Here is a 57,671-nt window from a genome sequence, read left to right as displayed (position 1 = left end):
TCCGCCCGCTGAAAATGCCGGTCTCTATAAGGGCTTGAAGGAACTGAGCGATCTGATCGGCTCCTACCAAACCCTGAAGGACACGGGTCGCGGCCCCTCGATCGTCGATGCGATTATCGAGCAAGCTCGCGCCGTCAATCTGGACAAGGATGTGGAACTGCCGGAAACGGCCGGTAAGGATCTGAGTTCCGAGCAACGGGATACGGTGGTGGGTTCCGTCTATCGCAAGCTGATGGAAATCGAGTCGCGCTTGCTGCCCTGCGGTTTGCACGTGATCGGTAAGCCCCCCACGGCCGAAGAAGCGGTGGCCACTCTGGTGAACATTGCCGCCCTCGATCGCCCCGAGGATGGGATCATTGCCCTGCCCCGGATCATCGCCAACAGCATCTATCGCGACATCGAAGAGATTTACCGCAACAGTGATAAGGGCGTGTTAGCCGATGTGGAACTGTTGCAAAAAATCACCCTAGCCACCCGTACGGCGGTGAAGGCCATGGTCGATGCCCAAATCGACACCGATGGTCGCCTCTCGAAGCTAGCCAAGTTCAACTTCTTTGGCTTCGGAACCCAGAAGCAGCCTTGGGTTGAAGCCCTAAGCGAGGCTGGGTTTAGCAACGTCGATCGCGACTCCCTAAAACCGCTGTTCGAGTACCTGGAATTCTGCCTCCAGCAAATCGTGGCCGACAACGAAATGGCCTCTCTGCTGCGGGCCCTCGAAGGCGAATACATCCTGCCCGGCCCCGGCGGTGACCCGGTGCGGAACCCGGAAGTGCTGCCCACGGGCAAGAACATGCACGCCCTCGATCCCCAGTCGATTCCGACCACGGCGGCGGTACAGTCAGCCAAGGTGGTGGTCGATCGGCTGCTCGATCGCCAACGCCAGGAAAACGGCGGCGCATACCCCGAGACGATCGCCTGTGTCCTTTGGGGAACCGACAACATCAAGACCTATGGTGAATCCCTGGCGCAGATCCTCTGGCTGGTGGGTGTGAAACCCGTGCCCGATGCCCTGGGTCGCGTCAACAAGCTGGAACTGGTCTCCCTTGAGGAACTGGGTCGCCCCCGGATTGACACGGTGATCACCTGCTCCGGCGTGTTCCGGGATCTGTTTGTGAACCAAATGGCCCTGCTCGATCGGGCCGTCAAGATGGCCGCCGAAGCCGACGAGCCGTTGGAAATGAACTTCGTCCGCAAGCACGCCATGGCCCAAGCGGAAGAACTCGGCATCAACCTGCGCCAAGCCGCCACCCGCGTGTTCACCAACTCCTCCGGCTCCTACTCCACCAACGTCGGTCTGGCCGTGGAAAACGGCACCTGGGAACAGGAAAAAGACTTGCAAGACATGTACCTGTCGCGTAAGTCCTTCGCCTTCTCCGCCGACAACCCCGGCGAAATGGAGCAGTCCCGCGAGTTGCTGGAACGCGCCCTGAAAACCGTCGATGTGACCTTCCAAAACCTGGATTCGTCGGAAATTTCCATGACCGACGTGTCGCACTACTACGACTCCGACCCGACCAAGGTGGTGGCCAGCCTCCGCGCCGATGGCAAAAAACCCGCCGCCTACATGGCCGACACCAGCACCGCCAACGCCCAAGTGCGTACCCTGTCGGAAACCGTCCGGCTGGATGCCCGCACCAAGATGTTGAATCCCAAGTGGTACGAAGGGATGCTGTCCCACGGCTACGAAGGGGTACGCGAGCTAGCCAAGCGCCTAAACAACACCCTGGGCTGGAGCGCCACGGCGGACGCGGTGGACAACTGGGTCTACGAGGACACAAACGACACCTTCATCGCCGACCCCGAAATGTGCAAGCGGCTGATGGATCTGAATCCTCACTCTTTCCGCCGAATGCTGGGCACGCTGCTGGAAGCCAACGGCCGCGGCTACTGGGATACGAGCGATGAAAACCTCGATCGCCTGCGGGATCTCTACCAAGAAGTGGAAGACCGCATCGAAGGCATCGAGTGAGGGCAGCTGTAGACTCTATTGTGAGTCTAGGCTAGACTAAACTTCAAGGGTAGACAGGCTACTGTCTGCCCTTTGTTGTATGCGATAAGCTGATGACTGAAGACTATGCAAGCGCCTTTCTGGAACGCGCTCAAGACCAGGCTGTTCTCGCCAAAGCCGATCGCCGAATTGCAGCTATGCACATGGGCGGTATCGTCATTGAATGTCGGCTAAAAAGCCTAATATTCCGTGGTTTTCCCTCAGCTATGCACGTTTGGAAAACAGATGACCACGACCCTGGCCACAACATCACTAATCCTGGTCACCACCTACTAAATACTCTAAAGTGTTGTCCCAAGCTATACACCAAGGCCAAGAAGTCTAGAGACGTTCTTCGGTGGCTAGCAACTGTTCAGGATCCCTGTGGGGATTTCATTAGTCTGCGCTATGCCTGTCATGAAGTTTCTGATGAAGACTACTCAAGATGGCTGACAGCCTATCGAAACTTAAAAGGTTGGATTCAGAAAAATTATCATAGCTAGGTTTTTCAAAGGGATAACTATTAAGCGTTATGAATACTAACTGGATTTTTGACCTGAAATCAGAATTAGAAAAAAACTATATTCGTCACCCTGAAACTGAGTGGCTAGACTTAACTATTTCGTCTGACGGCTTCATTGATTTAACGATTGTTAGTGATCATTTTCAAGATTTGAGTCATCAATCTCGTCAAGATATAGTTCAGAAATTAGTTCAGCGGACAACAGGCTTCTTGTCGCTCTATACGGTTGAAGAAGCAAAAGTTTTGGAGATGGAGCGCCCTGCTCCTGCTCGGAGTGAGCAGGTGAGAACTTGGCATGACTTAGCCATGTGGGCGCAAAATCCCCAGAATCACGGTGAGGTGAAGGAACGATCGCCCCGATCGCCCCGTACTGTTGCTTTCTATTCCTTCAAAGGGGGTGTTGGCCGTACAACAGCCCTGATTCATGTGGCTTGGCTATTGGTAAAACAGGGCAAAAAAGTTGTCGTGGTGGATTTGGATATCGAGGCACCAGGTCTTAGCAAAGCTTTGGATCTGGATGATTCGCCAGAAGTCGGCATTGTTGATTATTTCTATGAGCGGGCTTATGCGCCTGACGGAGCAAATTATGAAATTCAAATCGGCGATATCTTAGCGGAATATCGAGATCAGCAATTAGGCGATACCCGTGGTGGTCGCTTCTTTGTTGTCCCCACAGGAAAACTCGATCTCGACTATTTAGCAAAAGTTGATGACTTAAAGGCCAGTACTTGGGTTAATGGTAATGAGTCTTTGTGGGATGTCTTTACCCGCGATATCAAAAAACAGATTGAGCCAGATTTGATTTTAGTAGATTCTCGAACTGGCTTGAATCAATGGGGTGCTTTTTCCTTGGTTCAAGCAGCAGATTCCGCCATTTTAGTCTTGTTTCCCAACGCGCAAAATGCAGAAGGGGCAAAAATTTTAGTTCAAGCTCTTGGCTCACTGGGCAAGCAGAACATTAATTTTGTTTTTTCACCAATCCCTAATTCAGACTCAAAAGCAATAGCCCAGTCAATTCAGCTGGACTTGAATGAAATTATTAATCAATTCATTCCGCCAGCTAGTAGTGATGAGCCAGATGATGAAGATCTAGCTAGCAGTGATGACTTGATTTGTATTGAATACCTCCTGCCGATTGCAGTCGCTCCCCACTATCCTGTCCATTCTGTCTTGGATTGGTATCAGCCAATTGCCAATCTAATATCAAAAGACTCAACTAGCTTACCCGTATCAACTCAATTGCAGCGTGATCGCTGGAAAATTATTGAAGATCTTCAATTTTCTAATGTTGATGCTACACAAGAACAAGCGACTCTCAGTAATATTTTTCAAAAGACATCTAATTTCTATGATTTTCTAGATGACAGAGTTTGTCTGGTTACTGGACGGAAAGGAACGGGTAAAACGGCTCTTTACTTTCTGTTTTTGAAGCATTTTGCTTTTGCCCAAAAGCTTACTGATCGTTTGAATAAAACTACTATTCTTTCAGGGCATGGCATGTTGTCCTCCGGTCGCCCAACAGAGAGTGAGTTTGATTTTATTCGTACCGATTTAAGTAATTCTCAAACAAGTTGGCTCGGCTTTTGGGCTTCTTATGCGCTCTTTAGGATAATGGCTGATCACAGCCAGTCATCGATTAGTCTGAGGAAAGATAAATATAAACCGCTAAAAGATAGTTTTGGTACTGTAAAAAATCTCCAATTTGGCTCAGAGCACCAAGATTTATTGCTTCAATGGTCTCAAAGTCGTGAGCTAAGACCGTTGATCTTTGATGCCTTAAAAGACATTGACAATTATCTCAAGAAGCAAGATCAAAAAATCTGGTTGCTTTATGACAACCTAGATCAAGATTTAGCAGAAGCCAATAACTTACGCAACGATGCCTTGACTGGACTTTTTAAATTAGTTCAAGAGTTGGATGCAAAGGAACTAACTAATCTTCGAATCAAGATTTTCCTTCGTGAGGATATTTGGGAACGACTGATTTTTGACAATAGAAGCCACCTTCGCGGGCGCTCTATAAAACTGGAATGGAAGCGAGTGGACTTACTGCGCTTCGCTTACCGTCAGGTCACTCAATCTGAGAAATTCAAAGCCCTAGTCAGTCAAGTTGCCCCTATCCCAGATCCCGATTCAGCAACGGAAGAGACGCTGGTTGAAGCCTTGAAGATATTGTGGGGCGATCGCATACGCTTGGGATCGCGTGGAAAATATCTCTATCGCTGGGTTTATGATCGCCTGAGCGATACTAGTGACGCAACCTATCCCCGTAGCTTGGTAGTGTTGCTAACTGAGGCAAAGAAATTAGAATTGCAACATAAAAACGACCCTAAATTGCAATCTGATCGCCTTTTCCGAAGCCGCTTTATGGCTGATGCACTCGAAGAAGCCTCACGAGCACGCTGCCAAGAAATGCGTGAAGAGTATGGCAATCTCTCAGCATTCTTTGATTCCTTGTCAGGAAAAGATGCCTTACTGCAACCGCAAGAGTTGCGGCAATGCTGGGAAAACTCTGCCCGAGAGGTTGAGCCAGATTTTGAGCGCTTTGTACAACTCTTGAAGTCGATCGGGCTGGCGGAATGGCGACCTAAGGATGAGCGATATCGCTTTGCTGACCTTTACGTTTATGGGTTTAATATGAACAAAAAAGGGATGCGATAAAACATTTTTGTTGATGTAGCTGGTTACGGGCTGGTCGAGATAGCACGGAACTAGGGTCAGGAAGAGCATTGAAGAAACTACAAGCCGATCGCCCTGTTTAAGAATATCGATTTCATTGTTGATCTTAGTGTGGAAGTAATGCATCGCATCGCCTCCACACTAAAGTTTGCACCTATCAAAACCAATGAGTCAACAACTGGGCACTGTTAGAAATGACTTGCCAAAGTCCGATGAAGGCTAAGATTTTGGTGATGTAGGCTAGCCAGTCAGTTTTAGCTGTTGACCTAGCAGCAGCATGGCGCTGTTTCATGGTTGATGCTCCTGATTACCATTTTTTGTAGGGCAGGAATTTTCCATTCATGGTGATTTTCACGCGATCGCCCTTGGGATCTTCTTCTTTTTCAATGTCCAAGGTGAAGTCGATCGCGCTCATGATCCCATCGCCAAACTTCTCATGAATCACAGCTTTCATCGGCATTCCATAGACCTGCATGATTTCGTAGAACCGATAGATCAGCGGATCGGTAGGAACCACGGGCCCCAGCCCTTTCACCGAAGATTCTGTCAGTTCTGGCACTAAATCTTCGCTGAGTCCCAGAGCGTTGAGCAGCTTGCTAGCTTCATCAGCAGAGGCAGACGCTTGGCGATAGATCACTGCCGCAATCCACACTTCGTCCCGACCGATCGCCTGTTCTAGCTCCGTGAATGTCACCCCCTTTGCCTTTTTAGCTGCCAATAGGGTTGCGGTGATTGCGGGAATTTCAGTGGTAGACATATTTTTTCCTTTCAATGTTTGGGTTGCGTTGCTGATTTTGACGGGGTTGATTCTGTCTGCGGCCAACGGTAGTTATTTCCGCACCCGAGACTCTTCCACAGCCCGAGTTTCGTAGGACAAATGCTGCTCCATTGCCGCTTTTAGTTCGTGGTAGCCCGGATATTGATCCAGTTCTTCCCGACGGCGCGGCCGAGGAAATGGCACATCCAGCACCTGAGCAATACCCGCAGCCGGGCCCCGTGTCATCATCACAATCTTGTCAGACAACAGCAGCGCTTCTTCAATGCTGTGAGTAATCAAGATCACGGTCTTGCGTTCTTGCTCCCAAATTCGCTCAATTTCGTCTTGGAGAAAACCGCGTGTGAGCGCATCCAAAGCGCCAAAGGGTTCATCCATCAACAAAATTTGTGGATTGATTGCCAGCGCCCTAGCAATGCCCACCCGTTGCTTCATTCCCCCTGAAAGTTCATGGGGGTGTTTAGCCTCAGCTCCCCGTAGCCCCACCAAACCAATGTAGTCTTGGACGATCGATTTTCGCTGGGCAATTCCCATGGTTGGGTAGACTGTTTCCACCGCAAAATCGATGTTTTCGGCAACCGTCATCCAGGGCATCAGGGCATAGTTTTGAAACACAACGCCGCGATCGGGCCCAGGTGCAGAAACCGGCTGACCATTGATGCTGACTTGTCCCGTGGTGGGCTGAGATAATCCCGCAATAATGTTCAGCAACGTGGACTTGCCACAACCCGATGGCCCAATGATTGAAACGAAGGTGTTAGGCTCCACTTCCAGATCAATATCCGCGATCGCCACAAAAGATTTTGAGGTGCGCCGCAGTAGTTTGTCCATCTTGCCCGTGCGTCCCGGGAATACTTTGGAAATACCGTGCAGTGTCAGATGCGCTACAGGCGGTTCAAGGGAGGGGAGCGCCATTTTAGATGCAGGAACTTGCATGGATTAAGACCTTTGGCCAAAGGAAACTCGATGTTGCAATACACCAAATAGGTAGTCCATCAGCAGCCCTACCAGCCCAACAATCAAGATGGCAGTAATGATGCTGGTGATCTTCAAGTTATTCCACTCATTCCAAACGAAATAGCCAATTCCACCACTCAGCAAAATCTCCGCCGCCACAATCACCAACCAAGCAATTCCTAGGCTAATTCGTAGCCCGGACACAATGTTGGGAGCAGCGGCCGGCAAAATTACCTTGGTAACGATTCGCCAGCGGGAAGCGCCTAAGGTGTGGGCCACGTTCAGATAGGCTGGATCTACATTACTGACCCCGAACTTGGTGTTAATTAGGGTCGGCCAGATGCTGGTGATTGCGATGACAAACAGGGCTGTTCTTTCCGAATCTCGCATGAGTGCCAGACCCAATGGCAGCCAGGCGAGCGGAGAAACAGGACGCAGAATTTGAATGAAGGGGTCAACGGCTTTGGAAACCACGGGCGATAGACCAATCAAAATTCCCAGGGGAATGGCGATCGCCGTGCCAATCAAAAAACCACTCAAAACTCGGCGCAAACTGGTTAACAACAAAAGACCAATGCCCTGATCGTTGGGCCCATTATCAAAAAACGGGTTTGAGATCCAAAACCAAAGATCGGCGATCGTTTGGCTAGCAGAGGGCATGATGGGCAAGAAGAGTTTGGAATTTGCGCCCAACTCCCACAGCCCCAAAAACACTAGCAGAATTCCCACAAACAACAAGAAGGCTTGTTGGTCGGTATTCAGCCGAAATGGCTTAACTTTTGATGGAGCAGAGCGGAGTACTTCATTGGTCACGATGGTAAACCTCGCTAGACTTTAAACCGCTTGATTTGTTCGTCAACGTAAGCGGCGGGGTCTTTGGGATCGAAGGTGTCGTACTTCAGCTTTTCAGGCCGTTCGGCAGTGCTGGGCGGCGTTTGACCCAGTTCTTTTTGCAGTTCCGCTGCCAAATCCGTCAAGAAAATATCTTGGGCCATCTTGTCGTAATCTGCTTTGTCTTTGGGCATCAGATCCCAGCGGACTAATTGTGCTGCAATCCACTTGGAAAAACTCTTCCAAGGATAGGGATCAAAGCCAATGCGATCGGGCACATCCTGCGTATTGCCCAGCCCATCTTCAAATTTGCCCGTTAGCACAGCTTCCACCACAGGCAAGGGTTGATTGAGATACTTACGCTCAATCAAAGCCCTGGCAATTTCAGGACGATTAGCTGGCGTATTTGCATAGGCAGCCGCATCAATAATCGACTTGTTTACGGCCCGGAAGGTGTTGGGATTTGCATCAATCCACGATTGACTAGCGGCAAAAGCACAGCAGGGGTGTCCATCCCACAGATCTTTCGTCAACATGTGAATGAACCCAACCTGTTCAAAAACAGCCCGTTGATTGAAGGGATCAGGCATCAACATGGCATCAATTTCACCTGCTGCCATTTTGGCAACGCTGTCCGGCGGTGGCACGGGTGAAATTTGCACATCTTTATCTGGGTTGAGTCCCCCAGCCGCTAGGTAATAGCGAATCAGCATATTGTGCATCGAGAAGGGGAAGGGCACACCAATTTTGAAGCCCTTGAAGTCTTTGGCTTCCTTCACCTTACCTTTATGCTTGGTAGCAACGGTAATTGCCTGACCATTGATGTTTTCAATGCTGGCCAGCTTGATGGGAAATGCTGCTGAACCTAAGCCGAGGGTGATCGCGATCGGCATGGGAGAAAGCATGTGGTAAGCATCGAGTTCACCCGCGATCGCGGAGTCCCGAACAGCGGCCCAGTTGGGCATCTTTTTCACTTGCACATTCAAGCCATATTTGCTGTAGAAACCCAGCGGCTCCGACATCACGATCGGGGTGGCGCAGGTGATAGGAATGAACCCGATCGTTAAATCCTTTTTCTCCAAATTCGTTGGCGCATCCGCCGCAGGGGACTGATCTGTTGTGGGGGCTTGACCCTGTTGTGGGCCGCAGCTAGCAGCGGCGATCAATGCTCCAGCCACCACCACTCGTTTTAGGAATTCTCGTCGGCTAAATTCACTATTGTGAATGGTGTTGCTAAAAAATTCCGTGGAGTGAACACCGAATGCGGCTGCAAATACCTGATCAAGCCCGCCTGCTTCCTTAATCAGCGCCTGACAAAAGCGTTCTCGCTCTGGGTTGCCGCCCATTTGTCGCAGCAGCAGCGCTTCTTTCATCTCCACTTCAGTCAGTGTCCTGGCCAGCTCTAGGGTTTCAGGCTTGTACAAACCCATCCGAATGAGATCATTAACGAGTTCTGCCGGATCGTGGGGCATTCCTTCGGCCGCTTGCCAGTGATCCTGAGGAAAATGAGTTCCTCCGCAGGGACAACGACTGAGTTCGACTTGAGCCTGAGAGCGAATATCCACTGATGACATGAGCTGCTCCAATTGGTATTGCGCAGGACAACATTCGGGTCTGTTGCTTTGCACAATACCAAGGAATAATGGGCGATCGCATTAGAATTTTTTTGGCAAGAGTAGGATTTTTTTTCGCTCTTGAAAGAACAACCAAGAACTCTGTGGGAAGTTTAGAAAACTCGCATTTGGAAAATAATGCGCTAGAATCCCCTGATTTCGGAAAAATCAAGCAAAAAGCGTCAATTTTTCTGAAATTTTGGAATCACATCTGCGCTTTATGCAGAGATAGTTCTATACACAAATAATTGATCTATTTTGTTGTATTCAATACCATTCCTATGCGAATCGTAGTCGCACAGAGTTTCGCCAGGACTGGGGCGGATCGCCATAGAGCTGCCGAAATTGGCGAGTGAAGTAAGCCACGTCTGCATAGCCCACTCCCGCTGCAATTTGGCGCACGGGTTGATCGGTTTCACAAAGTAACATTCGTGCCTGGGACATACGGCGTTCCGTAATCCAACGCTTGATGCTGTAGCCCGTTAGCTCTTGGGTCAAATTCGTTAAATAGGCAGGTGAATAGCCGACCGCCTTGGCCACATCATTTAACCCGATCGGGCGGTGATAGTTGGCTTCGATGAATGCAAATACTTGTGATAAACGAGAACAGTCAGGAAAAATTCCGTTTTCGGATTGACTGTTTATTTTGCTTTCTGCTGGGGATGCATGAAAACTCGCTGCCAATTGGGCTTTTCGTTCTAGGCGAGTAGTGATCGCCGCCAACAATTGTTCAACGCTACAGGGCTTGGTTAAATAATCATCTGCGCCCAATTCCATCCCCTGGCGCAAATCTGCCATGGTTGCTTTGGCAGTGAGAAAAATAAATGGAATTGCAGCGGTGGCCGGATGGCGACGAATGGCCGATAGAACGCTGTAACCATCAAGATCAGGCATCATAACGTCGCAGATAATCAAATCTGGCAGATGCATTTGGGCTAACTTGATCCCGATTGAACCGTTCTCAGCCTCGATCGCACAAAACCCCTCAAACGTCAGACATCCCATGAAGATGCTGCGGGTTTGCGCTTCGTCTTCAATCACCAAAACTTTCGTCATGAACTGCCTGATTTACAGTAATGACCTGGGTGGTGTACCATGCCGGCCAAGTTTCGGGCGTATTCTCCAAACCGTGTAGTGTAAGAGGATACACATCCTCATCAGTCGCAAAATTTGTCAGGAATTCTGGACATCATGCGGCAATATTATTGGTCACAGCCTGTTTCAAAGCCGACCACGACACCGGCTGAGGCGCATATCTCCGCCTTACGAGCATCGCCGGAAACTGACCTAGAAACCCTGCGTCGCCAGCATGAGTTAATCCTGAATGCGGTGGGCGAGGGGGTCTATGGGCTGGATTTAGCAGGTCGAGTAACCTTTGTGAATCCAGCGGCGGCCAGCATGATTGGTTGGGAAATTCAGGACTTAATTGGTCAGTCCATGCATTCGGTTTTGCATCATTCCAAACCCGATGGCCAACCCTATCCCATCCATGACTGCCCAATTTATCAAGCTTTTCAAGACGGACGAATTCATCGTGCCAATACGGAAGTTTTTTGGCGCAAGGATGGATCGAGTTTTCCCGTTGAATATATCAGCACGCCCATGCAAGATCAGCAGGGAAATGTGATTGGAACGGTGGTTACCTTCCAAGATATTACCCAACGCAAATGGGCAGAGACTTTGTTGCAGCGAACCAATGAGGAGCTTGAGTTAAAAGTGCGCGATCGCACGGCTCAACTTCATCGTGCCAATCAAGAACTCCAGGAGCTAAGCGATCTCAAATCTCGCTTTGTTTCGATGGTTTGTCATGAATTTCGCAACCCACTAAATAATATTTTGCTGTCAGCATCATCGCTTGACCGTTATGATGCACAGCTTTCCCATGAGCAGCGCCAAAATTATCTTCAGGGAGTCAAGAACGATGTAGAACGCATGACTCAAATGATTGATGACATTCTAGTGATCGGTAAAACTGAGGCCCATAAGCTCATGGTTCAACCTCAGCCGATCGAGCTAGTGCAGTTTTGCCATGGCTTGGTAGCAGAAATGCAAGCAATATCTGATCACCAATCACTATCGATGTTGAGTCGGCATCGTCATGTGATGGCCAATTTAGACGAAAAATTATTGCGATCAATTTTGACTAATATTCTCTCTAATTCAATTCGATATTCCCATCACCATCAAAGCCCAATTTGTTTGCGACTGTCAAAGCGCAGCGGTCAGGTGACGTTCCAAATTTGCGATCAAGGCATCGGCATTCCCCGTGAAGATTTACCCCACTTATTTGAACCTTTTCGTCGAGGTAAAAACGTCAGTAATATTCCTGGAACTGGCTTGGGTTTGAATATTGTCAAGCGCTTTGTAGACTTGCAGCATGGAACAATCAAAGTAGACAGCAAGCTTAATGTAGGGACAACTTTTAAAATTACGTTACCGCTTGGTTGGAGCGAAGCATAGAAATAAGGCATCAATTGCGAGATTAAGCGAGCGATCGCAGCGAAATCGCCCAAACCAGTATTTCTAATTTGCATGGGGCTGGCTGGTCAGTTGCAGAGATTCAGGGGATTGGTTGCATAGGGATCAGGCGATCGCGCTAGAATCGGCTCCACTGTGCTATTTCAAGGGCCGATGGGCAACACCACCGACTCCTGCATGTCCCAATACGATATTCCGGCGCTGATTGCTGGCTATTCGCGCGGCTATTTTTTAATGGCCGATGAAACGGGTAACGATTTGGGCTGGTATTGCAGCCGGGAACGGACACTGATTCCGCTGGACGATCGCTTCCGATATCCCAAGTCCCTGCGGCGAGTGCTGAATCAAAATCGGTTTACGGTGGCGATCGATCGAGCATTTCGGGATGTGGTGGAAGGCTGTGCCGATCGGGACACCACTTGGATCTCGGAAGAGCTAAAGGAAATTTATTGGGCGCTCCATTGCGCTGGCTATGCCCACAGTTTTGAAACCTGGCAGGGCGACCACCTGGCCGGCGGCGTTTTGGGGATTGTGATTGGTGGGGCGTTCATTGGCGAATCGATGTTTTATCAAATTCCCGATGGCTCGAAGGTGGCAATGGTCAAGCTGGTTGAGCACCTGCGCCGTCGCGATTTTCTGTTGTTTGATGCCCAGATGATGAATCCACACTTGGAACGATTTGGGGCTTATAACATCCGCGATCGCCACTACGAGGTGCTGTTGCATCGTGCAATCCAGCATCGCTGCTCATTTTGCTAGCCATTTTGCCAGGGGTTAGCAATGCAGTTAGCCAAGCGGTTAGCAACGCAGTTAGCCAGTTTGAAAAAGTCAGGGATCAAAAAGCGATCGACTCCCCTGTTTCAGGAATCGATCGCGCTGTGCCAAACGGTGAGTAACGCTGGCAATTGTTCGGAAATTGTTCCGCAAACCACCGTTCATCGGGCGGTGGTAATGGGACGCTAATCAACTGGGATCAGTAATCAACTGGGAGTAATTACCTACCGACGGCGGAAGCTGCCAAAGCTCGATCGCATCCGCACGGGCGATCGCCCAAAGCTACTGCCAAAGCTGCTGCGGGGCCGGGGAGCAGCCACGCGGCGGTTAGGGCTACTGCGGAAGGTGCTGCTCCCAAAGCCGGAGCCAGTGGCCTTGGCTCGGTTGTTGGCGGCTGGGCGGTTCAGCCCCGTGGCATTGCGAGCCACATTGCCGGTGGCGCGGAACTGCTGGCGGTTGCGCTCGGCCACGGGGGCAGCGTTGTAGCGGTTTTGATAACTGCTGATGGCATCACCGTAGCTGCGACCATAGCCGCCGTAGCCCACCAAGGGGCGACCGGGCAAATAGGCCGGGGGCAGCACGTAATGGGGTGCAAACAAAGCATTCGCCACCACTTGACCCGCGATCGCCCCAGCAAAAGGAGACCAGAAGCTAGACTCACGGCGAACAATCACCGTTTGTTGCTCACCCGTTTGGGGATTGGTTTGGACAGCGGTTTCGCTATGGAGATATTCGATTTTGAAGTCTTCGTTGAGGTACAGCACGGGCCGACCGTCTTTCATGGCCAGGTAGGGCTTTTTCCCTTGGGCGATCGCCTCGTCATCCAGCCGGGCCATCTGCAACTCGGAGGTGCGAAAAACCGGCGAAGCACCAGCGGGCGTGTTTAACAGCATCAGGGCATATTCCCCCGTGCCGTCGTCATAGGCGGCCTGCTGAACCGGATAGTCGCCCGTGGGCAGGGATTTGGCAGCACTAGGCACGGCGGCCACAATGGCGCTCGGCAAGGCTTCCGCTCGCACCACCGTTGGTGAGCCGGTGATCGTGACCCAGGCGATCGCGATCGCCAGTACCAAAGCCAATAATTTTCGGAGCATAGGGCTATCTCAAAACAACAAAATCACGCTTGAGGCCATTGGGCGGCCAAGAAGCTGAGTTCTGTGGGCCAAGCCGGCAATGGGCCAAGTCTGCAATCCGCCAGCAACGAATCGATCGCGCGGTGGCGGCCGAACCAAGAGCCGCAGCCCCAAAACAGCAAGCCAAAACAGCAAGCCAAAACAGCAAGCGAGCATTGATTAAAAAAGACCGACCCTGATTTCTCGGATTGTGATTCCGATGGGACGGCATTCCTCCAAAAGACCCCCTAAGCGGGAGTTTCTACAGCGGAATCAGTTCCGGGAAATTTTGCAGGAGCTGATCATTCGTTAGCTCATCTCCCAGACGGGCAGGGGCAAAGTGTACCTGCACAGCCCGCAATTTTTGATTGTAGTGGAGGTTTGCCAGAGCCTTGAGACCCGTTGCTAAGGCTTCAGAATCGGCCAGGTTGGTTTCGAGGCTGGGGACTTCGCCTTCATAGCCCGCCGTCAACATCACCAACAGGTTGCTCGTGGCCGGGAGGGTCAGCAGGTCGTCATCCAGTTGGCTGGGCAAATCCAGGTCAGGTTGACTGAGATAGCGGGCCGCCGAGTCGGTGAATAGGTCATTGAACCGATCGCCCGCTTCTCCTTCATCCCAAAACACATCCCCCTCATTGCTGGCGGACTGCCAATAGGTTCGATATTGCAGCAGGCTTTCGCAAAGGTCTGACAGGCCCTGGCCCAAAACGTCCAAGTCCCCTTCCGCTTCGATCGCCTCCCGAGCAATTTGGTTGAGCTTGCCCAGCAAGGGGGCCACTTCTGACCCGGCTAGATGCACAAAAATGCGGGTGACGACGAAGCGGCTTTTGCCCGTCAGTCGATTCCACTGATCACCTAAACTCATGGTTCTGGAACGCTATTGACGCGATGTTGACGCGGTACTGATTCGGTCTTGATTCAGTCTTGATTCGGTACTGATTCGAGATCAAATCAATCCGGTTTGAATGCAAATTGAATACAAATTGAATGCAACAGGAGTGGCTCAAAATCCAAAAGCGTGCAAGCCTTGGCTTGCCTACTGTCCAGCTTATCCTGTGGAGCGGGGGCGGCTCTGGCGAGATAACCGACCGCTGGCCGGCCTAGCGGAATGGTGGCTGATCGGGTATCGATTGCGTTGCATTCCTGAGGCGTGGTGGGACGAGGGGAGTTTTAGGGAAGCGATCGATCGCGCGATCGGGGCAAATGGGCGGCGTTTGGGCGATGATTCGGCGGTAGTCGGGATTTGGGAATGGTGAAAGGTGTGCGGAGTGGTTGGTGTTGGCGAGCGATCGGGCTGGTGGGCTGCCTGGGATGGCTGTGGGGTGGAATCCTGACCCCAGCCGGGGCCGAGCCGGGGCCGGCTGGGCAAGCGCCCCAAACGCCCTTGGACTGGCGTTATCAATATCGCAAAGTGCGCCATCCCCAAGGCTTTTGGGCGATCGAACTGCCGATCGATTGGAATATGCCGCTCCATCGGGATTATCACTCGGTGTTCTATAGCGAGCCGATCGCCCCGTCTCGGGGATGGCAACCCAAACCCCTGCCCCGATCGCTGATTCGGTTGGATTTGGTGCTGCTAGATCAATCCATGGAAGCGGCGGAAACGGATTTAACAACTCGGGCAGAAGCGGCAGGCTTGACCTTAACCGAGCGATCGACTCTGAGCTTGGCCGGGCGATCGGCTGTGCGAATGGTTTTAGATCGAGTGATTTCAGATCGGGTGATTGCAGATCAAGTAATCTCGGATCAGGCGATGCCAAATCCGGTGAGTTCAGAGGCCAAAGACGCAAGGGACACAAAACCAGAAGCGGGCCCAGAGTTCGATCGCACCTGGCTCACCCTGATTCCCGTCACCCCGCGCTTGAGTTTGTTGCTGGTGGGGAGCTATAACCCCCGTGAAAATCCGATGGCGGAGGCGGTGCTAACCAAAATTCACCGTTCGATCGAGCTGTTTTTTGAACAACCCACCGACATACGCACACCGGCCCAGCAGTTACTTCCCCTGGAGTTGCCGCCCTTGGAAAATTCACCCAGCGATCGGGAACCCCAAACCCCCTAGAAATAATCCAATTCAAAACAACTCAACACAATTCAACTCAAAACAATCCCAACTATCAAAACCATCAAAAATGGGGCGATCAAGAAGTTCGATCGCCCCATTGGTTAATTCCCGATTAATGCATGGGTCGCTGATAACAGGCCCTTAGAACTAGGAACCCACCGTAGCCGGTTCCAGCTTTTCCAGCATCAGCTTCGATCGCTTCAACAGGGCTGGCACTGGAATTGGGTAGCGACCATTGAAACAAGCCGTACAGAAATTCTGCGTGGCATCTTGGGTCGCTTCCAGCATCCCTTCTTCGCTCAGGTAGGCCAGCGTATCCACACCAATTTGATCGGCAATTTCCTGCACTGACTTGGTGGCCGCAATCAGTTGCGATTGGTTGTCCGTGTCGATGCCATAGAAGCAAGGATGGGTGACCGGCGGCGAAGAAATGCGCATGTGAACTTCCGTGGCTCCCGCATCCCGCAAGGCTTTTACGATCTTGCGGCTGGTGGTTCCCCGGACGATCGAATCATCCACAATAATCACCCGTTTGCCCGCGAGCACATCCCGCAACGGGTTCAGCTTCATCCGAATTCCCGATTCCCGCATGGTTTGGGTCGGTTGAATGAAGGTGCGGCCCACGTAGCGGTTTTTGATCAACCCTTCGGCGTAGGTGATGCCCGAAACCTGGGAATAGCCGATCGCGGCAGGAACACCGGAATCGGGCACAGCAATCACAATGTCCGCATCGATCGGGGTTTCGATCGCCAAACGCCGTCCCAACCGCATTCGATAGCTATAGAGGCTGTCGTTGTGGAACTTGCTGTCTGGGCGAGCGAAATAGATCATCTCAAAAACGCACAGCTTCGGCTCCGGCTGCGTGGCCCAAAAGAAGGAGGCGAGACCATCGTTCGTGATCCAAACCATTTCCCCCGGTTCCACATCCCGCAGATAGTCCGCGCCGATGATGTCTAGGGCACAGGTTTCCGAAGCCAGCACATAGCGCTCGGGCGCACCGGGCAGCGTGCCAATCACCAGCGGTCGCACGCCGTTGGTGTCGCGAGTGCCGATCATGCCGTCGGGAGTCCCAATGACCAAACTGAAGGCCCCTTGGCATTGCTGGAAGGCCCGAATGGCCCCTTCCATCCAACCCAAACCACTGTCCACCTCTTGGCCAATGGCGATCGCGATCGCCTCGGAGTCCGTGGTGGTGGCAAATTCACAGTTGCGGGCGGCCAAGGAATCTCGCAGTTCCGCCGTGTTGACCAAGTTGCCATTGTGGGCCAGGGCCAAAGACCCCAAGCGCGTTTTCACCACGGCCGGTTGTGCATTGACACGACGGCTGGATCCGGTGGTGGAGTAGCGGGTGTGGCCCACGGCCAAATTTCCCGGTAGCTCTTGCAGGATTTTTTCGTTGAAGACTTGCGAAACGAGGCCCATGTCCTTGTGGACATGTACCGTTGAGCCATCAAAGGTGGCAATCCCCGCCGATTCTTGCCCCCGGTGCTGGAGTGCAAAGAGTCCAAAATAAGCAAGGGTGGCGATGTTTTCGCCCGGCGCGTAAACCCCAAAAACGCCACAGGCTTCTTCGGGTTTGTCGGGCCGATCGCCCATCAGATCGAACAGGTCTTCAGACTCGGAGGGAAACATTGGGCGACAATGACTCCTAGCAGCAAGAGCGGGTGAATTAGCAAAAAGACGGTCAGAATCGCGATCGAGTGAGGCTGGCGCGGCTGGTTAGCGCAACGTTTCCTGAGCCAGGTGATTCCTGGTGCAGCGATTGGAAGCCAAAAAATCGGCCACTCAGGAAGTTAACAAGCTCTTAACGATCCCGCCTTAACAGTAACAGAAGTTGCGGAATCGATCGGCTGTGGCGATGGCGAATTCAAGGGCAATCATCATCGGGGCAATTTCCATGGCATCCCGATCGCGCCTCCAATGATCCTACTGGCTCCCGATCGGCTTGCTGGGCAAGCACCAAGCTCGCCCCTGTGGCTGATCAGCGGTTCATCACCTGATTGCACTGCTGATTGATCATTAAGTTGATCGTTATCGATCATCAACCTGACGATCGATGAACGATCAAACGATCAATCGCTAACGATCAACAGTGATCCTTGGTGGGCGATCGAGCGGCGCGAGATGACGGGGCAATCTCCCTTAAACCAACCGCTCCATCCGGCGGGCGATCGACTCGCTCCAGCCTTCGGTCATGGTCGCCAGAGCCGCATCGATCGCCGTTGCGCCGTCCGGTGCGTTGACCACCAGCCGATCACCCCCGACAGTGCCTAGCTTGGCCCAATCGGAGCCGAGCTGCTCCGTCAGCCAGGTTTCAAACTCGGCCGCGCGATCGCCCGCCACGGACACCACGATCCGCGCGCCGCCTTCGCCGAATAGGGCCGCATCCCAGCGATCGGCTCCGGGGTCGATCGTCACCGTTGCGCCCAGGCTGCCGCTAATGCAGGACTCGGCCAGGGTGACGGCGATGCCCCCTTCGGCGCAGTCGTGGGCCGATCGAATCCAGCCTTGGCGAATGCCGTTGCGGCAAGCGGCTTGCACGGCCCGCTCCCGATCGAACTCCACCACGGGCGGCCGACCGGCGATCGTGCCATGGATCGCCGCCAGATAATCCGATGCGCCCAGGGTAATGGGAGCTTGCGCGCCCAATAGGTAAATTCCATCGCCCGCCCCTTGGAAGCCCTGGCCGGCGATTTGGTGAATGTTCTCGATCGCCCCCACCATGCCCACCACGGGCGTGGGATAGATCGCCTGGGGATTGCCCTCGGAATCCAGGGTTTCGTTGTAGAGCGACACGTTGCCGCCCGTGACCGGCGTGCCCAACTCCCGGCAAGCATCGGCCAGGCCGCGACAAGCATTCGCCAACTGCCAATAGCCCACGGGCTTCTCGGGGCTGCCGAAGTTCAGGTTATCGGTCACGGCCAACGGTTCCGCCCCCACACAGGACAGGTTGCGGGCCGCTTCTGCCACCACACCCAAGGCCCCTTGGTAGGGGTCGAGGTACACATGGCGAGCGTTGCAATCCACCGTGGCCGCCACGCCCTTGGTGAAGGGAGTGGTCACGTCGGTCACCAATTGGGGTCGCAGCCGCACCACCGCCGCATCGGCTCCACCGGGCACGATTACCGTGTTGTTCTGCACCTGGTGATCGTATTGGCGATAGACCCAGGATTTCGAGGCGATCGAGGGGGTTTCCAGCAGGCTTTGCAGCACCGCGCTCCAGGGGCGATCGGCTAGCCCCGTCACCGAACAAGCGGGCAACGAGTCCGGCGACCAAGCCCAAGCCTGCTGCGCGTAGGCCGGTGCTTCTGCCATCAGTTCCCGGCGATAGATCGGGGTGTTGTCCGCCAAGGCCGTCGCCGGAATTTCCGCCGCGATTCCCCCCTGGAACCGAATCCGGACGATCGACTCCTCGATCACTTCCCCGGCCACCACCGCTTGCAGACCCCAGCGGTGGAAGATGTCGATCAGCTCCTGTTCGCGGCCCTTGTGCGCCACAAACAGCATCCGCTCCTGGGATTCCGACAGCAAATATTCGTAGGGAACCATCCCCGACTCGCGCACGGGAATCTTATCGAGATCCAAATCGATGCCTACGCCGCCCTTGGCCGCCATTTCCGCCGTGGAACAGGTGATACCCGCCGCGCCCATGTCCTGGGCCGCCGCCACTGCGCCGGTTTTGAAGGCTTCCAAACAGGCTTCGATCAGGGATTTTTCGAGGAACGGATCGCCCACCTGCACGGCCGGGCGATCGTCCATTGACTCATCGGTCAATTCCGCGCTGGCAAAGCTGGCCCCGCCCATGCCGTCGCGGCCCGTCGTGGATCCCACGTACAGCACCGGGTTGCCAATGCCATAGGCTCCCGCCTTGACGATTTCCGGCGTTTCCATCAGCCCCAGGGCCATGGCGTTCACCAGCGGGTTGCCACTGTAGGCGGGGTCAAAATAGACCTCACCGCCGACGGTGGGTACGCCCACACAGTTGCCGTAGTGGGAAATGCCAGCCACCACCCCTTCAAACAGGCGGCGGTTGCGGGCATCATCCAGGGAGCCAAACCGCAGGGCATTCAAAATGGCGATCGGGCGGGCCCCCATGGTGAAGATGTCCCGCAGGATGCCGCCCACGCCGGTTGCCGCTCCCTGGAAGGGTTCCACGGCGGACGGGTGGTTGTGGGATTCGATCTTGAAGGCCAGGTGCAGCCCATCGCCTAGATCCACCACGCCAGCGTTTTCGCCGGGGCCCACGAGGATGCGCGGGCCGCTGGTGGGAAATTGACTGAGTAGGGGGCGAGAATTCTTGTAGCAGCAGTGTTCCGACCACATCACACCAAACATCCCCAGTTCGGCTTTGTTGGGGTGGCGGCCCAGTCGATTCACAATATCGACGTATTCATCGGGCTTGATGCCTTCGGCGGTGATTTCAGCGATCGGGAAGGGTGCGGATTCGAGAACGGTTTCGGGGGTTGACACGGCTTTGGTGGCGCGATTCAGAAAGCGCCCTAATTGTACAACCGAGGCGATCGGCGCGCCCGCCCCCAGGGGCGATCCATACCATTCCTAAATCAACACTGTGCTGACACGCAGCTTTTCTAGTCGCCAGTGTTGGTTTTGCGGCGATAAACCATCTTCAGTCCAGACTTAAACAGACCACCGACCCTCCATTCTCCTGTATATCGCACTCGATCCTCAAAAATTCCCCAATCTTTCATCTGCTGTAAAACGTCCCTTACTTTTGATTCTGGAAATTGGGTACTGTCAGCAATTTCCTGCACACGTACCGCAAATACAAATGGAGATTCGCGTCCTTCAAATGCTTTGAGGAGTCTTTCAACATGCTCTTTATTTTTTTCAGAATCTGAATCGAGATCAAGAACATTAAATAACTCATCCCTTACTTGTGTCATATACTGCACAGCCGCATCTTCATGAGCAGTAAAGACCAATAGGGAGTTAATCTTGCCACCATCGAGCTGTTTATTCTGAAACTCGAAGCTACGCCAATCCTTATTAGATGATGGATCTGCAATGATATCGAGAAAGATTTCGTAAACTCTTGGATAGTAACTCAACTGGGATGCATACCCACTTGCCGTATCGGCAAAGTAAGTTTTCAAAAACGTCAACATTTTTATGCCACTTCGTTTGAGCTTAGGTGGAAAAATCTCCAGTATAAGTTCCTCACATTCTTGTTCGGAAACGTCTGCTCTCTCTAGCTCATTTCTTTGCATTTCGAGCTTCTTGACAGTATTAGGAAAATGATCTTGATACCAAGGCTTCTTGGAAATTCTAGACAGTAGAAAATTGAAAATTTCTTGAGTTCCCCACTCTAGACGCAACTGCTTGCTAGTGCGAGCTTGCTGTTCAAGATTTTCAGCACTATATCGACGTAGATCATCTCGGATAAAGAGCTTGATCTTGATCACTTCGCTCCACCTAACTTCACTGGTAACAGAGCGCATAAATTCAAACAAAGCTTCCGTGTATCGACGAATTAGTTTGGCATTGAAGGCAATCTCCACACTATCAATCAGGAAAGTGCGAGATTCACGAGTTAAATCAAGTTCTTTGATTTGCTTAACTAATTCATCAAGAGTGGACGATCTTTTGGGCAAAGATTTACTATTATCGACGCGCTGCTTAAACTTTAGTTCAAGCTTGGCGCGTGATGTTTTTCGATCCTCAATTACAGTTTCCAACCCGGCAATGAGCAAGTCGTACCAGAAATTGATTGGATTGTCTTTGTAAGACTCTATTGCTCTAGCCTCTTGAATGATTAGAGAGCTAGCTTGTATGCCTTGCAAAGTACTATCTTCCGCATCAACTAGTAGGGGTTGTCCTAACCCTTTCTTCGCAATTTCTGTAACTAAGCGAGTTTTACCAGTACCTTTTTTGCCAAAAATGTAAGCTGTTTCGTTACCAGGGCGTAGCAATTCACGGAAATTCTTAGTCTGAACTAGTAGACCTTCATCACTCGATTCTTGGATCTGATCCTGAATGACTTTCTTGTCTAGCAAACCCAGACTCAGAACACTACGAATGTTATTAATCGAATCTTTTGTCTGATCGGCAAGTTCACTGATTTCTGGCATTTGACCACTATGACTCTCGCGAAAAGCAGAATCATAAGGCCACATGATCCAATGATCTTCAAGCAAGCCAATAGCAAGATTGTCAGATTCTTCAGAGCTAAGGTTGCTGTTTTCAACGTCTGCCAATAACTCTAAGAGTTCTTCTCTTTGGGCAGCAGTTCGTCTCTCATAAGAATCTCTTGTTTCATTGTCGGGTTTGAATGAAATAAAGCAACCTCTATCAGTAGAGTTTTCGCGCAAAAGAGCCTGAAAGAATTCTTTTGCCAGTTGCCATTGGTAATCAAGTCGATTGCAAATGACAGTAGGGCCTTTTAAAGTTGAGATCCAAGGTAGGGGAGTCGCAGAAATTCCTGATCGATGGTCACAAAGTACTATGTCATACGAATGCTTTTTAGCCACTTTCTCCACTTCTCTTGCTAACCGTTCTGTCAGCAAGGAATCCATTGATAAGCGTAGAGGCAATACAGCAGCTTCGATTTCATATTCTGAGATGGCTGGGCGACAAAAAATCGCGTCAACTTGACCAATACTGGAAAAAACCTGTGATGGCTCAACATCAACTCCAGAACGCCCAAAGCCAAGCAAGGTACTACGAATTGATTCATTAGGTGCTCCATAGAGAACATCTAATGAAGGCGCTTCTGTATCTAAATCTACTACCAACACTTTCCAGCCATCATTGGCCAAAGCCTTGGATAGCATCACAAGAATGGTAGATCTTGCTTGTCCACCCTTATAGCCATAAAAATGAACTACTTTTAATCGATCATCAGCTTCTTCTACTGTGTCTAGGGCTGGTTGATGAAGAAAATCTTGTGTCAAGGCAGATGCATAATGATAACCCCGTTCCCGAAGCTGGCTACTATAGCCATTTTCAAATTCATTTGGCGCTAGGAAGTCAATGGAGGCAGATGCATAGTAGAGCGTTTCGTAAATAGTGGCAGTGCTAGATTGAATTTTATTTGCTGCGATCACATCACGCTGATCTGGTGGAACTGTGGCAAACTCTTCAGAAATACAAGCAAGGTATAGCGTAGGATGACGATAGACTACTTTTAGGCTATCTGCCCCGTAGACATCTTGTAGTTTGCGAATTAAGCTTTTTAGTGAAAGCATAGAATTATTTTTCACTCAATAATGAAAGTTTTATCAAGCTGCTAATAATGCTTTGAACTGTTGCCAAAGCATTATCTAAACTTTCCTCCGTTGTCTCTCCAGAATGTCCATTATGATCGTCAGAATTATGCTGTAAGTATCGAATGTCTGGATATTTATTGACAATAGCCTCTTGTGACAGTCCGTTGGCTCCTGTGCAATACAAGTTACGAAAGTCAGTTTCAAGTTTCTCCACATTTTCTTTTAATTGCTTAATGATTGCTGGCTGAGGAGAGAAAATTCTGTCAGGCAGTGGATCAGAATCAGGAAATAAGTTATCTATGCCACGTTTTATATCATGCCTAATTCCTGGCCAAGTTTCTTGCTTCTGTCTTAGATTATCTTTGATGGTCAGCTCAATGACTACAAGAGAAGAATATAGCTTGAGAAGCTTTTCTGAGGTTTTGGTTCCTGCATAGAAAGCCTTGATGTTGTACTTGTGCGCCATTGAAGCCAATTCTCTAAGAAGAAATACCTTAAGTTACTAGAAAGATTTTTTGTAGTCGCCAATTTTAGCTTAACGCATGAAAAAGTGTTTCTGAATGATTTTCAACAACCTGAGGACAGACTTATCAACAACTTATAACCTGTGTAGACCGTGCAGCGTGATTCAGACAGCGCTCATTCTACAACCAAGCGATCGAGTGGCGCTGTCTGTCTCTGTTTGGGAGTTTAGAGGCGCGATCGCGACAGGATTTGCACCACTTGATCGGGTTGGCCCGTGGGGACGGCGGGACTCCAGAGGATGGTTTCACCGATGCCGCAAAGGTGCAGGCTCTTGACCAGGCGATCGACCCACTCGCTTTGGCCCACGAGGATGATCCGGTTGCAGCGATCGTCCAGATGGTTCAGGCGTTCCAGAATGGGGCGATCGCCGTTGGTTGGGGTAGTCATATCGATTGAATGCTGCGAATCGACAACAAACTTACTGTAATCGATTAAGTTGTCAATTCGCAACCTTTACGCAATTTCCCGAGTTTGACACCATGAGCGGCATGGGAAAAGCCGGGAAAGCATTACGCGAAACGCTACAGCAACACAACCTCACGCAAAATCGTTTAGCCGTAACGATGGGGATTGCGCGCGGCACGATGAGCCATTGGGTGGCGGAAACACGCGACCCGACGGCGGAAGCAATCCCGACTATTGTGGATGCCCTAGAGCAGTTGAACCCGGAAGCCGCACGGACATTTGTCGAGGCTTACCTGGGCCGGGCGATCGGGGAACTGTCGCCCAAGCAGATTGAAGATAGAAGCTGAATGGGAAAAGCCGGGAAAGCACTACGCAAAACGTTGCAGCAGTACAACATCGCTCAGAATCGACTGGCGGTGAACATGGGCATCAATCGCGCCACCATTAGCCATTGGTTCGCGGAAACGCGCGACCCGACGGCGGAATCGATTCCGGCGATCGTGGATGCGTTGGAGCAGTTGAACCCGGAAGCGGCGCAGGCTTTTGTCGAGGCTTACTTGGGCCGGGCGATCGGGGAGCTGGCTCCTAAAAAGGCTGAGGGCGAGGGCTGAGCGGGAACGGCCGGAAAAATATTGCGCGAAATACCCCAGAATTAGCCCCTCGTCCACAGTCAGCGGACGAGGGCTGTGGGTATTGGTTGGGCGACCAAGAGCAGACTGAAGATGAGCTGTTGATTAGGTCATTCAACAGTTAATTGATCGTGGGCAAAAAGCTTAACTGCTGCTAAATTTATTGTATCTTTTTCAGGATAATTTAAAAATTTAGTATCAATAAATTTAGGACTCAATTATATTTTTATACCTCGTGATTTTGTCATGTACCTTAATGAGCGTTTCAGGCTGTTTTTTTAAGCTAAGGAAGTGCGTCTTTATACTTTACAGGGTTCACCACTGAGGCCACTGGGCTAAGCAATGACAAGTAATTCAACCCAAAACGATCTAACCGTCCCGGCTAAATCAATGAAATTTGGACTTCGTTCGATCGGCACTCGCTTGTTTGTGGCGGTGATTTCTGCCGCTTCCATTGGTCTCGGCAGCTTAGGGTATTTATTTTATAGTGAGCTGAAGTCCGTTCGGATTTTGCAACTAACGTCGGAAACGGATAACAAGGTTCGACATCTTGATGCGGAGCTGCTCAGTGGTGAAACTTTTTTAAAGAGTTTGGTTTCCGCAACGATCTTCTTGCACGATAGTGGTGTGCGATCGCCTGAGGCCTACGAGAAATTAGTACTTTCATTTATGTCAGCTCGTCCTAAGCTGATCACCGGATTTGGGGTGATGCAGTTCCCCAAGGGTTTGGTCGATCGTGAGTGGTTTGGGCCCTATATTGAAGAATCTATTCCCGATCGCGGGGTTAGACTGGCTCAAAATCCTAAATTTACGCTGGTTGATCTATGGGCAGTAGATCAATATCCCAAGATGCAATATTTTAAAGACGCGGCTAAGGCCGATCGCTATCTTTGGTCAGAGCCTTATATGAATGATAATTATCCCATTCCGCTCATGACCTTTTCAGGGACGATTCGTAATCAAAAAGGTCAATTAATTGCCGTGATGAACGGAGATATTAATATTGATGATCTTAATAAAGATATTGATGCTAGTGATCTTAATTTGAGTCAAGATGATCCTTCATTCAATAGCAATGGCTACCATGCCCTAATCACAAAAAATGGGCAACTCTTGAGTTATTCTCTTGATCCTCGTCAGGCTGCCCAAATGGCTAATGTTTCATCCATTCCATCCCTAAAACCGGTTTGGGAACAAATTCGTTACCGAATTAACCAAGGCATTGAAAAATCACATTTTGAATCTGATTCAATCTATTGGGTTTATCAAACAGTTCCCAGAACCCAATGGGTGATGCTGGAAGCGATTCCCTATGAGACTGTTGCCAAACCTGCTCTGCTAGGAGCCATTAGCGCCACAATCATTGCAGCCGTCTTTTTGCTTTTGGTTGTTTGGTTGTTTATTCGATTTTTAAATCGCCGTTTGCAACCCATTTTAGATGTTTGCGATCGCACGATTGGGAATCATAGGGACATCAACAATTCAGGCGATGAAATTAGCCATTTGTCTGATGTCTTTTTCAATATGGTTAATCAGCAGCAAACCCTACTGCGCAAGTTGCAAACAGCCAACAATCAACTCGCGCAGTCAAATCGACTGAAAGATAATTTCTTGGCAACCATGAGCCACGAACTCCGCACTCCGTTAAATACGATTTTGGGAGTGGCGGAAATTTTGCAAGAGGGCATCTTTGGTGGAGTTAATAAGCAACAGCACAAAGCCTTAGAAAATATTGAAAAAAGCGGCGCGCATCTTCTGGCTCTAATTAACGATATTTTGGATATTGCCAAGATCGAGTCGGAATTTTTGGAGCTGAATTGCACGACCGTCGCGATCGGGGCGCTTTGCACATCAAGCGTGGCATTCATTCAGCCCCAAGCCGAACAGAAGAATATTCGACTGGAAACCAATCTATCGCCTAATTTGCCAGATCTATACATCGATGAACGTCGTATCCGCCAAGTTTTGCTGAATTTGCTCAATAATGCTTTTAAATTTACGCCAGAAGGGGGACACATCACCCTAGAAGTGACTTGCCAAAAGGAAGAGGGCGAGGACGAGGCAGACAAAAATGGAGAATTACAAAAATATTTTGTGCGAATTTCGATCACTGATACGGGTATTGGGATTGCGCCAGAAGATATCAAGCGTCTTTTTCAGCCGTTCGTGCAAATTGATAGTGCCCTCAATCGTAAATATGAGGGAACGGGTTTGGGTTTGGCTCTGGTGAAGCGAATTGTTGAACTTCACGGTGGTCGTGTGGGGTTGACCAGTGAAGTGAATGTGGGTAGTTGTTTTACGATCGATTTGCCTTATATTGAAACGCGATTTTCCGTTGGGCGAGAACGAGAAGGCAAGCCCAATTTACAGAAAGATCGGGAAACCTGCACTGAAGTAGCCCGAGAATGAGGACTGAAAAGGAATCGCCTAGATTTTTTCGATCGCCAGGTCGCGCAACCAAAAAAAGCGATCGTCCCGCCATTCACGACCCTTTTCGCGGCTTAGATAACCGGTGAGTGGGGAAGCCAGTTCGATCGCCACGCTGTGTAGATCTTCCATTTCCAGTAATTTTGGTGGCTGGGAAGTGATATAGACCGCGTGAAGCTCGACTGTGCTGGCTCCTTTATTTTGATTGTTACTTGTTAGTCGTTTCAGGCAATCAATCAAAAATGCACGAATTCGCAATTGTTCGATTTTTTCATCTATAAAGTTATTGATTTGGTCATCGGCTTCTTGAGCATAGGGCGGATTTTTTAGGCAATTTTCTAGCTCCCATAAATTCAACGAACCAGGATACGAAACATTGAGCTTAACCAAGCGTTCTAGGGTGGTGGGTTTAATCAAATTCATACGGTTGCCTTGGGCTGTTTTTTGAGCATGGTGGTTGGGTTTACCAACAGAAATGACTAATTTTATGGCTTGTTCATAGTCTTCAGGATTGAGATATTTGTTACCAAGTTTCATAAGCTGCGAAAACACCCCATCAGGTAGCGTATCGCGGCTGCTGGATTTACATTCACCGATGATTAAATAGGGCGATTCACAAACAAAATCTAGACCGCCTGCGCCGCCAACACTATCGGGATCAAGGCTAGCTTTGGGGTTTTGATTGCGGTTAGCAAATCCCAAAGAAATCATGGCTTGGCGCACCAGCCGCTCGAATTCATTGCCTTCGCTGGATGCGCCGACTTTAGAAATTTTGCTCATCCAGGGACTGAGACGGGACGATCGCCCTGGCACGCGCCACCCTAAAAAGGCTTGGATGCGATTGTCTAATTGTGTGGCGCTGGGCAGTGTGTTGGCTAAATCAGCAAGGGTGGATTGCAGGGTTTCGAGTTCTGAATGTTCGGGCGGCTGTCGATCGCGAAGTTGTTGCGATCGCCGTTTGAAAACCGCTTCTGGCAGCACCGGCTCAGGATTTTCGCCTGTGAAGGGACGGGGCATCACCACGCATTTTCCGATCACGCTGAGGTCTTCAAAATCGTGCTCCAGCGGGTGGGGTGTGAGCAGTCGAAAAGCGCGGACGGTGGCTAGGAATAAATGTCCTTTGGTGGCGATCGAGCGAGCGAGGAAATCCTCAGACCAAATGGTGAGGGCGGCGATCGCGTCAACGGCCGCCAAGTCGTCAATAATTTGGCATTCCACACAGGTGACGATCGCCCGGATCGCGGGGGGAAAGCTCTCGGAACCCAAATCTGCGAATCGGTAGGGGCGATCGTGCGATCGGGGATTGAGGCGATCGGGAATCGGCTGAAGCGCCAACATACGCTGGGGCTTGATGAACGTGGCGGACAACATCGCCAACATTCGCCCTTGCAACAGTGCTGAAATCTCAGATTCTGGCAAGCAGAGGGCGGCGGTGGGTTTGGGTTGTAGTTCCATGTGGCTGGATTACTAATTAATTTTGTCAACCACTTGCAAAGTCAATTCGTCCTCCAAATACCCCAGAGGAGCTAGCAGTTTTTCCGTGAGGGTTAGAACGCTAGAAATTCCCAAATCTGTTTCAATGTATAGCTCTACCTTTTCTAGGAAGATAGGCTTAAACATCCCCTCAGTTTTTTGAGAAAATCGAGCCTTTCGGCCATTGGACTCCAGCGCAACTTTGACAAATTTCTCGGCGTGTTTCTCTGCCAGTACTTGGTTAATGGTGATAAAGAACTCGCGCCAGCTCTTGACCGAATAATTTTCGCCACGCAGGGTAAAAGCACAAAGTTTTTTGCCTTTGTAATCAGACTTGAGAGTGAGTGACTGAATTGTCGATGCATCAGTGGGTGGAGTTGTGGACTGGCTCGCGCCGTCTGGTTCTAAATCATCGTCGCCACTACCCACCAAAAAATCGATCAGGTCTTCTTCGTTGTCCTCGATCGCGCTGGTATCGATCAAATCATCGTCACCAATAATGATGCTGACGAGGGTTTCATCATCGATAATGCTGGGATCAATCAAACCCGATGGATCGCTGAGAATTTCCAGCAAAATTTCATTATTCAGTGCAATTTCGCGAGAAAATTCCTGTACTTCTGCTTCCGTCAAACCATAGATTGAGGCACTATCAAAGACGGCTTTCAGAGCCATCAAGACTTTCAACTGTTCCGGGTCAGGTTCAATGTGTTCGCCGCCTTGGCGCTGGATAAAGTTCTGGTAGGTTTTGTAGGAATCCCAGAAGGTCTTAATCTTGAAGTCTGCGCCACGAATCAGACAGCCGCGCGTCAGCCCATAGGTTTTGTAGTCCACTAGGCGATTCAAACCGGCGGCAAAGGAGAGGCCCGATTGTTGCAGGACGGCTACCCCGATCGCGAAGGGTTTGTCCTGTTCGGTTCCGACAATCTTGAAGTTGATGTAGCCAGCATTTTTGGCTTTGGGTTCAATATTGGCGATCGCGGTAATTGTAGCCCCTTCGATTTTCTCGCCGGATTTTGTTTCACCGCTGATGGTTTGATTGACGACCAACTCAAAGCAGTAGCGCAGGGTTTCAGCAACGGTAGCACTGTCATCCATCGCTTTTCGATAGTCGTCTTGTAGCTTCTCTTCGAGTCCTTTTTGAAAGCGCTCCTCCGGCGGAATCGGCGGTGCTGCCACCACAAAGTTTTTAGCACACCAACGTAGTGCCAGTCTAACAGGCATCCGTTCCTTTCTACCAACTTCTTTTAGCTCATTTTCATCGAATGGATAGAACGGATTAGGCGGAGTTAAACCACGTGGATTATAGAATTTCTTAGCCAACAAAAACTTAACAAGCCTCGGCAATGACTGACCATCGAGTTGCTGAAGGTTAATCGGTTCACCTGTACCAGCAGTCATGCGATCAGAAGCACCGGCTAACTGTGGTATTTCAAATTGCCATAGGGACGGAAAAAGGAAAGAAGCAAGAACAAGTCCACTATCTTGCTCAGACAAATGCAAAGAATCAAAAATCTGCTTGATGAGATAAGCCAAAACTTGAGTTGAGGTTAGGCCATCTTTCATCTGTGACATTTCGGTTTCATCAAAGCAAAGGAGAACCGGCCGATAAGCTGCCAAGAGTTTTAAAATAGCCAGACTCACCTTCAGAGACTCTGACTCTCTAGAAGTCTCAGCCACCATAGTACTGGGTAATCCCATTTCTTCGACATAGGCTGCGGATAACTCGTCTCCACTTAACCACTTGATTGCGTAGGGTCCATAAGCTTTTGAAAGTGTCCAGAGTAATGCTCGAAGAATATCGGGATCAACTTCTGAAAATTGAGAGTGACACTTACCAACCAAAATGTTGATCAGGTTGCCGCCCTTAGACAGACAAGTACGATAGCGATCATCAAAGCGATTAACAAAACCGACTGGATCAAAGACCTGCTTACTCTTGGGATCAAGCAATCCCTGTTCAATCACAGATGCAGCTAGCAACTGCCATTGAGAAATACCTGAAATTGTGGATTGTGATAAGCTCCGGGAAATGGCTTGCCGAAACTCATAATTAATGAAGTTGATGTCCCCACAGAGCGAAAAGCTCATGTAGAGAAAAAAGCCGTTTTGTCCCTCATAAATTCGTCGATGTAGCCGACGAATCAAGTGACTTTTGCCAACGCCCTGCTCAGCGGTAATCACGAAAGAAGAAATCTTCTTTTCCGAATCTTGTATCGCTCGGGTTTCTTGCAATTTTCCCAGAATCAAATCTGATGCCTGGGCGTGCAAAAACTCAACATCAACAAAATCTACATTCCAAACATCCTGGTGTTTAACAACAGATCGCAAGTTGAACGGGTTATATTCCTGAATAGCCTGGTGAATTTCATGGAGGGGGGAAACGCTAGTCATAACCCAAAACTCAACTTTGCGATCTGGTGTGCAAGGAACAAAACAGGAGCAATCAAGCTGCCCTACAGCAACTTGGCATAGAACCGCAAACCACTGATTTTCGTTTCAATCGAGTCTCTGACCTGATCCTTCGATGCCTCAGAGACGTTGCCCTTTTCCAATTGGAAAATGTCATCGCCCTGCATTTCCAGTAGCCATTCATCGAATTGTGTGCGCGAAATTCGATCGCCTAGTTGCCGACGAATTTGGTAGATCGGCACAAAATTTTCGCAGCGATGTTCCTCATTCAAGAACTTGTGGGTGTCCAAAACCACCGTCTTGAATTCGTCGTAGGACGTAATTTTTTCGCCCGCCAAAACAGCCCCAGCCGCCGGAGCGGGAGCCTGTTGCAACCAATTCAACGCCGCCTGAGCATTTTTGGCACTCACCACCGTGCCCTTTTGTCCCTTTGTCCAAAACGTCAGTTTGCCCGCCCGCAATTCTTGATCCAGCCGCGCCTTGCCCGCCGCCGTCAGGGATAACCGTCCCCCGTTCTCGCTCACAGCTCCCGCTTGGAGCAGCGCATCCACCGCTTCCTCAAAATCCGAAACCTTGACCTTGCTGCCACAGCGAGATCGCGCCGTGTCGTCCTTACCCTTGCCACTAACTTTGCCTTTGCGAGGTACGCCCGCCCCCGTCATGCGTTCTAGATCCCACAAGACCAGCAACAGCAGCGTTGATTGCATCTCGCCTTACTCCTTTGTGACCCGTGCATGGATGAATGGATCACGTAAACCATGGTAAACGATTTTGCTGATTGCGGTTTGCGAAATCTAGAAAAAGTGAATTTTGAAAATGATTTTTTGAGATTTGCTTTAAAGGCGAAATAAAAATTAAACCTGTGATGAATCTATTACCAGAGGATGAAATTGATTTCTCAGGAAGCAAATAAGGGAGGTTTTCGGCTGTTTTCTAAGCAGAACGCGCCTATTTGCGCTGGGAGGCTCAATCGTGGCTGATTGTGCTGATCACCTCATAAAAATCCTCCAACCGATGGCTAGATTGGAGGATGGGACTGAAAGAAAGGGCGATCGAGTGGTTGGGGATGGATTAAACCAAAACTGGTTTTAGGCGATCGGCTTGGTGTCCATGGCGGCAAGTTGGGCGATCGGTTGCCATGCGGTCACATCAGCCAGGAGACTTTCATAGCCCAAATCATTGGGGTGCAAACCATCGGAGCCGAGGCGCTGTTCAACCCAGGAAGCCCCACGCGCGAGCCACAATTCAAAACAGTCTAAAAACGGAATCCGCCGCGCCTCACAGGCCCGACGGATCACTTCTTTATATTGATACTGATCGGCGTGGTTGTAATACAAACACTCTAAGAAGGGCATTTTGCTAGGGTTGACGGGAATCATGCCCACAAACAAGACGGGGCAGAGACCCTGGGCCCGATCGAGCAAGGCTTCCACTTGCGGGCCAAAGATTTCAATGGGGGTCATGTTTTTGCCATCGGCCCGGCCCACTCGCGGCGAATCATTGGTGCCCACGGAAAGAATCAGGCGATCGGGCAGGCGATTGCGCAACTCGCCCCGGCTCCGAAATTCCAACTCCAGTCGATCGCTCACTTGGCTCACCTTGTCGCCCCGAACGCCCAAGTTATAAATCACATGGCCGGCTGAGTCGGGAGCCATCCACTGGCGGCGCAATCGTTCAACCCAACCGCCGCCACTGAGATCGCCGTAGCCATAAATCACACTGTCGCCCATGGCAATGATGCGGAGGGGTTGCGGTTGCTTGGGCCGAAATGGAGTCACCACGGCGTTATGGCGCATGACAGGAGACGCGATCGGAGCTTGCATAGGCTGCGGCGTGGAACGCGATCGAGAAAGGAATTGAGCCGGAATGTATCACTGCTGGGATGCTTGAGGCAATCATCCATCCCTAATCATCCTCACAGTGGGATTGAGCCTGATTCCGGGTCAAAGGAGCCGATCGGGACAGTTTTGGCGATGGTTGCGGCGGCTGAGTCAGGGCTGGGCAAATTCGGTTGGGGCAAAGTTGGGGGACATTCAGGGCGAATCCGGAGCGAATCCGGGGCGAATCCGGTTTGAACCAAAAGAACGCAACAGGCTACATCGGCCACCAAGGGAGTTTGCTAATCTCTCGATCGCCCTTGATAATACGCCCCGGACTGCCCAGGCCCCGACCGCCTCTCCCGCCAAACTCCGCTGAACCACCTTCAACCACCCGCAAGTAACCTGCCGTTTCCCATGAGCAAAGTCTTCCGCGAGCTGCTGAAAACCATCGGCAGCGGGCCCCACACAGGCAAAAATTTGGATCGATCGCAGGCCGCCGAAGCCATGCGACTGATGTTGACCCAGGCGGCCACCCCAGCCCAAATTGGTGCGTTTCTGATTGCCCATCGGATTAAGCGGCCCACGGGCGAAGAGTTGGCGGGCATGTTGGATGCTTACGCTGAGTTGGGGCCGCGCTTGGGGCCGATCGCCCTCGATCGGCCCTTGGTCAGCTTTGGGATTCCCTATGACGGGCGATCTCGCACGGCTCCTTTGGGCATCGCCACGGGGTTGATCTTGGCGGCAGCGGGATTTCCCTTGCTGTTCCATGGGGGCGATCGCATGGCCACGAAATATGGCATTACCCTCACGGAACTGTGGCAGGCCTTGGGTTTAGATTGGACTCGGGCCCGTTGGGAACAGGTGGAACGGTGCTTGGCAGAGCAAGGCCTAACCTACTGCTATCTGCCGAAGCATTTCCCCGAAACCTTGCCCCTGGCGGCCTACCGCGATGAAATTGGCAAACGGCCGCCCCTGGCCACCCTGGAGCTGTTGTGGTCGCCCTACCAAGGGCCCCAACATCGGGTGATGGGGTTTGTGCATCCGCCCACGGAACAGATGATGCGTGATGCCTTGGCGCTGCACCAAATTGAGTCCTTCACCACGGTCAAGGGCCTCGAAGGCAGTCCCGACTTACCGCACGATCGGACAGTAATCACGGGATTGGGGCAACCGGGCCGGTTCGATCGCCTCTGTCTCAACCCCTGGGATTTGGGATATAGCCAAAGCAATTTGCCCCTGGGGACGGCTGCTGAATGGGCTGAAAACTTGAGTTCCCTGTTCCAAGGGAGCCATGGCCAAGATCACCCCTGGCGCACCAGTGTGATTTGGAATGCGGGCTTTTATCTTTGGCGACTGAACAGCGCTGGCTCCGATCGGCCCGATGACTTCACCGATCGAACGCCATTGAAGAATTACTTGGCTCAGGCGGCCACGATTTTAGATCAAGGATTGGCCTGGCAGAAGCTTTTGGATCTGCGATCCCATCTGGCGATCGCCTCAGAATAGGCAAGAATGGGCAAGCAAAATCAACCCCCAACCGGTTAACCATTCCGGCCCAGAGGGGTCTGCCTCCCATGTTAGACTCGCATGTGACTCATCAAAACGATCGACTATCGCTCCTCTGCACACGAGCGTCCCATCGGTGGGGCGCTTTTTCGTAGGTGAGCGATCGCTTGCAGGATACCAGACTCGTTGAAACTTTGGGGCTGGGAATCCCGATCGGGGCCCCAAGAGATCCACAAACCATGCATCAATCCAGACTGGATCAATTTAGACTGAAATCTAGACTGAGATTCAGATTGATGATCAGTTTGATGATCAGTAAATTCCTATCGGTGATTAACCATTGGCTATGAACCGCAAACGGCAGCCCGCCCGCGATCCCTACCGCGATCGCGACAGTTATCGCAGTGATTATCGGGGAAACGCTCGCGAGTCGGCCGGGCGCGACACGGATCGCGAACCGAGATCGGAAGGGCGATCGCCCGAACCACCCAAGAAAAAAGGCTTTAACTACACGGTGGTGGCGATTTTGGCCGGCGTGTTCATCCTGGGTATGGGCGTGGGCATTGGGTTCAGCTCTTCGGCCAGTGTTGATCCGCAAAATGTGGCTTCGCGGGAATTTATCGATCGGGCGGCTCCCAACCCGGAACTTTGTGCCCAATTTGGAGCCAGCGCCATTTCCATGAATGCGCGCATTTTTGTGACCCTCAGCCCCTTTAGTGTTTACGTGTCCCAGCCGGAAATGCAGCCCGGTTGCGTCATGCGCAGCAACAACTGGGCAGTGCTGCAACAACGGGGCGTGGTGACGGATAAGCAGATTTCCGAATGCAAAAACCGGATGAATACCTTTGCTTTCACCGGCAGCATTGACAGCAAACCCCGCGTGGACTGTGTTTATCAAAACGATTCGGCGGGGAACCTGTTCTTGAATCAGCCCGGGGTGGTTCCGGCCCAAGAAAGCGATCGTTTCTAGCGTGACCCACGGGGGAATAAAGACGGGATGTTGGCTTATGGATTGGCGATTTTAGTGGCGATCGGGAGCCTGTTGCTCTACGCGATCGCCCTGCGGTTTCCGATCCTGTCACGGCGTAGTGACGTGATTTGGAGCAGCTTTGGCCTGTTTTATGCCCTCGTGTTGTGGGTTTGCAGTGGTCAACTGCATGGGGCCGTGCTCCTCAGCCAAGGGGTGGTGGTGGGGTTGATTACCTGGCAAGGGTGGCAAACCTTGGTGCTGCGCGAACAAGTGGCGCGATCGAGCCTGGATGAGGTGCTGGTTGCCGCGTTGCCCCAGTTCGATCGCTTGGCCGGGTTGCTGAATCTCTTTCGCCCCGGCCAACCTAACTTGACCGGTTGGCAAGCTTTCCGCCAATCCCTCACTGGTTTTGGGATCGTGCTTTGGATCCAGATCCAGACCCAATTGGCCAACCTGCGAGCTGCCCGATCGCCCGGCAGCAGTCCTGCCCCAATGCCCAACTCAGCACCCAAACCAGCGCCCAACCCAGCACCCAAACCAACGCCCAGCCCAACGCCACCCCCGACCAACGCCGCCCCCGCGCCGCCCGCTCCGGTCAGCCCCACCACAGGCAGCACAGGGCAAAGTGCAGGGCAACCGGTTTACGTGCGCAAGAAATATCGTCAACCGCCGGAAGGCGCGCCCCCCAACCAAACTACGCCGTCGTCTGCTCCCTCCCCTGAGCCTGTGCCCGAGGGTTCCAAGCCCGTTTACGTGCGCAAGAAATATCGTCAGTCCCTAGAAAACTCACCTCCTGCTCCCAGTCCAACTTCTGTCCCCAGTGCAAATCCCGTAACGCCTGCCAATGCGTCGGCGGATTCACCGTCGCCCGCTGCTGCAAGACCGGACAATTCAGCACCGATCGCCCCCAGACCACCCCGCCCCCGACCCACCCCCTCGCGCACGGTCAAACTCGACGGGGCCAATTTGCCCGATGAAGTGGTGGTGGATTACGAAGAGTTGCCCCCGCGCCCGCCGCGGCCCCGTCGCCCACCGGCCGGGTAAGGGGAGTTTGGGTGGTTCGGGAGGAACCGATTCGCGCTCCTTCGCTCCCCAGACGGGTCAAAGCAAGCCGCTACAATGGTTAACAGCCGTGCTGAACGGTCGTTGGCCGCGTTCTGGTGAACAGCAGGAGCCAACCATGCTGGTTAACAGCGCTGAAGTTTGTTTTTGAGTGCCTGCCCCGTGAGTTCCACCGTTCCTCCAGTGCGATCGACCTTGCAACCCGCCATTTCCCTGAGCAACGTCACCAAGGCCTTTTCCACGGGAACCGTTGCCCTACAAGATGTGTCCCTCACGATCCACGAGGGCGAATTTTTGAGCTTGGTGGGGCCCTCCGGTTGTGGGAAAAGCACCATTTTGAGCCTGATTGCGGGTCTGAGCAGTCCCACCCAAGGAGATTTGACTTGGCAGATGCCGGACGCTCGCCGGAATTTGGCCTTTGTGTTCCAAGATTCTGCCCTGCTGCCTTGGGCAACGGTGCAGGAAAATATTCGGTTGCCATTGAAGTTGGCGGGAATTTCCCGATCGGCCAGCGAAGACCGCGTGGCCGAGGCGATCGAGCTGGTGGGGTTAAAGGGGTTTGAAAAATCCTTTCCCCGGCAACTCTCCGGCGGGATGAAAATGCGGGTTTCGATCGCCCGGGCGATCGTCACCCAACCCAAGGTGTTGTTGATGGATGAACCCTTTGGGGCCCTTGATGAAATTACCCGCAACAAACTGAATGAAGACGTGATGAATTTGTGGCATCAAAAGCGCTGGACGATCGCTTTTGTGACCCACAACATCTATGAAGCCGTTTATCTGTCAACGCGGGTGGCGGTGATGGGGGTTAATCCCGGGCGCATCGTCACGGAGCTGGACATTCCCGAACCCTATCCCCGATCGGAAACTTTCCGTCAATCTCCAACTTTTGGCCAATATCGCTACCAACTGGCGGAAGCGTTGGCCCTCGGCATGGGTGCGACGGTTCCCTTGTAAGGGTGTCAATGGGAATGGTGCAAATGTAGATTTCGCAAATTTGCCCCAATTTACTCAAAATTGACTGAGCATTAACTGAGCTTGAATTGCAAAATTCTGGTTTTGAATGGCTGGGAAACTCCCTAAAATGATTCCAGAGCCACCCAGCAATCCCTTAAAAACTGCTTGAGAACTGCTGACAATCCGCTAAAAGATCGGTTTTGAGCATTCTTTCCTGATCCTGAATCTTCTGAATTATTCCCGCCATTTAAAGCCTATGAGTCGCAGTCGTTCTCCCCTGATTTCCAAGCGATCGCTCATTCAGCGCGTTTTTTCCGCCGACGTGCTGGCCCCCTTGGGGGTGGGACTGACTTTTCTGTTGGCTTGGGATTTATTTGTACAAATCACCGGACTGCCACCCTATCTACTCCCTCGGCCTGGCTTGGTGTTGCAAACCCTATTTGAAAACTGGAATGAGCTGTTTTCGGCCCTAATGGTGACGCTGCAAATTACGATCATTGCGTTTTTGGCGGCGGCAGTTTCTGGCCTAGGGATCTCGGTGCTGTTTACGGTGAACAAGTGGATTGAACGGAGCCTGTTTCCCTATGCGGTGATTCTGCAAACCACACCCTTGGTGGCGATCGCGCCGCTGATTGTGATTTGGCTCAAGGATAATACGCTGGGAGCATTGGTGCTTTGTGCCTGGATTGCGGCCTTTTTTCCGGTGGTTGCTAACACCACCTTGGGGCTGAACAGTGTCGATCGCAACCTAACTAACCTCTTTAAGCTCTACAACACCAATCCTTGGCAGCGATTGATTTATCTCCGGTTACCCAGCGCGTTGCCCTACTTCCTAGGGGGACTACGAATCAGCGGTGGCCTGTCCTTAATTGGAGCCGTGGTGGCGGAATTTGTGGCCGGAACCGGTGGCGCAAAATCAGGCATTGCCTATCAAATTCTGATTGCCAGTTACAATTTACAAATTCCGAAAATGTTTGCAGCATTGTTGTTGGTGACGGGCTTGGGGATTTTGATTTTCGTGGGTCTTTCAGCCCTGTCCGATGCCCTTCTCAAAGACTGGCATGAAAGTGCTGTCAAGCAGGAAAGTTAGGTGGCTTGAAAGGGGAGCTTGAAAGTGCTTAAAAGTGGCTGACTTCCAATCCCTGATTTGCAAACAATCTCCCAATAATCAATCTCCCAACAATCAAACCCTGAAATTGAGCCTTGAAATTATTCCCATGACCGCCCCCTCACCCGTTGAAAATGCTACTCAGTCGATCGCCCTGGTGGCTCCAACCCCGATGGAAGGGGTTGAGTTGCCCTCGATGGTGAGCGATTTGGCAGGGCTGCAACGGGCGATCGCCCAGGATCCCGATCGCTGGCGACCGTTGGTGTTCACCAATGGCTGTTTTGATTTGCTCCATGCGGGCCATGTGCGCTACCTGAATGCGGCACGCGCGTTGGGGCGATCGTTGGTGGTGGGGTTGAACAGTGATCAATCGGTGGCGGGCTTGAAACCAGCGCGGCCCGGGTTCCCCCCTCGCCCGATCGTGCCCCAGTCCCAGCGGGCGGAGGTATTGTTGGCGCTGCGGGCGGTGGCGGCGGTGGTGATTTTTGAGCAACCCACGGCCACGGCACTGATCGAAGCGTTGCAGCCCGACATCTATGTCAAAGGGGGCGATTATCGGGTGGAAACCTTGCCGGAAGCGCCGGCCGTCTTTGCCGGAGGTGGCCGCATTGAGCTGGTGAAAATTGAAGTGCCCAGCAGCACCAGCGGTTTGGTGGAGCGAATTTTGGCGGCCCGTCCCCAGGAGCCATAGGCCGTGGCGGAGGATTGGGCTGCGGAGTTGGCCCCCAGCAGCGCCACGGAACCTTGGTCAGTGGCCACCCTCAACCAGTGGCTGAAGGATTGCGTGGAGGCGGAACCGGCGCTTCATCGGGTTTGGGTGATTGGGGAGGTGTCCAGCGCCAAGCCGTTTCCCAGCGGCATTTATTTCACTTTGACCGATCGGGAGGCAACGGCCGCGATCGGCTGCGTGGTGTGGCGAGGTCAGGTCGATCGACTGGCGAGCTTGCCCGAACCGGGTCAGCAGGTAATCGCCTTGGGAGAATTGCAGCTTTGGCCCAAACGGGGCGAGCTGAAGCTAGTGACCTGGCAACTGCTGCCGGCCGGGGCGGGTTTGCAGGCGCTGCGAATGCAACAGCTCCACGATCGCCTGGCTGCCGAAGGATTGTTTGATCTCGATCGCCGTCGGCCGCTGCCCGCTTTTCCCCAAACCGTGGCGGTGATCACGTCTCCCCGCGCGGCGGCCTGGGGAGACATCCAGCGCACCTTGCTTCAGCGCCATCCCGGCTTGCGGGTGTTGTTTGTGCCCGCTTTGGTGCAGGGCGATCGGGCCCCGATCAGTCTGATGCGGGCGATCGCGCAAGTGGTGGTGGATGGTCGAGCCGATTTGCTGATTTTGGCCCGGGGTGGCGGGGCCACGGAGGATCTATCCTGCTTCAACGATGAGCAACTGGTGCGCACCCTGGCAGACTGCCCAATTCCAGTGATCACCGGCATTGGTCACCAACGGGATCAGTCCCTTTGCGATCGGGTGGCGGACTGGTGTGCCCACACGCCCACGGCCGCAGCGGAACGGGCCGTGCCGAGCCTGGCGGAGTTGCGCAACCGCTGGGCTGAACAGGCCTTGGGCCTGAAGTTAGCCATGGATCGCTACTTACAGGATCGACTTGATCGGGTGGATCTGCTCCAGCAACGGTTGGGACGGCTGCGCCCCGATCGTCAATGGCAGCGGGAAACGGAGCGGCTGACGGATCTTCGGCGGCGGTTGGGCATGGCCATGCAACACCGGCTCGATCGGGAACAGCAACGGCAACAGGCCCTCAACCAGACCCTGCGATCGCTGGATCCAAACCAAGTGTTGCAACGGGGCTATAGCTTGGTGCGCAATGATCAAGGGGCGATCGTTCGGCGGGCAGCCCAAGCCCAACCGGGCGATCGACTCCGAATTCAGTTGGCCGATGGGTGGTTAGAGGTGAAAGTGATTCCACCCCTAACCGAAATCGCGCAACTCTCGATCGACCTTAAGCAGTCGCCCTAGATTTGCTGTTGATTAACCCTCGATCTGCCCTAAACCGTTTCTGGTTCGCGTTCCTGGACTTGCGGTTGGAATTGGAACAGGGAATAAACCACATTCCGGCGCATGTTGGTCATCATGTCCAAGAAGAGTTCATAACCTTCGCTCTTATATTCCACCAGCGGATCCTTCTGGCCATAGCCGCGCAGGCCCACCGTTTCCCGCAGCGCGTCCATCTGCTGCAAGTGCTCGCGCCAGAGGGTGTCAATTTGCTGAAGGATGAAATAGCGTTCCGCGTCGCGCATCAGGCCAGGGCGCAGGCTGTCGATTTGCCCTTCCTTGATGTCGTAGGCAATCCGCACTTGCTCGGCCAGGAAAGTCTTGATTTCCGTGGGGTTGAAGTCCTCAATCTGTTGGGGAGTCAGGTCTTGGATGGTGCTGACAAATTCCTTTACCTTGTCTACCATCTTTTCCAGATTCCATTCCTCCGCTGGCAAATCGGGGTTCACGTAGGCATCCACAATGTCGAACATTGTCCGCTCGGCATATTCAATCACCCGCTCTTTCAGGTCTTCCCCTTCAAGGACGCGGCGGCGCTCGGCATAGATGGCCCGACGCTGGTTATTCATCACCTCGTCGTATTCAAAAACCTGCTTCCGAATGTCGTAGTAATAGGTTTCGACTTTCCGTTGGGCCCCCTCGAGCGATCGGGTCAGCATTCCCGACTCGATCGGCATGTCCTCTTCCACACGGAACATCTGCATCAGGCCGGCCACCCGATCGCCCCCAAAGATCCGCAGCAGGTTATCTTCCAAGCTCAGGAAAAACCGAGTGGAACCGGGGTCACCTTGGCGACCCGCCCGCCCGCGCAACTGGTTATCAATCCGGCGCGATTCGTGGCGTTCCGTACCGATTACATGCAGGCCACCCAGTTGGATCACCTCTTCATGTTCACTGTCGGTGAAAGCTTCGTATTCCCGGCGAATTTGGTTGTAGGCTTCCCGCAGACCTTGCACCACTTCATTGTCGGTGGGGGCCTTTTCCGAGGCGATCGCCAACAGTTCTTCGGCTTCTAGCTCCGGGAGCGATCGCTCGCCATAGGTCTTGACCGCAAAGGCCACCGCATCCTTCAGCATCTTTTCCGCCTCGGAGGTAATCGGCGTGGGGAAAATTTCCGGAGCCGCTTGCCAGGTTTTGCGCTTCTTGTTCGAGTTGCCAAAGCCCTGGGCCTTTTGCCGGCCACTCAGGCCCGCCACCTGCATCACCTCAAACTCATCTTCCTCTTCCAGGCGCACCAGCTTGGGCATCAGGTATTCCCGCACCTTCAGCCGGGCCATGTAGTCCGCGTTCCCGCCCAAGATGATGTCCGTGCCGCGACCGGCCATGTTCGTGGCGATCGTCACGGCTCCGCGCCGCCCCGCCTGGGCCACGATTTCCGATTCCCGCTCCACGTTTTCCGGCTTGGCGTTCAGCAGGTTGTGGGGAATGTTGCGCTCCGCCAGCAGTTCCGACAGCAATTCCGACTTTTCAACGCTCGTGGTTCCCACCAACACGGGGCGACCCATTTCGTGCATTTCCAAGCACTCTTCGGCCACGGCCTTCCACTTGGCCACCTCGGTTTTGTAAACCACATCCGAGTAGTTCTTCCGCGAGTTGGTGCGGTTGGTGGGAATGATCGTCACTTCCAAGTTGTAGATCTTCTCAAACTCGGCCTCTTCGGTTTTGGCCGTGCCGGTCATGCCCGCCAGTTTGGGATAGAGCAGGAAGAAGTTTTGATAGGTGATGGAAGCGAGAGTTTGGGTTTCGTTCTGGATTTCCACCCGCTCCTTGGCTTCGATCGCCTGGTGCAAGCCATCGCTCCAGCGGCGGCCCGGCATCACCCGCCCGGTGAATTCATCCACAATCACCACTTCCCCGGCCCGCACGATGTAGTTCACATCTCGCAGGTAGAGTTCCTTGGCCTTCAGGGCGTTGAAGATGTAGTGGGCCCAGGGATCTTCCGAATCAAACAGATCCGTAACCCCCAACATTTGCTCGGCGGCGATGAAGCCCTCATCACTCATGATCACGTTGCGGGCTTTTTCGTCCACTTCGTAGTGGTCATCGCGCACCAGTTGCCGCACCAGCTCATCGGCGGTCAGATATTTTTCAGTGGGGCGATCGACCTGGCCAGAAATGATCAACGGGGTGCGGGCCTCGTCAACCAACACCGAATCCACTTCGTCAATCACGCAATAGTTAAAGGGCCGCTGCACCACTTCGTTGATGGTGGTGGCCATGTTGTCGCGCAGATAATCAAACCCTAGCTCACTGTTGGTGGCGTAGGTGATGTCGCAAGCATAGTTCCGGCGGCGCTCTTCGGGACTCATGCCCTGCTGAATCAGCCCCACGGACAGGCCCAGGAACCGATGCACCTGGCCCATCCACTCGGCATCCCGGCGGGCCAAGTAATCGTTCACCGTCACCACATGCACCCCGCGCCCCGTGAGGGCGTTCAGGTAGGACGGCAGGGTGGCCACCAGGGTTTTTCCTTCCCCGGTTTTCATTTCTGCAATTTGCCCGTTGTGCAGCACAATGCCGCCCAGGAGTTGCACATCAAAGTGGCGCATTCCCAACACCCGCTTGCCCGCTTCGCGAACCACGGCAAAGGCTTCGGGCAGGATGTCGTCTAGCAGTTCCTTGCGTTCGCTGTCGTTGCGGGCTTGGGCCAGTTTTTGGCGAAATTCGGCGGTTTTGCCTCTGAGTTCGTCGTCCGACAGCTTCGCGATGTCCTCTTCAAGGAGGTTGACTTCCACCACGTCGGGTTGGAACCGCTTGAGTTTGCGGGCGTTGGGGTCTCCCAGCAGAGCTTTCAACATGGCAGGCGATCGGGTGGCGTACTAGGCGAGATAATGGGGGCCAATGCAGTTGGCCGGTGGCGATCGCCCGATCGAGCGTCATGACGCGATCGAGCTGTGGCGCGCCTCCATCGTATCACCGCACCTTTGCGCCGGGCCGGTTCGGTTTCCCGTCGCGGCCAGTGCAAGGACACGATCGACCGGAGGCCCAGGGCCCACAACGCCACTCAACCGCATTGGCCCGCCGTTGCACGCTATTGAGATTGAGGCCGATCGAGCCATGACCACCACCCTTGACAATCAGATGAGCCAACCAGAATGGAAACAGGGGGCGGCGATCGAGCTGGAAATTACCGACCTGGCCGATTCGGGGGATGGCGTGGGCCGTTGGGCCGATCGGGTGGTGTTTGTGCCGGAAACCGTACCGGGCGACTACCTATCGGTGCGGCTGTTGCAGGTGAAGCCCACCTTTGCCCGGGCCAAAATTTTGTCGATTCTGGATCCTTCGCCCGATCGTGTCCGCCCCGGCTGCATCGTGGCGGACAAGTGCGGCGGTTGCCAATGGCAGCATGTGGCCTATGGATCCCAACTGCTGGCCAAACAGCGACAGGTGGAACAGGCCCTCACCCGGCTCGGAGGCTTTGAAGAGTCGCCCGTTTTGCCCATTTTGGCCGCCGCTGCCCCCTTGGCCTACCGCAACAAAGCCACCTATCCCGTAGCTCCCGGCCCCGATGATCAAATTCGGGCGGGCTATTACCAAAAGGGCAGCCACAAAATTGTGAACCTGAACCAATGTCCCGTGCAGGACGATCGACTCGATCCCCTGCTGCGACAGGTGAAACAGGACTTGACCACCAGCGGTTGGGAACCCTACGACGAAACCACCCACACGGGCACGGTGCGTCACCTAGCCCTACGAATTGGGCGGCGCACGGGCGAAATGCTCCTCACCCTGGTGGTGCGCGACTGGGAAGCGCTGCCCGGTTTGGTCACCCAAGCGGAACTGTGGCGCGAGCAATTTCCGCAGTTGGTGGGGGTCTGTGTGAACCAGCAGCCCCAGCGCAACAATGTGATTTTTGGGCCCGAAACCCGCTGCGTTCTGGGGCGGCCGGCCCTGGAGGAACACCTGAATGGGTTGGTGTTTGAAATTCGCCCGGAAACCTTCTTTCAGGTGAACACCGACCAAACGGAAGAGCTGCTGAAAACCATTCACCAACAACTGGCCCTGACCGGTCGGGAAATTTTGGTGGATGCCTATTGCGGCGTGGGAACCCTGACCTTGCCCTTGGCCCAGCGAGCCGGCCGGGCGATCGGGATTGAAGCCCAAGCGGAAGCCGTCACCCAAGCCCGCCACAACGCCGAACGTAACCAGCTCACTAATGTTGAATTTCAGGTGGGGAAAGTGGCGGATCTGCTGCCCCAATTGGGACTGCAACCGGACGTGGTGTTGTTGGATCCGCCCCGAAAAGGTTGTGAGCCGGGCGTGATTGAAGCCTTACGGGCGATCGCCCCATCCCGCATTGTTTACATGAGCTGCAAGCCGGCCACCCTGGCCCGAGATTTGAAGCTGCTCTGTGAACAGGGACAATATCAGCTCGATCGGGTGCAGCCAGCGGACTTTTTCCCCCAAACGCCCCATGTGGAATGTGTCGCCTTTCTGAGTGAGCGCCGTTAAGATGATATGGGCGATCGAACTCCCTTAACTGTCCTATGGCCAATGAACCAGTCCTAGCTCAAGCACTCCGCACTGTGCCCGCTCCCGCTCCTGAGGCAGTTGTCATCCAGAACTTTGTTGACACTCTGATGGATGTCTTGGGGTTCGACAAGCAAAAACGAATTCCCCAATTCGCCACGGGCCAGGGTGCAGATCACGTTGACTTTGCCGCACGCTATGACGATTCAGAAGGGCGATCGTTTATTCAATCTCCCGTGGATCCCTACTTTCTGGTGGAAGCGAAGGGAACCGATAGCAATTTAAGTTATGGCACGCCGCAATATCGATCGACCTTCAATCAATTGCGGCGCTATCTGCTAGCGCCCAAGTGCAAAAACGCCCAATGGGGATTGATCATTAATTCAGTCCACATGCAACTTTTTCGGAAGCACCATAAGGTGATTTTTCCGGCCACTCCCTGCTTGGAAATTAAACCCGAAACGATCGATCAAGTGGTTCATGACCAGATTGCTCCCCTGTTGCGCCAACCGTCCCGCGCCTTGGTGGTTGCGGTTTACAACAACAAAGGCGGCGTAGGCAAAACCACCACCACCATTAACCTGGCCAGCCTTCTCAACTTCATTGGCTATTCAACCTTGGTGATTGATTTTGACCCAAACCAACGGGATTTAACCGAAACCCTGGAGGTTACCAGTCAATCGCCAACTCTGTTTGACTGTCTGGATGACGATCGACTTGATATTCATGAGGCGATCGCGACCTATCGCAAGCTCGACAAAAAAGCCAACAAAGAATATGGCATTGACATCCTACCTGCCCCAAAAGTTGAAGATCTCAAGACCGATGACCCGAATAGCAAGGGCATTGACATCAACGATTTGATTCGCAAAATTGGCTATCACAAACTCAAAAAAGCCATCGACTCCCTGCGTTCTGAGTATGACTACATCTTCATCGATTCACCACCCAACTGGCAATATTTCAGCCAAGAGGCGGTTTATGCATCTGATGTGATCTTGATGCCAGTCAAGCCCAACAATGTCTACTCGATCGACAACGCCGCCGAAGCAATTCGCGAATTTTTTCCAGCCATTCAGGCCAAGCGACAAGATGGCGGCCCGATCGCCCTTCCGATTTTCTTCAATGGCGAAAAACTCTCCAATTCTCAGCACCAGCGCGTGCGAGTTTACCTAGAAGAGTTAATTGCACGCCATAAGAAAGACTATAAATTTGACCTTACACCCTACTTTTTTCCGCGATTGACCAATGCTCGAAAAGACTATCGGGTTTTTGAGCTGGAAAATCATGCCGAAATTTCTGGAGCCAGCTTCTCGCGCTTGCCAGCGGTCTACGCCCACAAAACTGCTCGTGACTATTACCTGAATCTTGCCAAGGAGTACTTCATCCAATGAGCAATGTTGGGAATCTGATGCATCTTTGGATGCACAAAGTTCGGTCTGGGTTGCCCACAGCCGCGCCCAGCTTTTTGGTGCAAGGCGCAGCAGACATTCTGACGCGATCGGGCGGATCAAACTGGTTGCCCGTGGTGGTTCGGGAAATTCAAGACCCTGAATATGACTATGAAGTAATCGGCAACTCTTTTGTTTATTCAGCAGCCGCAGAAGCCGGACTCGATCGCATTTGGTGCGTGGTGGCGGAAGATAGCGAACTCGCGATCGAGGTGGCGCGGGTTTTATCGCAGGAAATTGCACCCCGCATTAACCTTAGCTCTGCATCCTATGACCAAATTATTGAAGCGCTAGAATATGTGGTGAGCCAGCCAGACACACCGCTCAAAACCTTGAAAGTACAGCTCGCAGCTCCCCGGATCAGCGAAGCCCCCCGAGAAACTTGGTCAGATTTGGAGCCAATCACAAAGCTAAAGTGCGGCATCACCAAGGGGCCAAAGCTGGATTATTTACAGCGCGTTTTTTACATTACGCCGCCGCCATTGCCTCCAATTCCAGAATCATCAATTTTGAAATCCTTGAAGGTCAAAGAACTCAAGGATCTGGCGCGGTTGCATGGTCTGGCGAGCAAACCGAACCCCAAGAAAAACGACTTGGTTGCTTTGTTGGATCAGGCACGCTCAAGCTAACGAAATCCGTCAAGCGGGTTGACCGAGTGATCATGCAGCCCCCAATGATTCCCGATACGGTGATTGAGTTTTCAATCATCGATCGGGAAATTTATTGCATTAAACCGAAATTCTAAAAGCACCTTTCTGATTCCGAAAGCTCATCCAATTTCAATTCTAATCATGCCATTCACACAGTACAAAACCATCGCGGATGTTTTGGCAGAGTTCCCGATGACTTATCAGGAAACATCTTTCCTTGAACATCATACCCTCGCGATCGATCCCAGCTTTGTGAATCGCTTGCAACTGGTTTTGACCGAAGGCATGGTTTTCAATTCGGAATATGCGATTTGCGAAAATATTATTTCGCCAATTTTGACGGAAGTGTGGCGATCGTATGTGGGTGAGTTGCTGATTTGGAGTCATCAACCGTTGCGCTACAGCGATCAGCTTTCGGGCACACCGGATTATGTGGTGGCGAAGCGATCGCCCCGAGGGAAGGTGTTGTTTGAGCAGCCCTATTTGATTCTGATTGAAGCCAAGCGAGATGATTTTGAAGCGGGCTGGGGTCAATGTTTGGCGGAATTGTGGGCGGCACAACGGTTGAACCAGGAGGGAGATCGCCCGTTGTTTGGCATTGTCTCCAACGGGAAGTTATGGGAATTTGGGCGGCTGTGGGGCGAAACCTTCACAAAACACCCGACGGGCTACACGCTCGATCGATTGTCTGAACTGATGGGGGCGATCGACTGGATCTTTACCATTAGTATTCAGTGCTTTACAATTGATTGACTTTACTCCATTTTTTCTTTTCACCTTCCCTCTTTTTTCAGAAATGCTCAACTATTGAAGAACTGAGACTAATGGAAAATCGATATCAAATTGCCAACTTCTAGCTATAAGCACCTATCAATATGGGACACTTTGAGCAGTACATCCAAGAATTACGCGACATCCGAGCGACAGGAGCCGCTGTCAAAGAAACCTCCTACTACACTCCACTAGTCAACTTACTGAATGCAATTGGAACAACGCTAAAACCGAAAGTTCGCTGCTTTATGCAGCTTAAAAATCTGGGAGCAGGGATGCCCGATGGAGGGCTATTCACTGCACGACAATATCAGCGCCAAGTGGGGGAGAATCCCAATGATCCCCAGAACCCAGAGCGAGGCGTGATTGAAATTAAGAGCACAGGAGATGATGCTTGGGTTACAGCCGCGACTCAACAAGTTATCAAGTATTGGGATAAATATCGCCAAGTTTTGGTGACAAATTATCGTGACTTTGTATTAATTGGGCAGGATATCAATGGTCAACCGATTCAACTGGAAGCTTATCGACTAGCTGCCAATGAAAAAGAGTTTTGGCAAAAAGCACAGAATCCGCGTGCTTTTGCTCAGGAGCATGAAGAGCAAATTATTGAATATTTGAAGCGCGTGATGCTGCAAAAATCAGTAATCACCGCTCCTCAAGACCTAGCCTGGTTTTTGGCATCCTATGCCAAGGATGCAAGAGCAAGAATTAGTAAATCTGATCTCCCTGCTCTACAAGCCGTTCGTACTGCCCTAGAAGATGCTTTAGGGATCCAGTTTCAAGATCAAAAGGGAGATCATTTTTTTAAATCAACACTGATTCAAACGCTATTTTACGGCATCTTTTCTGCATGGGTTTTGTGGCATAAGCAAGGAGCAAGGCGTGGTTACTTTGATTGGCAAACCGCTGCTTGGTCACTTCATGTTCCCATGGTCAGAGCGCTGTTTGAGAAAGTGGCAACACCAACCAACTTAGGACGTTTAGATTTGGTTGAAGTTCTAGATTGGGCTGGAGAGGTATTGAACCGTGTTGATCGTACTGCTTTCTTTGCTCAATTTGATGAAGGGCAAGCCGTTCAATATTTCTATGAACCCTTTTTGGAAGCTTTTGATCCGCAATTACGAAAGGATCTGGGGGTTTGGTATACACCACCCGAAATTGTGCAATATATGGTGGCGAGGGTTGACACAGCTCTCAGGGAAGAACTTGACATTGTAGATGGTTTGGCTGATGAGAATGTTTATATTCTTGATCCTTGCTGTGGAACGGGAGCATTTTTAGTTGAAGTTTTGAAGCGTATTCATCAAACTTTGCTTGAGAAAGGTGATGATGCCCTAGTTGGCATTGATCTCAAAGAAGCTGCTAAAAATCGTGTTTTTGGATTTGAAATTCTAACGGCTCCATTCGTCGTCGCTCATTTACAACTAGGGTTAGTCTTGCAAAGCTTGGGTGCATCCTTGCAAGGTGATCAGGAGCGGGTGGGTGTATATCTAACCAATGCACTCACGGGCTGGGAGCCACCGAATGATTTAGCCAAACAGAAGTTTCAGCAATTAACAATCAACTATCCTGAGTTGCAAGCAGAACGAGAAGCAGCCGATGAAATTAAGCGGGGCAAGCCGATTTTAGTGGTTTTGGGAAATCCTCCCTACAATGCCTATGCAGGCGTGAGTCCCAAAGAAGAAGAAGGGATGGTTGAGGTTTATAAACGAGGACTCATTGAACAATGGGGTATTAAAAAATTCAACTTAGATGATCTCTACGTTCGATTCTTTCGAGTCGCAGAATTTTGTATTTCCAAGCAAGCAATTCCTAGGGGAGTGGTTTGTTTTATCTCAAATTTCTCCTATTTGAGCGATCCGTCTTATGCAGTGATGCGTCAGCAGTTCCTAAAGACTTTTGATCAGCTATGGTTTGACTGCTTGAATGGTGATAGTCGTGAAACTGGAAAACGCACACCAGAAGGTAATCCCGATCCTTCAGTATTTTCTACCCAATACAATCGCGCAGGGATTAAAACAGGTACGACCATCGCTTTGATGATCCAAACAGGATTGCAAAGCTCAAATCCTGTAACTCGCTTCCGACATTTTTGGGGTGTGAATAAGCGGGAAGATTTGCTAAAGAGTTTGCAGACAGAAAATTTTGCTCAACAGTACGCCATCACCAATCCGATTCCTGAAACTCGGTTTTCGTTTCGTCCCTCTAACATTGAGCCACATTACCTAGAGTGGGCAAAGGTGACTGATTTCTGCGCTGTTGCTCCCAGTAATGGTCTTATGGAAAAGCGTGGAGGCTCACTGATTGATATCGATCGTGATGCTCTAGAGCAACGAATGCAAGCCTATTTTAATCCTGACTTGGACTGGGAGGCTTATAAAGCACTCAATTATGGATTGGTTAAAACATACGCTCGATTTGAACCTAAAGTTGCTAGGAGAAAAGCCCTGTTGGAAGCAAGATTTGATCCAAGATATCTGTTGCGCTATGCCATTCGCCCCTTTGAAGTTCGTTGGTGCTATTACAGCGGTATTCGGCCGATCTGGAATGAGCCTCGTCCTTTCCTTTGGAAACAATGCTGGCCGGGTAATAAGTTTCTATTAACGCGCTTTAAAGCCGCAAAAGACCCTGAGGGTAACCCTTTCTACTTTACACCCTATCTTTCTGATGATCATCTGCTCACGCCCGACGCAGTTGCTATTCCCCTACAGCTCAAGAATGGAGAGAGATTGCGCCGTCAAGAGCAGTTGAGCGTCTTAGACTTGCTAGGAGAACGCCCCGGCGTTGATCAGCCCTTTGCCAATTTGTCAGCAACAGCCCGTCAATATCTGACCGACTTAGGATTTTCTAATCCTGATCATGATTCAGAAACGGCTCACTTGATTTGGCTGCATGTTTTGGCAATTGGGTACTCATCAGCCTATTTGCAAGAGAATGCTGATGGCATTCGACAAGATTGGCCAAGGATTCCACTACCTCAAAGCCGTGACTTGCTGCTCACTTCTGCAACGCTAGGTCGGCAAATTGCCAGTTACTTAGACACAGAAACTAAAGTTGATGGTGTAACCACTGGAAAACTTGATTCCCGCCTACGCAGCATTGCTGTGGCCTCTAAGGTAGGTGGCGGTCAATTGAATCTAGAGACTGATTTAGCCTTATTGGGTGGGTGGGGATCTGTAGGGAAAGATGGAGCAACTATGCCTGGAAAGGGCAAACTTCAGGAGCGGCTAAATAACTCTGACCAAGCCCTTTTAGGAGCTATGACCTATGACATTTATTTGAACGATGTTGCCTACTGGAAAAATATTCCCGATCGCGTGTGGAATTACACAATTGGGGGATATCAGGTCATTAAAAAATGGCTGAGTTATCGGGAGGAGCCGCTGCTCGGTCGTCCCTTGAAGCGAGAGGAAGTTCAGGAAGTGAGTAACATGGCTCGACGGATTGCGGCTCTGTTATTCTTGGAGCCGCAATTGAATGCTAATTATGAAGCTGTGAAGGAAGCAACTTACCCGTGGTCTAACTTTTCTCAGTCTAAATAGACTTAGTAGCCACTGGTATAATTCAACAACTTCTACACAGTTAGATCAACAAGTTCTGATTGCGCTGCGAGTTGCTGTTGATGGAATTGTTCGAGCCAATGTTTGACCCGATAGGTGGCCAAACAATCGTCTTCGTTGTAGGTGACGATCGCCTCTAAATAGGAGCGATCGCCCGTTTTCAGCCATCGATCGTACCAATAGACCGCCTGGGAACCATTGGCCGTGCTGTCTCGCCACCCAAACCCCAAATACCCGGCAATTTGCTTCAGGGCATAGCCTTCCACCGGCAACACCACCGTTTGCGTCACCCAAGCATGGACATCCACAAATCGATCGAGCAGACGCTCTAGCCGCTGACTGGCGCAACCATAGAGCTTGGCCAGGCGCTTACTGGCATCCCGCTCATACTCACAAAAGTGGAAAATCGGCGCGGTGGGGTAGCGATCGACCAGCGCCAAAAAGTCATCCCAAGCCCGCTGCTCATCCTCGGGGGTTTCCGCCAAGAAGCGGTGAAACGTTGGTTCCGGTTGCGATCGATCCACCACCAACACCCCCAGCAGGTAATCCAGCGAAAGATCCGGCTCCGCTTCAATGTCGAAATAGAGTTCCACCGGAGCGGCCGGCAGGCGATCGGGCGACCAAGCCTCACGGCGGGCCAGGGCGATCGGCTGTTGGGTCAAGGTGGCGCGGGCTTGTACCAACACCGCCTCCGCCGCGCCGTCAAACTCGGGAAACTCCTGGAGCCGATCGAGCGGTGTGGCCGCCAACTGTTCGATCGTCTCGATTTTCAGCCGCTCCAACACCCGGTAGCGGGCAGGAGTCACGCCGGGGATCAGCGACAGGTGCTTGGCTTGCCGCGCTCGATCGGTGCAGTCGCCCACCCAATGGCAGAGGGAACAGCGGTTGCGGGAAATGAACAGATCCGGCTCCCGATCGTCCTCCATCAGCGTGTCGATTAGGTTCGCCAGCAAGTCTTGCACCTGCTTCAGCCGTGTCCGCAAGTCCACCCAATGGGGCGATCGACCGCGCAACACCACCCCCGCCTTAGCCGGAGCCGCTCCCTGAATCATTGTCAACAAATCCGCATGGAGCGCCGCCACGAGCTGATATTCCAGCTTCGGCTTCTTGCCCAACCGAATATCCACCGGCTCATAGATCCAATCACCAAAGGCCGACTGACCCGGCCGTTTCACCAACAAATCGGGATGGCCCACCAGCTCCACGCCGGGGATTTCCTCCACCCGCAGCAGCCCCCCGACGATCAACCCCGCCCCCGCTTCCATCAGGGCCAAAGTAGCCGCCGCGCCCGCGTCCCGATCACCCCGGCGAAACTGCGGCCGCACTAGCTCCAGTTCCAGCTTCTCAGCAATTTGCTGGGCCGCATCGCGCTTGTGGCGATCGCTCTCGTCATGGAGTTTTTGGATAAAACCGGCCGTGGGGGCGCGCCGACGGGGATCGCCATAGAAATCCAAAAAGACGCGCCGGGGGCAGCGCTGAAAAAAGAGTAGGTCGTCAGCGGTTAGCAGCATGAAACTAAAGTTAACCGATCGCACGATAGGATAGGAGCGCAAGTCGCGGGTTTGCTCCAGTCCATGAAAGTTGGCGTTATCGTTTTTCCGGGTTCCAATTGCGATCGGGATATGCAGTGGGTGTTTCAGGGGCTATTGGGCCTGCCCACGCGCATGGTTTGGCACCAAGACAGCGACCTCAGCGATCTTGATGCAATTGTGATTCCCGGCGGCTTCAGCTATGGCGATTATTTGCGCTGCGGGGCGATCGCCCGGTTCTCGCCAGCCATGCGATCGGTAATTGAAGCGGCCGAGCAGGGCAAGCCGGTGCTGGGGGTTTGCAATGGGTTCCAAATCCTGACGGAAGCGGGGCTGCTGCCGGGCGCACTGATTCGCAATGAGAATTTGCACTTTGTGTGCGATCGGGTGCCGGTGAAGGTGGAACGCAGCGCTCGCCTGTGGACGGAGGGCTACGCAGCGGGGCAAGTGCTGAACCTGCCGATCGCCCACGGAGAGGGTCGCTACTACGCCGATCCGGACACGCTGAAGCAAATTGAGGACAAGGGCCAAGTGCTGTTCCGCTACGCAGGGCGAAATCCCAACGGCTCTTGGAACCAGATCGCGGGCATCTGCAACGATCGGGGCAATGTGTTGGGAATGATGCCCCACCCGGAACGGGCAGCCGATGCAGCGTTGGGCAATACGGACGGGGTGGCGCTGTTCCAAACGATGACGGCGGCGTTAGTGAGCGTCTAGGACGCTCAAGGATTGGATCTGAATCTATGACCCTGCGATCGCCCGATCAACCGGATTTGCCAGATCTATTTGTTGCAGTGGCTCACAAAATAGCGCGATCGCTCCTGGTGTTGGGGGCGATCGGCTTGATGGCCTGTGCGCCTTTGGAGGCGAGCACACCGGGATCGGGCGGGCAGCAGTTGCCGATTCAAGCCCGCACCCTGATCGGGACTCAGGAAATTTTGCTGGAGGTGGCTCGCACGCCGGAGCAACAGGAAATTGGCCTAATGTTTCGGCGCGATTTGCCGCCCGATCGGGGGATGTTGTTTCCCTTTGAGCAATCACGGATGGCGCGGTTTTGGATGAAAAACACGCTGATTCCGCTGGATATGGTCTTTTTGCGGGAAGGGCGCGTGGTGGCGATCGAGGCGAATGTGCCGCCCTGCCGTCAAGATCCCTGCCCGAGCTATGGCCCGAGTTTGTGGGTGGATGCGGTGTTGGAGTTGCCAGCGGGGCGATCAGCTCAGTTAGGTCTCAAAGTGGGCGATCGGCTCACCATCACCCCCAACCCACCCGCCAAACCTTAACAAACTTCACGATCACAAGCTTGCTTTACCAGTGCACAGCTCCTGGTCAATTGAAAGCGATTACTTTAATTTACTTCACTCATTAAGATCACAAAGTACTATGATTTAAATAGCCAGTAACTGATTCCTAGGGAGGAAGCAGGCAATGAGCAAGTCCAAAAAGAAAGTGAAAGAAGCTCTAGGTGCAGCAGGTATGGGCAGTGCTGGAGCAGCCGCAGGCTACGGTGTTGTGGCGGCGACGGGTATGACTGCTGCTGGAATGGTTGGTGGGGGTGCTGGTGTTGGCGCAGCAGCGGGGCCTGTTGGCGCAGCCGTAGGTGCTTTGGCTGGCCTTGCTGCCTATGGAATCTATCGGGTTTTTAAAGGCTAAATACCATAACCCTTAGGTAGGCTAAAAATTTACCGCATTTTAGTTGGAAGCCATATTTTTCAACTAAAATGTGGTAGATCACATTTTTGTAGTTTAACCAAAAGCTGGAATATGAATGAGTCGAATAGATTTTCAGGTGAAATTCCAACACCGGAAAGCCTTACTAAATTAATAACAGCACTCTGCCATGAAATCCCCGCAGGAAAAATTCTTGACCCTGCTTGCGGCAACGCAAAACTTTTGATTGCTGCCGCAGGAAATAAAGAAACCATAGTTATTCATGGAGTTGAAATTGATCCAAATGCTTATCTGCAGTCAGAGGAAGCACTGAAAAGCTCAGGTAAAAAATACAAATTATGGAATCAAGACTTTTTTACGACAGAGCTAAGAAATGATTTTGATTTAGTAGTTTGCCATCCGCCTTTTATAAGCCATTTTTCTCAAGAGTTTGAGGGCTTAAAATGGAGAAATTTCTCAGGATTCTTAATCAAATCTCTACAAATTCTCAATCAAGGTGGCTATGCAATTTTTATTATTTCAGATTCCTTTTTATTCAGTGAAAGAGAACGAAAAAACAGAAATCTCCTTTCAGAGAGGTATTCTCTTAGTGCTGTCATCTCTTTACCTCTCGATACGTTTGTGCCATTTTGCAGAATAAAAACTTCTATTGTTATTTTCAGAAAATCGCAGCAAGCAGCAAAAATATTTTTTGCAAAATATTCCGAATCGAAAGGAATAGAAAATATTATCAGAGATTTTCATTATGGTCTTGAACATAAAAATTCGCTACAGAATTTTTGGATAGACTTTGAGAAAATTCAAGAGTCAGATTCAGTCTGGCAATATGAACACTATAGAAATCTGAGAGAGTTTGAAACGAGAAAGACAAATTCAAAATATCCAGTATTTCTTCTTGGTGATCTAATTTTAGAAGAAGAAAATCAATCTATTGAAGATAATTTTCTACTAATTCAAAAAATAGCATATTCGCCTAAAGTTCTTTTAAAAAGTGAGATTACTGATGCCGAAAAATTCAGAAATTATATAGAAATCAATGTAGACAACAAAAAAATCCTACCTCAGTATCTGAAACTATACCTAAATTCAGAGCAAGGGAAAAAGCAGCTTTCAGCAGTTTCACGTCAAGGTATAACTTCATTATTTCAACTAGAGAGTATCAAGAACGTACAGATTGAAGTACCAGAGATACCCATTCAATTTCAAATTATTGAAACAGGTCAAAAGTTGACTGAAGTTTCTGTAACGGTTCAATCACTAGAGTCTAGGTTTTATAAGGATTTATTTGATTATTCCAAATTATATTCATTGGTCGAAAAGTTTCACCAACTAGATAGAGAGGATATATCTTTTGGAGACCTTATCTACCCGTTAGCAACCACTTTTCGAATTGCCAGAAAAGGTAGTCCCAATTTAAGTAGTCAGATGAACAGCTATTTCAAAATGTTTGAAATGGTTGCCGAACTAAATTCAATTGTACTATTATCAGCTCTGCCAGAAGATATCAGGAGAGAAAGGCACAACGACATTTGGGGTCAAGATAATTACAAAAAAACATCGTTTGGTGTATGGGTTGGGCTATATCGACGCTTAACTAATATTTATAACAGCCTTGCAAGAAATCAGCAAAAACAAGAAATTAGTGTATTAGATAATTTGCCGTTCGGAAAAGATTACTATCTGAAATTATCGAGCAAAAAAATTGTAGAAAACTTAAGTCAAATTACTGAAATACGTAATAAGTCGGAACATGGTGGATCTATCAGTGAGATTGCTATTCAGGAAGCTCTTAATAAGATGCATAGTCCGCTAATGGAAGTTTTTAAAGAACTTAGCAATGCCTACTCTGCTTTAGACTTGATTTATCCACAGTGGATGAAAAAAACTCATGGTCAATACACAATTAACTTTAAACGCTTACAAGGTACACACTATCCATATTCTGAAGAAATAATTACAACAGAGTTTGACGTGAATACAGAGTCTCTATATTTATTCAATCTAATTTCAAAAGAGCGTTTAGAGCTGATATCTGACTTTATCAAGCTGATACAATGTCCAAAGTGTGGGCATTGGTCAATTTACTTTTACAGTAAAACCAATAGTAGTAAAACAAAGGCTGATTATATTAACTTTGACAATGAAATTCATGACTATAATTGCCCGACAGGTGATTTTTTGAAGAAATTACTAGATTAGGTCAGAAAATCTTGCTTAAATCGTAACATTCAATTATGACAAGAATTAAGAATATTCAAATCTCAGTTAAGCACATTTCAAACATTTGCCAGAGGTGGCATATTTCTAGGCTGTCACTGTTTGGTTCAGTGCTGCGTGACGACTTCACCCCAGCCAGCGACGTTGATGTCTTAGTCGAGTTTGAACCCGGCTTCACCCCAGGCTTTCTAAAACTCCATCAACTCCAAGAAGAACTATCCGCCTGCTTAGATAACCGCCCAATTGATTTAGTCACCTTCAAATCGCTAAATCCCAGAATTCGCGACCATGTTCTAGAAACTTCTGAGGTCTGTTATGTCGCCCAAAAATGATTATGTCTACATTGGGCACATGATCGATAATGCCAACAAAGCAATCAGCTTTATTGCGGGATTAAATCGTTCAGACTTTGATCAAGACGAGCAACTACGATTAGCCGTCACACATCTATTGCAGATCGTTGGCGAAGCTGCCCGAAGAGTGTCTGTAGAGTTTCGAGAAGCTCATCCAGAGATTCCTTGGAAAGCGATTGTTGGGATGAGAAGTAAGGTGGTTCATGACTACTTCAGCGTAGATGATGATGTAATTTGGGACACCATTAAGAACGATCTACCTGCTTTAGTCAAACAGTTAGAGACGTTATAAATTTATCATGTGATCATGGGGTTCATCGTCACTGATTCTAGCGTTTTAAAGATCTTTAAGGCGGCAATTCTGACGGGATTGGCTGACCATTACTATTTGGCTGAGTATGCAGACAGCCCCAATTCTCTAGGGTGGGGCCCCAATGGGCTGGAGCTGAAAGGATCGGTCAGAGTTACAGCAGAAGAACTGGAGCGCATCGAACAATTTATGTCGGCTGCTCAGTACAGCCTAGAGATTCATAACTGTGAACACTTTGCCAACTATGTTCTTTACGATATTAATTTTTCTTCTCAACAACATCTTTGGTGGAAGTCTCTAGGCTCAAGCATCATCAGCCAGTTGCAGCCCGTGCAAAGCGTGCGATCGAACTACAACAGCATCA

The 57,671-nt window shown here is 51.3% G+C and carries 48 protein-coding genes (2 of these 48 cut by a window edge); 30 read left to right on the top strand and 18 right to left on the bottom strand.

From position 1 onward, the window contains the following. The 3 genes from H6F46_RS13125 to H6F46_RS13115 form a co-directional block, all read left to right on the top strand. A protein-coding gene (locus tag H6F46_RS13125; RefSeq protein WP_190355134.1) for a magnesium chelatase subunit H crosses the window boundary here: on the top strand, positions 1-1,969 show its final stretch. The gene continues 2,048 nt to the left of window position 1, outside the view; the window shows 1,969 of its 4,017 coding nt (coding positions 2,049-4,017); its start codon lies off the left edge, out of view; it ends in the stop codon at positions 1,967-1,969. A gap of 92 nt (positions 1,970-2,061) precedes the next feature. Next, positions 2,062-2,490 (top strand): hypothetical protein, encoded by a 429-nt coding sequence (locus H6F46_RS13120; RefSeq protein WP_190355133.1) that lies wholly within the window; start codon positions 2,062-2,064, stop codon positions 2,488-2,490. Positions 2,491-2,519: 29 nt separating this feature from the next. Continuing rightward, the gene (locus H6F46_RS13115) at positions 2,520-5,171 is read left to right on the top strand and encodes a P-loop ATPase, Sll1717 family (protein WP_190355132.1); all 2,652 of its coding nucleotides are present in this window, start codon (positions 2,520-2,522) and stop codon (positions 5,169-5,171) included. A 325-nt stretch (positions 5,172-5,496) separates the two neighbouring features. Here H6F46_RS13115 and cynS read toward each other — a convergent pair whose 3' ends face one another. The 5 genes from cynS to H6F46_RS13090 all read right to left on the bottom strand — a co-directional run bounded on the left by cynS (position 5,497) and on the right by H6F46_RS13090 (position 10,421). Beyond that, positions 5,497-5,946, bottom strand: a complete 450-nt coding sequence (cynS, locus tag H6F46_RS13110) for a cyanase (protein WP_190355131.1) — start codon at positions 5,944-5,946, stop codon at positions 5,497-5,499. A 72-nt stretch (positions 5,947-6,018) separates the two neighbouring features. Then, the gene (locus tag H6F46_RS13105; RefSeq protein ID WP_199291557.1) at positions 6,019-6,879 is read right to left on the bottom strand and encodes an ABC transporter ATP-binding protein; all 861 of its coding nucleotides are present in this window, start codon (positions 6,877-6,879) and stop codon (positions 6,019-6,021) included. A gap of 24 nt (positions 6,880-6,903) precedes the next feature. Further along, positions 6,904-7,734, bottom strand: a complete 831-nt coding sequence (locus tag H6F46_RS13100) for an ABC transporter permease subunit (RefSeq protein WP_190355129.1) — start codon at positions 7,732-7,734, stop codon at positions 6,904-6,906. A gap of 14 nt (positions 7,735-7,748) precedes the next feature. Then, positions 7,749-9,326: an ABC transporter substrate-binding protein gene (locus H6F46_RS13095; RefSeq protein WP_190355128.1), complete on the bottom strand. Its 1,578-nt coding sequence runs from the start codon at positions 9,324-9,326 to the stop codon at positions 7,749-7,751. Positions 9,327-9,644: 318 nt separating this feature from the next. Beyond that, positions 9,645-10,421 (bottom strand): response regulator, encoded by a 777-nt coding sequence (locus tag H6F46_RS13090; RefSeq protein WP_190355127.1) that lies wholly within the window; start codon positions 10,419-10,421, stop codon positions 9,645-9,647. Positions 10,422-10,535: 114 nt separating this feature from the next. Here H6F46_RS13090 and H6F46_RS13085 point away from each other — a divergent pair, with 114 nt between their 5' ends. The 3 genes from H6F46_RS13085 to H6F46_RS13075 all read left to right on the top strand — a co-directional run bounded on the left by H6F46_RS13085 (position 10,536) and on the right by H6F46_RS13075 (position 12,806). Beyond that, the gene (locus H6F46_RS13085) at positions 10,536-11,825 is read left to right on the top strand and encodes a PAS domain-containing sensor histidine kinase (protein WP_242027942.1); all 1,290 of its coding nucleotides are present in this window, start codon (positions 10,536-10,538) and stop codon (positions 11,823-11,825) included. Positions 11,826-11,996: 171 nt separating this feature from the next. Next, on the top strand, positions 11,997-12,602 hold the full coding sequence (gene aat / locus H6F46_RS13080) for a leucyl/phenylalanyl-tRNA--protein transferase (RefSeq protein WP_242027941.1): 606 nt from the start codon (positions 11,997-11,999) through the stop codon (positions 12,600-12,602). 21 nt (positions 12,603-12,623) lie between these two features. Next, on the top strand, positions 12,624-12,806 hold the full coding sequence (locus tag H6F46_RS13075; RefSeq protein ID WP_190355126.1) for a hypothetical protein: 183 nt from the start codon (positions 12,624-12,626) through the stop codon (positions 12,804-12,806). A gap of 35 nt (positions 12,807-12,841) precedes the next feature. Here the strand turns inward: H6F46_RS13075 and H6F46_RS13070 are convergent, their stop codons facing one another. Both H6F46_RS13070 and H6F46_RS13065 read right to left on the bottom strand, forming a co-directional pair. After that, positions 12,842-13,711, bottom strand: coding sequence for a hypothetical protein (locus H6F46_RS13070; RefSeq protein ID WP_190355125.1), 870 nt, complete (start codon positions 13,709-13,711; stop codon positions 12,842-12,844). Positions 13,712-13,991: 280 nt separating this feature from the next. Next, positions 13,992-14,594 carry a DUF1517 domain-containing protein gene (locus H6F46_RS13065; protein ID WP_190355124.1) on the bottom strand — a complete coding sequence of 201 codons (603 nt, stop codon included), beginning with the start codon at positions 14,592-14,594 and terminating at the stop codon, positions 13,992-13,994. A 190-nt stretch (positions 14,595-14,784) separates the two neighbouring features. Between H6F46_RS13065 and H6F46_RS13060 the strand changes: the two genes are divergently transcribed. Both H6F46_RS13060 and H6F46_RS13055 read left to right on the top strand, forming a co-directional pair. Further along, a complete protein-coding gene (locus tag H6F46_RS13060) occupies positions 14,785-14,985 on the top strand; it encodes a hypothetical protein (RefSeq protein ID WP_190405010.1) in 201 nt (66 codons plus the stop codon). Further along, positions 14,979-15,788, top strand: a complete 810-nt coding sequence (locus H6F46_RS13055) for a hypothetical protein (protein WP_190355123.1) — start codon at positions 14,979-14,981, stop codon at positions 15,786-15,788. The genes H6F46_RS13060 and H6F46_RS13055 overlap by 7 nt, the downstream gene beginning before the upstream one ends. Before the next feature lie 150 nt (positions 15,789-15,938). On the opposite strand, the gene purF is transcribed toward H6F46_RS13055, so the two are convergent. From purF to H6F46_RS13030, 5 genes are all read right to left on the bottom strand, one after another. Continuing rightward, on the bottom strand, positions 15,939-17,423 hold the full coding sequence (gene purF / locus H6F46_RS13050; RefSeq protein WP_190355122.1) for an amidophosphoribosyltransferase: 1,485 nt from the start codon (positions 17,421-17,423) through the stop codon (positions 15,939-15,941). 510 nt (positions 17,424-17,933) lie between these two features. After that, positions 17,934-20,261, bottom strand: coding sequence for a phosphoribosylformylglycinamidine synthase subunit PurL (gene purL, locus H6F46_RS13045; protein WP_190355121.1), 2,328 nt, complete (start codon positions 20,259-20,261; stop codon positions 17,934-17,936). 119 nt (positions 20,262-20,380) lie between these two features. Continuing rightward, positions 20,381-22,996 carry a ParA family protein gene (locus H6F46_RS13040; protein ID WP_190355120.1) on the bottom strand — a complete coding sequence of 872 codons (2,616 nt, stop codon included), beginning with the start codon at positions 22,994-22,996 and terminating at the stop codon, positions 20,381-20,383. 4 nt (positions 22,997-23,000) lie between these two features. Beyond that, the gene (locus H6F46_RS13035) at positions 23,001-23,483 is read right to left on the bottom strand and encodes a hypothetical protein (RefSeq protein WP_190355119.1); all 483 of its coding nucleotides are present in this window, start codon (positions 23,481-23,483) and stop codon (positions 23,001-23,003) included. 224 nt (positions 23,484-23,707) lie between these two features. Then, a complete protein-coding gene (locus tag H6F46_RS13030; protein WP_190355118.1) occupies positions 23,708-23,929 on the bottom strand; it encodes a hypothetical protein in 222 nt (73 codons plus the stop codon). Positions 23,930-24,021: 92 nt separating this feature from the next. On the opposite strand from H6F46_RS13030, the gene H6F46_RS13025 reads away from it, so the two are divergent. The 3 genes from H6F46_RS13025 (at position 24,022) to H6F46_RS13015 (ending at position 26,985) form a co-directional block, all read left to right on the top strand. Further along, on the top strand, positions 24,022-24,294 hold the full coding sequence (locus tag H6F46_RS13025) for a helix-turn-helix transcriptional regulator (RefSeq protein WP_305068604.1): 273 nt from the start codon (positions 24,022-24,024) through the stop codon (positions 24,292-24,294). Beyond that, positions 24,295-24,558 (top strand): helix-turn-helix transcriptional regulator, encoded by a 264-nt coding sequence (locus tag H6F46_RS13020; protein ID WP_190355117.1) that lies wholly within the window; start codon positions 24,295-24,297, stop codon positions 24,556-24,558. 408 nt (positions 24,559-24,966) lie between these two features. Beyond that, on the top strand, positions 24,967-26,985 hold the full coding sequence (locus H6F46_RS13015) for a sensor histidine kinase (protein ID WP_242027940.1): 2,019 nt from the start codon (positions 24,967-24,969) through the stop codon (positions 26,983-26,985). Positions 26,986-27,003: 18 nt separating this feature from the next. Here H6F46_RS13015 and H6F46_RS13010 read toward each other — a convergent pair whose 3' ends face one another. The 4 genes from H6F46_RS13010 to H6F46_RS12995 all read right to left on the bottom strand — a co-directional run bounded on the left by H6F46_RS13010 (position 27,004) and on the right by H6F46_RS12995 (position 32,684). After that, complete coding sequence (locus H6F46_RS13010) at positions 27,004-28,458, bottom strand: DUF1802 family protein (RefSeq protein ID WP_190355115.1); 1,455 nt, start codon at positions 28,456-28,458, stop codon at positions 27,004-27,006. 12 nt (positions 28,459-28,470) lie between these two features. Continuing rightward, positions 28,471-30,870 carry a hypothetical protein gene (locus H6F46_RS13005; RefSeq protein ID WP_190355114.1) on the bottom strand — a complete coding sequence of 800 codons (2,400 nt, stop codon included), beginning with the start codon at positions 30,868-30,870 and terminating at the stop codon, positions 28,471-28,473. Between the two features lie 62 nt (positions 30,871-30,932). Beyond that, positions 30,933-31,595, bottom strand: a complete 663-nt coding sequence (locus H6F46_RS13000; RefSeq protein WP_190355113.1) for a hypothetical protein — start codon at positions 31,593-31,595, stop codon at positions 30,933-30,935. A 381-nt stretch (positions 31,596-31,976) separates the two neighbouring features. Further along, the gene (locus H6F46_RS12995) at positions 31,977-32,684 is read right to left on the bottom strand and encodes a GDSL-type esterase/lipase family protein (protein ID WP_234406988.1); all 708 of its coding nucleotides are present in this window, start codon (positions 32,682-32,684) and stop codon (positions 31,977-31,979) included. A 438-nt stretch (positions 32,685-33,122) separates the two neighbouring features. On the opposite strand from H6F46_RS12995, the gene H6F46_RS12990 reads away from it, so the two are divergent. From H6F46_RS12990 to xseA, 7 genes are all read left to right on the top strand, one after another. Then, entirely contained in the window at positions 33,123-34,214 is a 1,092-nt protein-coding gene (locus H6F46_RS12990; protein ID WP_190355112.1) for an anthranilate phosphoribosyltransferase family protein, read from the top strand. Positions 34,215-34,560: 346 nt separating this feature from the next. Then, on the top strand, positions 34,561-35,184 hold the full coding sequence (locus H6F46_RS12985; protein WP_190355111.1) for a DUF3172 domain-containing protein: 624 nt from the start codon (positions 34,561-34,563) through the stop codon (positions 35,182-35,184). A gap of 27 nt (positions 35,185-35,211) precedes the next feature. Further along, a complete protein-coding gene (locus tag H6F46_RS12980; protein WP_190355110.1) occupies positions 35,212-36,228 on the top strand; it encodes a Ycf66 family protein in 1,017 nt (338 codons plus the stop codon). Between the two features lie 180 nt (positions 36,229-36,408). Next, the gene (locus H6F46_RS12975) at positions 36,409-37,203 is read left to right on the top strand and encodes an ABC transporter ATP-binding protein (protein WP_347278325.1); all 795 of its coding nucleotides are present in this window, start codon (positions 36,409-36,411) and stop codon (positions 37,201-37,203) included. Positions 37,204-37,459: 256 nt separating this feature from the next. Further along, positions 37,460-38,293 carry an ABC transporter permease gene (locus tag H6F46_RS12970; protein ID WP_190355109.1) on the top strand — a complete coding sequence of 278 codons (834 nt, stop codon included), beginning with the start codon at positions 37,460-37,462 and terminating at the stop codon, positions 38,291-38,293. 214 nt (positions 38,294-38,507) lie between these two features. Then, complete coding sequence (locus H6F46_RS12965) at positions 38,508-39,002, top strand: adenylyltransferase/cytidyltransferase family protein (protein WP_190355173.1); 495 nt, start codon at positions 38,508-38,510, stop codon at positions 39,000-39,002. Between the two features lie 3 nt (positions 39,003-39,005). After that, positions 39,006-40,286 (top strand): exodeoxyribonuclease VII large subunit, encoded by a 1,281-nt coding sequence (gene xseA, locus H6F46_RS12960; protein WP_190355108.1) that lies wholly within the window; start codon positions 39,006-39,008, stop codon positions 40,284-40,286. A gap of 29 nt (positions 40,287-40,315) precedes the next feature. Here the strand turns inward: xseA and secA are convergent, their stop codons facing one another. Continuing rightward, positions 40,316-43,120 (bottom strand): preprotein translocase subunit SecA, encoded by a 2,805-nt coding sequence (secA, locus tag H6F46_RS12955; protein WP_190355107.1) that lies wholly within the window; start codon positions 43,118-43,120, stop codon positions 40,316-40,318. 283 nt (positions 43,121-43,403) lie between these two features. Here secA and rlmD point away from each other — a divergent pair, with 283 nt between their 5' ends. The 5 genes from rlmD to H6F46_RS12930 all read left to right on the top strand — a co-directional run bounded on the left by rlmD (position 43,404) and on the right by H6F46_RS12930 (position 51,209). Continuing rightward, on the top strand, positions 43,404-44,774 hold the full coding sequence (gene rlmD, locus H6F46_RS12950; RefSeq protein ID WP_190355172.1) for a 23S rRNA (uracil(1939)-C(5))-methyltransferase RlmD: 1,371 nt from the start codon (positions 43,404-43,406) through the stop codon (positions 44,772-44,774). A gap of 35 nt (positions 44,775-44,809) precedes the next feature. Continuing rightward, positions 44,810-46,186, top strand: coding sequence for an AAA family ATPase (locus tag H6F46_RS12945; protein ID WP_190355106.1), 1,377 nt, complete (start codon positions 44,810-44,812; stop codon positions 46,184-46,186). A 29-nt stretch (positions 46,187-46,215) separates the two neighbouring features. Beyond that, complete coding sequence (locus H6F46_RS12940; protein WP_190355105.1) at positions 46,216-46,872, top strand: SAP domain-containing protein; 657 nt, start codon at positions 46,216-46,218, stop codon at positions 46,870-46,872. 162 nt (positions 46,873-47,034) lie between these two features. Next, positions 47,035-47,646: a hypothetical protein gene (locus tag H6F46_RS12935; RefSeq protein ID WP_190355104.1), complete on the top strand. Its 612-nt coding sequence runs from the start codon at positions 47,035-47,037 to the stop codon at positions 47,644-47,646. Positions 47,647-47,768: 122 nt separating this feature from the next. Further along, the gene (locus H6F46_RS12930; protein WP_190355103.1) at positions 47,769-51,209 is read left to right on the top strand and encodes a type ISP restriction/modification enzyme; all 3,441 of its coding nucleotides are present in this window, start codon (positions 47,769-47,771) and stop codon (positions 51,207-51,209) included. A 32-nt stretch (positions 51,210-51,241) separates the two neighbouring features. On the opposite strand, the gene H6F46_RS12925 is transcribed toward H6F46_RS12930, so the two are convergent. Continuing rightward, entirely contained in the window at positions 51,242-52,738 is a 1,497-nt protein-coding gene (locus H6F46_RS12925) for a TM0106 family RecB-like putative nuclease (protein WP_190355102.1), read from the bottom strand. A 63-nt stretch (positions 52,739-52,801) separates the two neighbouring features. Between H6F46_RS12925 and purQ the strand changes: the two genes are divergently transcribed. From purQ to H6F46_RS12890, 7 genes are all read left to right on the top strand, one after another. Further along, entirely contained in the window at positions 52,802-53,473 is a 672-nt protein-coding gene (gene purQ, locus H6F46_RS12920) for a phosphoribosylformylglycinamidine synthase subunit PurQ (RefSeq protein WP_190355101.1), read from the top strand. 26 nt (positions 53,474-53,499) lie between these two features. Then, positions 53,500-54,039 (top strand): DUF192 domain-containing protein, encoded by a 540-nt coding sequence (locus tag H6F46_RS12915; RefSeq protein ID WP_190355100.1) that lies wholly within the window; start codon positions 53,500-53,502, stop codon positions 54,037-54,039. 145 nt (positions 54,040-54,184) lie between these two features. Continuing rightward, a complete protein-coding gene (locus H6F46_RS12910) occupies positions 54,185-54,409 on the top strand; it encodes a hypothetical protein (protein ID WP_190355099.1) in 225 nt (74 codons plus the stop codon). 111 nt (positions 54,410-54,520) lie between these two features. After that, positions 54,521-56,626, top strand: a complete 2,106-nt coding sequence (locus H6F46_RS12905; protein WP_190355098.1) for an N-6 DNA methylase — start codon at positions 54,521-54,523, stop codon at positions 56,624-56,626. A 35-nt stretch (positions 56,627-56,661) separates the two neighbouring features. Next, complete coding sequence (locus H6F46_RS19885) at positions 56,662-56,976, top strand: nucleotidyltransferase family protein (RefSeq protein WP_199291546.1); 315 nt, start codon at positions 56,662-56,664, stop codon at positions 56,974-56,976. Further along, the gene (locus H6F46_RS12895; RefSeq protein ID WP_190355097.1) at positions 56,960-57,289 is read left to right on the top strand and encodes a DUF86 domain-containing protein; all 330 of its coding nucleotides are present in this window, start codon (positions 56,960-56,962) and stop codon (positions 57,287-57,289) included. Before H6F46_RS19885 ends, H6F46_RS12895 begins: the two co-directional genes overlap by 17 nt. Before the next feature lie 15 nt (positions 57,290-57,304). Further along, positions 57,305-57,671: the 5' portion of an NC domain-containing protein gene (locus H6F46_RS12890; RefSeq protein WP_190355096.1), read on the top strand. The gene runs 113 nt beyond the window's last position; 367 of the gene's 480 nt are visible here — the first part of the coding sequence; it begins with the start codon at positions 57,305-57,307; its stop codon lies beyond the right edge, outside the window.

The organism is Limnothrix sp. FACHB-1083, assembly GCF_014696485.1.
Taxonomy (GTDB): Bacteria; Cyanobacteriota; Cyanobacteriia; order CACIAM-69d; family CACIAM-69d; genus CACIAM-69d.
The sequence above is the reverse complement of the archived record's forward strand: the minus strand, read 5'-3'. Positions and strand labels throughout refer to the sequence as shown.

What these genes read in the sequence shown, in the direction of transcription:
- H6F46_RS13120 (WP_190355133.1), top strand. Translation starts at nt 2,062, where the DNA reads ATGACTGAAGACTATGCAAGCGCCTTTCTGGAACGCGCTCAAGACCAG.
- H6F46_RS13115 (WP_190355132.1), top strand. Translation starts at nt 2,520, where the DNA reads ATGAATACTAACTGGATTTTTGACCTGAAATCAGAATTAGAAAAAAAC.
- cynS (WP_190355131.1), bottom strand. Translation starts at nt 5,946, where the DNA reads ATGTCTACCACTGAAATTCCCGCAATCACCGCAACCCTATTGGCAGCT.
- H6F46_RS13105 (WP_199291557.1), bottom strand. Translation starts at nt 6,879, where the DNA reads ATGGCGCTCCCCTCCCTTGAACCGCCTGTAGCGCATCTGACACTGCAC.
- H6F46_RS13095 (WP_190355128.1), bottom strand. Translation starts at nt 9,326, where the DNA reads ATGTCATCAGTGGATATTCGCTCTCAGGCTCAAGTCGAACTCAGTCGT.
- H6F46_RS13090 (WP_190355127.1), bottom strand. Translation starts at nt 10,421, where the DNA reads ATGACGAAAGTTTTGGTGATTGAAGACGAAGCGCAAACCCGCAGCATC.
- aat (WP_242027941.1), top strand. Translation starts at nt 11,997, where the DNA reads ATGGGCAACACCACCGACTCCTGCATGTCCCAATACGATATTCCGGCG.
- H6F46_RS13075 (WP_190355126.1), top strand. Translation starts at nt 12,624, where the DNA reads ATGCAGTTAGCCAAGCGGTTAGCAACGCAGTTAGCCAGTTTGAAAAAG.
- H6F46_RS13070 (WP_190355125.1), bottom strand. Translation starts at nt 13,711, where the DNA reads ATGCTCCGAAAATTATTGGCTTTGGTACTGGCGATCGCGATCGCCTGG.
- H6F46_RS13065 (WP_190355124.1), bottom strand. Translation starts at nt 14,594, where the DNA reads ATGAGTTTAGGTGATCAGTGGAATCGACTGACGGGCAAAAGCCGCTTC.
- H6F46_RS13055 (WP_190355123.1), top strand. Translation starts at nt 14,979, where the DNA reads ATGGTGAAAGGTGTGCGGAGTGGTTGGTGTTGGCGAGCGATCGGGCTG.
- purF (WP_190355122.1), bottom strand. Translation starts at nt 17,423, where the DNA reads ATGTTTCCCTCCGAGTCTGAAGACCTGTTCGATCTGATGGGCGATCGG.
- H6F46_RS13040 (WP_190355120.1), bottom strand. Translation starts at nt 22,996, where the DNA reads ATGCTTTCACTAAAAAGCTTAATTCGCAAACTACAAGATGTCTACGGG.
- H6F46_RS13035 (WP_190355119.1), bottom strand. Translation starts at nt 23,483, where the DNA reads ATGGCGCACAAGTACAACATCAAGGCTTTCTATGCAGGAACCAAAACC.
- H6F46_RS13030 (WP_190355118.1), bottom strand. Translation starts at nt 23,929, where the DNA reads ATGACTACCCCAACCAACGGCGATCGCCCCATTCTGGAACGCCTGAAC.
- H6F46_RS13025 (WP_305068604.1), top strand. Translation starts at nt 24,022, where the DNA reads ATGAGCGGCATGGGAAAAGCCGGGAAAGCATTACGCGAAACGCTACAG.
- H6F46_RS13020 (WP_190355117.1), top strand. Translation starts at nt 24,295, where the DNA reads ATGGGAAAAGCCGGGAAAGCACTACGCAAAACGTTGCAGCAGTACAAC.
- H6F46_RS13015 (WP_242027940.1), top strand. Translation starts at nt 24,967, where the DNA reads ATGAAATTTGGACTTCGTTCGATCGGCACTCGCTTGTTTGTGGCGGTG.
- H6F46_RS13010 (WP_190355115.1), bottom strand. Translation starts at nt 28,458, where the DNA reads ATGGAACTACAACCCAAACCCACCGCCGCCCTCTGCTTGCCAGAATCT.
- H6F46_RS13005 (WP_190355114.1), bottom strand. Translation starts at nt 30,870, where the DNA reads ATGACTAGCGTTTCCCCCCTCCATGAAATTCACCAGGCTATTCAGGAA.
- H6F46_RS13000 (WP_190355113.1), bottom strand. Translation starts at nt 31,595, where the DNA reads ATGCAATCAACGCTGCTGTTGCTGGTCTTGTGGGATCTAGAACGCATG.
- H6F46_RS12995 (WP_234406988.1), bottom strand. Translation starts at nt 32,684, where the DNA reads ATGCGCCATAACGCCGTGGTGACTCCATTTCGGCCCAAGCAACCGCAA.
- H6F46_RS12990 (WP_190355112.1), top strand. Translation starts at nt 33,123, where the DNA reads ATGAGCAAAGTCTTCCGCGAGCTGCTGAAAACCATCGGCAGCGGGCCC.
- H6F46_RS12985 (WP_190355111.1), top strand. Translation starts at nt 34,561, where the DNA reads ATGAACCGCAAACGGCAGCCCGCCCGCGATCCCTACCGCGATCGCGAC.
- H6F46_RS12980 (WP_190355110.1), top strand. Translation starts at nt 35,212, where the DNA reads ATGTTGGCTTATGGATTGGCGATTTTAGTGGCGATCGGGAGCCTGTTG.
- H6F46_RS12970 (WP_190355109.1), top strand. Translation starts at nt 37,460, where the DNA reads ATGAGTCGCAGTCGTTCTCCCCTGATTTCCAAGCGATCGCTCATTCAG.
- H6F46_RS12965 (WP_190355173.1), top strand. Translation starts at nt 38,508, where the DNA reads ATGGTGAGCGATTTGGCAGGGCTGCAACGGGCGATCGCCCAGGATCCC.
- secA (WP_190355107.1), bottom strand. Translation starts at nt 43,120, where the DNA reads ATGTTGAAAGCTCTGCTGGGAGACCCCAACGCCCGCAAACTCAAGCGG.
- rlmD (WP_190355172.1), top strand. Translation starts at nt 43,404, where the DNA reads ATGAGCCAACCAGAATGGAAACAGGGGGCGGCGATCGAGCTGGAAATT.
- H6F46_RS12945 (WP_190355106.1), top strand. Translation starts at nt 44,810, where the DNA reads ATGGCCAATGAACCAGTCCTAGCTCAAGCACTCCGCACTGTGCCCGCT.
- H6F46_RS12940 (WP_190355105.1), top strand. Translation starts at nt 46,216, where the DNA reads ATGCACAAAGTTCGGTCTGGGTTGCCCACAGCCGCGCCCAGCTTTTTG.
- H6F46_RS12935 (WP_190355104.1), top strand. Translation starts at nt 47,035, where the DNA reads ATGCCATTCACACAGTACAAAACCATCGCGGATGTTTTGGCAGAGTTC.
- H6F46_RS12930 (WP_190355103.1), top strand. Translation starts at nt 47,769, where the DNA reads ATGGGACACTTTGAGCAGTACATCCAAGAATTACGCGACATCCGAGCG.
- H6F46_RS12925 (WP_190355102.1), bottom strand. Translation starts at nt 52,738, where the DNA reads ATGCTGCTAACCGCTGACGACCTACTCTTTTTTCAGCGCTGCCCCCGG.
- purQ (WP_190355101.1), top strand. Translation starts at nt 52,802, where the DNA reads ATGAAAGTTGGCGTTATCGTTTTTCCGGGTTCCAATTGCGATCGGGAT.
- H6F46_RS12915 (WP_190355100.1), top strand. Translation starts at nt 53,500, where the DNA reads ATGACCCTGCGATCGCCCGATCAACCGGATTTGCCAGATCTATTTGTT.
- H6F46_RS12910 (WP_190355099.1), top strand. Translation starts at nt 54,185, where the DNA reads ATGAGCAAGTCCAAAAAGAAAGTGAAAGAAGCTCTAGGTGCAGCAGGT.
- H6F46_RS12905 (WP_190355098.1), top strand. Translation starts at nt 54,521, where the DNA reads ATGAATGAGTCGAATAGATTTTCAGGTGAAATTCCAACACCGGAAAGC.
- H6F46_RS19885 (WP_199291546.1), top strand. Translation starts at nt 56,662, where the DNA reads ATGACAAGAATTAAGAATATTCAAATCTCAGTTAAGCACATTTCAAAC.
- H6F46_RS12895 (WP_190355097.1), top strand. Translation starts at nt 56,960, where the DNA reads ATGTCGCCCAAAAATGATTATGTCTACATTGGGCACATGATCGATAAT.